The sequence below is a fragment of the Rubidibacter lacunae KORDI 51-2 genome (assembly GCF_000473895.1).
Classification (GTDB): domain Bacteria; phylum Cyanobacteriota; class Cyanobacteriia; order Cyanobacteriales; family Rubidibacteraceae; genus Rubidibacter; species Rubidibacter lacunae.
In genome coordinates this window covers 1-57,671 of the sequence record NZ_ASSJ01000085.1, presented here as the reverse complement: position 1 = coordinate 57,671, position 57,671 = coordinate 1, and the positions used below count along the sequence as shown (strand labels likewise).

Sequence of the window (57,671 nt, the reverse complement as noted above, 5' to 3'; positions counted from 1 at the left end):
CCGCGAATGGATTCCGCCCCTGAACGACATTCATACCGATAACGCTGGATACCGAGAATTCTTGAGCGAAGCCTTCACAATTCACGGCGGCAGCAGGGAAACGCCGGGTTTCGAGAACTTTGTGGCGGCACAGTCGGTTTGGGACGAAACAATGGCCGCGACAATTGCCGAGTTCTACCGCACCCATCCCGATACGCGCATTGTGGCAATTTCCGGTGCAGGACATGTTGTGTATGGCTCCGGTATTCCCGATCGTGTCGCGCGTCGGCTGAGCGACTTAACAGTGCTGCAAATGTCAGTGCTACCGGCCGGAGTGGTAGAGCCGCTGCCTGCATCCGATCGCGAGGCAATCGCTGACTTCATCTGGCCGGACGCCGGTACCGTTGACGCCGAGCCTTAACAGTCAAGCTCGGCCGGTTGCACATTGCTGGGTGCACGCGTTCCGCCGTGCTTGACTGGCTTCGCTCTCAACTTGCTTGCTCGTAACCCGATCCGCAGCCACGATACACAGCCATGACCCAACTGACAGCTGCTCAAGTATTAGAGAAGATCGCTGCCGGTGAATCCCTCACCCGCGCCGAACTCAGTCACATCAACTTGCAGGGACAGTCACTCGACCGAGCCAAGTTTCTGGGAACCTATCTACGAACCGCGGATTTCACGCGCGCCTCGTGTGTGGAATGTAACTTTCAGAACGCCGTCCTCATTCGCGCCAATTTCACCGAGGCAGTCCTCGTGCTAGCTAACTTGAGTGCCGCTAACCTAACCGTTGCCTGTTGCAAGCGTGCCAATCTCCGCGAGGCACTTTGTATTGATGCTCAAATGCACGGTATTCTGCTGGTCGATGCCGATGCTACTCGTGCCAATTTTGAAGGAGCGGATCTGACTGAAGCCATTGCGACTGGGGCTAACTTCAGCGGAGCAGCTCTGGCGCGATCGCATCTGGGGGCGGGTAACTTCGAACGGGCGAACTTTTCAGGCGCGAACTTGTACCGCGCCAACATGCGTGCTGCCATCCTGGACTCAACAAATTGGGATAAGGCCGATCTATCGGCATCTGTCTTGACCCAAGCGCAATTTACCAATGCCGATCTGAGTCGAGCGAGCTGCATTGGCGCATACCTACGTGCAGCAAAACTCATCGACACACATTGCCGTCAGACTGATTTGACCGATGCCAATCTTGAAGCAGCTTTGCTTAAAGATCTCGATTGTACGGATGCTTCGCTGTTTGGTGTCAATCTGGAGGGGGCGACATTGGAAGACATCAATTTTACTCGGGCCGACCTCCAAGATGCTAACTGCGAGGGGACGAGTTGGCACGGTTGCTTATTTGATGGGACTAAAGTTGACAATGCAGTGTTTACAGATGCCAAGGGATTGAGTGCCGAGCAACGAAAATACTTGCTAGACAATGGCGCTCTTAACGTCCCAAATTGACGTAAACAAAGGTTTAGCTAAAATAGCATCCATTTTTTTAGTGTGCCAAAATCTGATGGCTCTTTTCGAGACAATGATTTTTTTAGAGACGAAAGTCTTGAGTTTCGCCAAGTCTGCCCTTGTCTCATATCAAAAATTGTACGTGTCTAAAGGTCGTTCAGAGTGATTCGATATTTAATTGGCGCTGTTTCAAGAGTTTTTGGAGCTTCAAATCAAAAGTCGTTCAGGCTACTTACCGACCTTGCGGGTTAACACGCTCTGAGAATTGCGGACGATGTCTTATGGGAAGCGGAACGACTTTTGCTTCATTACTCTCGCGCGCCACGCGCACCAATAGCCCCGCCAGTAACAAGCTTGCAATGAGCGAGTTGCCACCGTAACTAAACAGTGGCAACGGTAACCCCGTCGTTGGTAGCGAGCCCGTTGCTACGCCAATGTTGATCAACGCCTGCCCGATCAGGAAAATCGTCGCTCCCATCGCAATCAGACGATGTATGGGTTGCCTTGCCTTCAGTGCAACCGCGAGTGCGAGGGTTGCATAACCCATCAGTAACAACAGCAGGCCAACCGTGCCGGCAAACCCGAACTCCTCAGCAAATACGGCAAAAATAAAGTCCGTGTGTTGAATGGGCAAGTAGAAGAGTTTTTGATGCGAAAGCCCCAAGCGCGTGCCCCAAGTGCCGCCCGAAGCGATCGCGAGCAAACTTTGAACCAACTGAAAGCCATCACCCTGTGGATCCGCCCACGGATCTAAAAATGATGTGACGCGTCGCCGCTGGTAATCCACCAAACTAATGCTGATCGTTGCCAGCGCTAAACCGCTCCCAGCTACTCCCAGCAAATACAACCAAGGAATTCCTGCCGCTAGCGCGATCGCCCAGAGTGACATGCCGCATAGCGCGGCGGTACTGAGATTCGGCTGAATCAGGATCCCGCCCAGTACCAGTGCAAAAATACATAGCCATCCCACACGCGATCGCCACGACAGCTGCTCCCACTCGCCAAACAGCCAGGCGCTCTGCAGGACTAAAAACGGCTTGATCGGCTCTGAAGGCTGAAGTGAAATTGGTCCGATCTCGATCCAGCGCATTGCGCCATTGACCTCAGTCCCAATACCCGTCAACTTCGTTGCAAAGATTAGCCCGCCCAAAACGATCGTGACGTAGGGTGCGATCTTTAATAGGCGCTCTAGTGGCGATCGTGCTACGAGGTTAAATCCCACCAACCCGGCGAATGCCCACACGAGTTGCCGCTTCAAAAAAAACAGCCCGTCACCTTGCTCCACCTGCGCTACTGGGTATGACGCCGAGACCAGCACCACTAGCCCAACACACAACCACAACAAAGTCAGCCATCGCAATAGGCGCGCCTCCAACGCCCAAGCCTGCACGCCGGTATCGAATACCGGAATCAAGTTTCTTAACACGATTATCCCTGCGCGACTCGCATCCCGCCCTTAAATCACACGCCCCGCCCGACACGACTGGTAAACGCTACCGACCGTTCCGCATCCAGCTCGGCCGTGCCGGTAATTGACACGAATTTACTGGGTTGGAATCGGCAATTTGCTACAAAACACAACAAAAAAGAGGTCGTAAATCGACCTCCTTGAAGGGTAGCAAACTCAACCAGTCGCACGCCGGCTGGTTGACGGGAGGCCGCCGCCGTCCTGCAAAAGCAGCAGCATATACCCGTTGCTCGTTTAACTGCTATTACTGCAAGCCCGCGTTCGTGCCTGGCTTGCCTGTCGCCAACTCGACTTTAACGATCTTACCGCCCATTTTCATGATGCGTTGCTGCTCGCGAAACCAGTTGTCGTAGGGTACGAGCTTCGTGAAATACGTGTTTTGCAACTCTCGCTGCGTCCGAATTCGAGTTTGACTGGGGACGCAAGCCGTTACGCGAAACATCCGCATGTGGATCTCTCCTTGCTGGGAAATGGTTCTATCTCAAAGACACTGAAATGCGGTCTACCGACCGCTGCTACGCACGACCGATCCCGAACACTCCAGCGCCGTGCGCCAGAAAAACAACGTTCGGGTGTCGTTGAGTCAATGCTAATCAGGCAAAACCCGCTGGTAGGAACCAACCGAGCCTTGCAACCCCTAGCACTCCCTCCCGACATCCCGAACGTTTCCGAACCGAGAAGCAGTCTCGACCGAGCGGGTAACTAGCTCAGACCCGAGCAGATGTAATCTAAGTACACGCCCATTTCCTTGCCGGCATCAGGACCGACCAAACCAGCGGTCACTTCCTTCATGGCTTGGATAGCCTGTACTGTCGCGTTGACGGGGACGCCCAGGGAGTTATAGGTCTCTTTCAAACCGTTGAGCACGCGCTCGTCGAGGATGGACGGATCTCCCGCCAGCATCGCATAGGTGGCATAGCGCAGGTAGTAGTCCAAGTCGCGGATGCAAGCAGCATAGCGACGGGTGGTGTACATGTTGCCGCCCGGACGAGTAATGTCCGAGTACAGCAAGGACTTTGCTACGGCTTCTTTGACGATGTTTGCTGCGTTCGCACCAATCACGCTTGCCGCACGCACGCGCAGCTGACCGGATTGGAAAAAGCCCTTGAGCTTGTCCATAGAGGACGTGTCGAGGTACTTGCCCTGAACATCAGCAGAGTTGATGACAGAGGTAATGGCGTCTTGCATTGCTCCGTTTCCTTTAATGATGGTCGTCTTAAAGAGACAGTCGTGTTCGTTGCAGACTTACTGCATCCGACCGACAACGTAGTCGAAGTAGGAACCAGCTTCCGCTGCATCTTCCATCGACATCAGCGAGGTAGCAACACCCTTCATTTCGCGCACGCTCTGAGCGACAGCATCGATGGGCGTTCCCAGCGACTTGTACATCTCAGCTACGCCCACCAAACCGATCTCTTCGATCGGGGTGACATCACCCGCAACCACGCCATAGGTGACTAGGCGCAGGTAGTAATCCATGTCGCGCAGGCAAGTTGCAGTCATTTCCTCGCCGTAGGCGTTGCCGCCGGGGGACACGACATCCGGACGCTTTTGGAACAGCTTGTCACCTGCTTCCTTAATAATGCGCTCGCGAGATTCGGTCAGCACTTGCGCGATGCGTAGGCGCTGCTCGCCGCCTTCAACGAACGACTTAATGCGATCCAGCTCGCCGGGGCTGAGGTAGCGTGCCTCAGCGTCAGCGTTGACGATCGACTTAGTGACGATACTCATCGATGGATTTCCTCCAACCCGTGGACTTGCACATATCCAACGCCCCAGGGACGTCGGGCAATCGGCTGCAAAAATAACAGCGGCGGACGCACCGTTGGCTCGTCAACCGCAGTTCGAGTGCGATCTGCCAGTTCTTATTGGCGCTTCCCGTAGTGCCAGAAGACACGTACTGAAGCACCCTGCACTTGAAGCATCCTGCAATCGTCTCGTGCAACATTGTGCGACATTTTACGTGCCGATCCCGAGCCGCTTTAATATATATTTACATTGCCACTCAGGTTCGAGCGAAAACTTAAAAAGCCCCCCAAGTCAACGTTGGTGGGAGGCAGGGACAATCCAATGTCCGACATTTGCACGCGAAAATTGGAGGCGATCGCAGGCAAATGGGTATAAAATGCGACATGCTCGTTGCAAATCTTAGAACCGGACGTCGTCGCGTGCCGACATCCGGTTTGTTTGCACCTAGAACTGGACGCCAATGCGCGAGGGAATCGGCGTGAAGCTCGGCACGACAACTTCGTTATCCTGCTTGGTGAGCTTGTTGTAGAGGGTTTGGGTGTTAGGGAAGTTAGCCGCAGGAAGTGTCGGATACCGCCGGTAAGGCACTACATCTTCGCCGAAGCTCTGGATGTAGTCGGGACTGTTGACCATGGCGCTGATACAGGCGCGTATACCCTGCGTAGCCAGGATCTGGTTGTAGAAGCGGATTTCCTCCTGGTCTCGCGGAGCCCGTCCGAGGAAGTGCTTGGTTGCTTGCTCGATGACCTTTGTATTCGGGTAGGGCGTGTAGAACTCTTTGATGTAAAGTTCGGAGCAACCCAAACCCTCAACAAACTCCTTGACTGTAATTTCGCCGTTACGGAGCTTGCTCTCTAGCTCGGAGAACTCGCTGCCGCCGATGACATAGGGCTCGACATCGCGCTCGAAAATCTGGCGGTAAGCAGCCCGGATTAGAACTTGAACGTCGGCCTTGAGAGCGCGATCGGTTAGCTTGAAGATCTTGGTCTGCTCGCGACGGACAGTCACGCCTTGGTTGACACGAGCGCGGACGCTGGGTTCGTTGCGCGTCTCGGATACGCTGCCGAGCTCGACGAAGCGCGGAGTTGTTTCCGGCGTGACCTGGGTACCCACATCGCGGCGCAGGTTGCCGGAGCGAGTCCGCAACTGCACTCCAGCCGGTGTCAGGTAGCGTTCGTAGGGCACGGTGTCTTCACCAAACGCTTCCTCGTACTCTTTGCTATCCACGATTTCGTCGATCAAAGCATAGAAGCCGCGCTTGGCACAAAGGTCGAAGTAGCTGTTGATCTCCTGTCGGCCATAGGTCGGGCGACCGAGCAAGCGGCGGTGAATGTATTCGACCGCTTTGGTAACGTAGAGCGACGTCCAATAGAGGTTGCGGTAGGGATCGGATTTTGCGATCGCACGGACGAACTCGCGCAACGTGAGCTCGCCGTTCTCTAACTTGCTTTCGGCAACTGTCTGTCGCTGTCCGTCATAAACGTCGCGCCCAAATACCTGGCGGTAGCACGCGCGAATGACAGCCTGGGTCGACGTTTCCGAGAACTTAACGCTAGCTTGGTTCGCACCGCTACTGTTGGCAGCCGGGAGTCGATCTAGGCGGAAGACCTTCGGGCCCAGCGTGCCTGGATTCAACCCGCGAGCTGCAGGATTGCTGTTTTGGTTGAAAATGCCCGGACCGCGGTTGATGAGGATGCGCTTAGTGTCTTTGTTGAAAGGTGCAGGACGAGTATCGGGATTGCGCGTCTCTTTGGGAAAAATTGCCCCGAACTGAATTTCCAGCGGGTCGTTACCGGAACCGTATACGTGTTGGTCGGGCAGCGGCTGCTCGTAGCGAGCAAAGGTGGTGATGAACTGCGGCACCTTGCGGAACGGCGCGCTGTAGTTCAACAAGTCCTGCTGCATGCCCCAGTTCCGGCATTCTTGGGCTTCCTGGCCCAGACCGCGCAAGTAAGGAACGGTTTCTTCGCCGAAATAATCCGAGTACTCCTGAGAGTCAACCAAAGCGTCGATCAGGGCAGGCAGTCCGCCCTCTGAGACGACTAGGAAATACTGCTGTACCTCCTCGCGGGAACTGGGACCGCGGCCGAGGAAGTGGCGGAAGGCTAGCTCGAGAGCGCGGCTGTTGATAAACGGTTCGAAGAACTGTCGCCGATATAGGGGCGACTTACCAAGCCGACGAACGAACTCGTGCATGGAGATGTCGCCGTTCTTAACCTGGGATTCCAGATAAGAAATTGACTGGCTATAGGCACGAGTGATATCGCGCTCGAAAATTTGGCGGTAGGCGGCTTTGACGACAGCTTGCTTCTCCAATTCCGAAAGTCCCGGCTTCATCGCAAACTTTGGACGGCGCTCGGCAGCATTGAAATAGCTTTGTGGTAGCTCCAGACCTTGCTTGTCACCTGCAGGGCGTTGGCGCAGTTTATTCGAAGGAGTGGCCGCTCGGAACTCGTCGATCAGAACGTCAAAGTATTCGACGACAATTGTCCGAGCCTCCGGCTGATCGCGGAAATAATCCTTTGCAGCCGCTTGCATCTCGCCAAGAGCGACCAAGGTGGCGTCGGTCGAGCAGGCATTCTCGATAACTTCCCGCAGCCCCCGGACGTTGACGGTAATGATGTTTGGGTCGCCCGCCACGATCGAATAAGTTAAGTAACGCAACATCCAAGAGAGGTCGCGCAACGACTTCTGCATGTTCTTGGGACCGTAGCGCGAGACGTTGATCGGGCGAAATCCGGGCGGTGTAGGCACGGTACTGCCTGAAGCACTGAGCAACTGGCGCAAACCACCGAAAATGCCGCCGCCGCTTTCGACGTAAGTTGTCGTTCCGAGCTGACGCGCTTTCTCATCTGATGCACTACCGGCAGCAGCCAGAGCCGGTTCGGCCTCTGGAGGTTTTTCCAGGTAGGCGAGAGGCGAACCGCCAGAGAAGATGCGGTTGGCAGCTCGCGACACGATGAGTTCGGATGCCGCGCTCAGGGTCTGAGCGATCGCGATCCGCAATTCGCCCGACCGAAAGTACGTATCCAATTCCTGCAGCTCACCACGCTCCAAGTAGCGATCCTGCTGCTCCGCCTGCACAACCGTCGAGAGGGGCACGGTTTGATAGAGTTGCGGGCGCGCTACTGAGCTTCCACCACTTGCCTTGATCATTGGTTTTTATTGCTCTCCCGTCGTCAACAAGTCAACAAAGTGTTACTGCGTCCCAGAAACCATTCCGGCAACTTACGTCCACGCTGCAGATTGGCAGCCCTTGCCGCAATAGGGACTCGTGCTTGACGAGCCACCGATCTCGCGGCCTGCCTACTACCGGATCCGAGATCGAACCAAGTGCTGAAACCTGAATAAGAAGGAATATTTAAGACTTGGGTCGCCTATCAGATTAGAACGTTTCGGCCTTCCTGAGGGGGAACGTAAAGAAGTATGTCAGCCTTCGGAACTGCTTCCGAAACCGACGGGAGTATGCGAAGTAAACGCGCGCGAGCACGCAGTTGCGTGCTTTTCGGAAGTTGTTGATTTCGGTTATCTACCCGCCCGCCATCGAGGGAGACGGTTTGAGACCAGCGCGATGTCGCGTGCGGGTTGCCACAAAACTTTACCTTTCGCAACATTTGATGGCGGTTATGAGGGCATTCTCCTGCTACTGCACGTGTCGAACAAAGGGTGCGCAACCTTGCGGTAGTGCAGCAGTGGCGGCAGGATCGGGCCGAGTCCGTGCGGAGTCGAGCAGCCGGAGCCGTCCTACTGTCGCAGCAGCCAGGCACTGACGGCACCAGCTATTCCGAGCAGCGGCATGAGCAGCAATGCCAGCCAGCCGATCGCTTGCGCCCGAGCGGGAGACAATTCGATGCGGCGATCGGTTTGTTCGGGGGGGCGGATGCTAAGCGGTTGGTCGCCGGCGTTGGTCAGCCACTCGATGGAGTTAAGGAAAACATCGCCATTGAGTTGCTGCTGAAACCAGTCATTCGTTGCAAAGGTCGAGTTGCCAATGGCTACCAGCCGCGCTTCGCCGCTCGGCGATCGCGACTCGTTTTCCTCGGCAGGGACTGCGGGAGTGGGCAATTTGCCGCCGTTTGCAGATGCCGGCGACTCGGCGGACTCCGTCCCACCCGCGTCTGGATCGACCGTCTCGGGGACAGTTGAATCCTGGGTCTCGGTCTCGGTGCTTTTTTCCTCCGTGAGAACTTCACCTGTGGGATCGGATGCATCCTCACCCAGATCGTTCGCGTCCCTGTCTTCGGAGAGTGACGGAGCGATAGCAGGAGGACTGGCAGCTTTGCTGAGGGCATAGCCCAACACCAGCGGACCGCGAGCGTCCTGTTCCGGATCGAAGCTCAGAGACAGCGAAGTTGGATCGCTTTCCGCCCAGGTTTGCTCCCCCGTGAACAGTAATGGTGATGCTTGGATGCCGCTATCGAGAACCGCTTCGGCTTCAACCGGACGCGCAATCGGATATATCGAAATATCGTTGCCGAATGCCTCGACAATGGGATGTTCGCCATAGTCGAACACCAGCGGTGTTTCGGGCCCCAACCCCACAACACTGCCATTCCCGGACACGTCTACAACCAGGCGATCGTCAAAGCGCACGCCCCACTCCTCGAGCAGATCCTCAAGACCGGCCTCGGTCTGCGGGTCCAGCATGACCATGACGCTGCCTCCCCCATCTAGGTAACTCTGCAGCGCCTGCACTTCGCCGGGAAACAGCATCCGCAGCGGGCCCGCCACCACCACGGCGTCGGCATCCTCGGGCACCGCCGACTTCACTGCTAGGCTTAGTTCCTCAACAGCAAATCCGCGCTCCTCCAAGGCCGCGATCGCTTGAGCGAGCCCGCCTTCATCGGCGCTGAAATTTGCCTCACCGTGCCCTTGCAGGAAAAACACAAGTGGCGTCGAGTCGCGCTGGATCTTGGCGATCGCGCCTGTCAAGCGCGCTTCCGATAGCGGTTCGGACGGTCCGAGGGTTTGAACGAGCGGTCGGGTATCACCGCGCTCGAGGTACACCTCACCGTCAGCCCGTACTTCAAACCGACGCGCCAAACCGGCCCGCCGTTCTGGGTCGGCAACTTCGTAGGAAAATTCTTCGCTGAGACGGGCGTAGTTATCGAGTAGTTCTTCAGTACTTTCCGTCGCCGAGCGCGCAAAAACCCAGACTTTTAAGGGCTTGTCAAGATTTTCCACAAGCTGTTGAGTTTGTGGAGACAAGGTGAAAAGCTGAGTTTCGGTCAGATCTAAGCGCGGACCGAAGCGTACGGCAAAGAAATTGAGCGCGCCGAGAATCGCCAGGATTGATACCGTCGCGATCGCCGCATTAGTGCCGGCCTGCAGGGATCGGCCCCAACCCATCCTTCCGATCGCGATTGTCCCGGCAACAATCAGGAGCGTGCCGCAGGCGATCGCCAAGACAGGTCCGGGGGTCCAACTGCCGCTAATAAAACCGGCAACTGTTCCGGCTGCGCAGGCGGCAGTGCCGACGAACGGTAGATAGCGTGCGTATTTAAATAGCATCCGTCGAATCTCGCTAATAGTCTGACTGAATGCGGGTAAGTGCGGGTGGGTAGCGCCAAGCTAGCGGCGGGAAAATCGCAGGGTTTCGATGTATTGAGCGGTTAGGAATACCCCGAGGGCGATATAGCTAGCAAATAGCGTCACGCTGCCGAGATCGAAGATGCCTTGCACTAGAGTGTTGTAGTTGTCAAGCAGCGAGAGGTGGGCGATCGCCGCGCCGGCCGGTCCGCCAACGCGGTCGGCGACGATGTCAATTAGCCACAAGAACAACACCAGCACGAAGGTCCCCACAGCTGCAAGCAACGTGCTTTCTGTGAGGGACGACACGAACATGCCCAATGACAAGATTGAGGCCGCCAACAGAATCAAACCAAAATGTCCCAGCAGCGGCACCTGGGGCGGTAGCGGCGGAGATGCCGCACTGAAGGCGATCGCCTCGTAGATCAACAGCGGTGCAACCATGGCCGTAAAGAACGTGACGACTCCGAGCAGTTTGCCCAAGGCGACCGTCCAGTTGGCGATCGGCGAGGTAGCCAGCAACTCCAGAGTGCCGCGTTTGCGTTCCTCGGCATATAGTCCCATGGACAGCATCGGCATCACGAAAAGGACTAGCGACCCCATCACGCCCAGAAACGCGCGCAGCAGCTCGTACGCCACATCGATCGGCGGGAGGTTGGCACCGAGTTGATCGCGCTGCGCCACCTGCTGGATCAAACCCTCGGGACCGAGGAGAAAAGCAACAAAGAAGAACCCCGACAGCAACCAGAAAAATGCTGCTATGAGGTATGAAAGGGGCGAGCTGAAATAGCTTTGCAATTCGCGTCGGTAAATAGCAAGTACGTTCGATAGCATCGGATTATCTGGTACGACAAGCGAGCGTGGATCCAGTCGGTCTAACAGGTCGAACTTACTTTAATGCGCCGGGTGCAAAAATCAGGTTGCTCTGTCATCCTCAGCGCGAGCGGTATCGTCCCCGGTCGCCATCGTCATCGAGCCAACCCCTCGGTCGGTGTCCGGCTCGGTCGTACCGCGCGCGCTTGGGTCGCCGGCGGATTTGGCGTCCGGTGCGATCGCCGCTGATTCGCTATCGATATCGCCGTCCAAACCACCGGCTTCACTATCAGCAAGGTTTTCGCGCGTGGTTAGCTGCAAGAATGCATCCTCCAGAGACGGACGCGTTCGCCGCAGTTCGTGCAAGCCCAAACCGCTCGTTACGATAGCTGCGGCAAGATCTTTGCCCGGCTCGCACTCGGGCGTGCAGCTCGCCCGCAGGCGGGAGCGCCCGTTGGGCAGCAACTGGACCGAGATTTCTGCAACTCCTGGGATTGCCTGAAGGTGCGGGAGGACAGCTGGCAAATCGCCGTCTAGTTCGATGTCATAGTCGTTGGCTTTGCCGCAGAGACGTGCTAGAAGGTTTTCAGGCTTGTCGGTTGCCACAACCCGCCCATTCGCCACGATCGCGACGCGATTGCAGGTCATGCTCACTTCGGGCAAGATATGCGTCGAAATAACGACGGTGCGCTCGCCGGCAAAGCTGCGAACCAAGTTGCGCACTTCGACGATCTGGCGCGGGTCGAGCCCGACTGTCGGCTCGTCGAGAATGATGACTGGCGGGTCGTGAACGATCGCCTGGGCAATCCCAACGCGCTGGCGATAGCCCTTGGATAACTTGTGGATGAGCTGATAGCGGCGGTCGGCGAGTCCGCAGCGCCCGATCGCCGAGGTAACTTTAGCCGCGCGATCGCCGGCCGGTACGCCTTTAATCCGTGCCACAAAATACAAATACCCCTCAACGCTCATATCAGGGTGCAGCGGTGGGGTTTCCGGCAAATAGCCAATGTGCTTGCGCACGGCCATGGAGTCATCGTGAACGTCGAAGCCGGCCACACGTGCCGTTCCTGTCGTTGCCGGCATGTAGCCCGAGAGGATGCGCATCGTGGTAGTTTTGCCTGCGCCGTTCGGACCCAGGAACCCGAGGACTTCACCCGGCTCAACCGAAAACGTCACGTCCCTGAGTGCTGGGGTGGAACCGTAAACCTTGCTTAGATGCTCGACTTCAATCATGGGCGATCGCGCAAATGATATGCGTGGGTCGTTCGCGAGTACTAGCGGTAGCTACTGAAGCTGTGAGAGATTCCGCAGGGATGATAGCACTCGCTGCGACTTGCGGACGGCGAGCCAATGAGCTCTCTGATATCGATATTACTCGCCTGTGCCGCAGGTGGACTGGAGTTCGGGCGCAAAGCAGGTTAAAATACACTATCTCCGCAAATGCGACAAGTCCTCTTTGACAATTCGCAGTAGGGGTGGCGAACCGGACAGTAACGATGGTCGCGCCACAGTCGGGGTGCAGCGAATGCAGAATACCATCATCGACTTCATCAGACACTACGGCTTCGACTTCCAAGGAACCACGGCTCCTAAGCTGGTTGCCGGTTGGTGCATGCGCTTCTCTACGGCTTGGACGCGCCTGGCAGCGATCGAGGCACTCTACCAGGGACGCTACAAAGCCGTTTCCATCGAGCAGATTCTGACAACCTGGGCGCGGAGCGGTCAAGCACGATGCCACTTTACGGGCGAATTCGAACGCATGGTTTGCCGCCACGTACTAGCCCCATCGCCGGAGGATATCGTTGATACTGACTTGTCAGCGAATCGTATCCCAGCACTCGAACTCCCACCGTACATCGATGCGGACACTACCGGCTGGGCAACCGGCGCTAACGGGGGCGATCGGGTCGAGCACTCTGTATCGGCTACCGCTCGCTCGCAGTCCTATCGCAAATTAAAGGCGATTGTATACCACTCATCAGGTGCCGACGCGCCGGATCTCTGAATAGAATGCCGCCTGCACGCGATCGCCGACGCGCTTGTGCACCGTCCGCATGCGCAAGTTGGAGTTGGCAAACCAGATGCGTTCTTCCCACAGCACGCTCTCGGTCGCGATCGTCAAGCTGAGAGCATCGGTCGCCAAGCGGTAGCTGCCGCTCGCCAGCGCATCGCTGCTGTCTAGCTCTCGAAGGTTGGCGTGCACGATCCGCCCCGTTTGTCCGGTAACATCCGGACCGTCGGCATCTGGTAGCAACAGAAGCAGCGCGCTTCCAGTTGCTTTAGGTTTAGCCGGATCGGGAGCGGTGTCCCAACTGGTTTTAACGCAAATCCAACCAGCTTCCGGCGCGATACCTGCTCGCTGACATAGCTGCGCCACCTGTGGGTCGCTCATCCCAACTAGCTCGGCAGCAATATCTGCTTTCCCGCTGTCGAGTGTCTGTCCGTCGATATCGTAGTGAGTGCGCTGGACGAACCACGTGCCAGTGCTTTGCTCGCAGAATTCCCTGATGTCCATGAAATAACGATTGTGAAGCTTGTTACCGCGTCCGCACAGCCTGCCGGACCGGGATCGCAGGCGGCCTGCCTGCTGCTCGGTTGCCTAAGTCGGCGACCAGGTTGCCCAATCTTGGGGCTTGAGAAAGGTATTGTAGAGTTCCGCTTCGGGCGAGCTCGGTTCCGGTTGGTATTCGTATTCCCAACGCACCAAAGGCGGGAGGGACATCAAAATCGATTCCGTGCGGCCGTTGGTTTGCAGACCGAAGATCGTGCCCCGGTCGTACACCAAATTGAACTCGACGTAGCGCCCGCGCCGATAGAGCTGGAACTGCCGCTCGCGATCGCCGTAGGAGCGATCGCGTCGCCGCTCGGCGATCGGTGTATAGGCTGGCAAGAACGCCTGCCCGCAATCTCGAACGAAGGCAAATAACTGTTCCCAGTCGCGCGGTTCTAACTCGCCCCGGCCCTCGCTGTAGGCTGCCGCCACACCCTCAGCGTGCGTACCGCGATAGAGCTTGCCGCGTCCGTCTTGGTAGTCGAAGAATATCCCACCAACACCCCGCGTTTCCTGGCGGTGCTTGAGGTAGAAGTATTCATCGCACCAACGCTTGAATGTCGGATAGTACTCGGGGTGGTGTGTGTCGCAAGCCTGCTGAAACGTGCGGTGAAAATGGGCGGCATCTTCGGCAAATGGATAATAGGGCGTCAGATCCGCGCCGCCGCCAAACCACCACACCGGACCTGCCTCAAAGTAGCGGTAATTCAGGTGAACTGTCGGGACATAGGGACTGTGCGGGTGCAGCACCATCGACGTGCCCGTGGCGTAGAATCCGTGTCCTTCAGCTTCGGGGCGTTGCTTGAGAATCGAAGGCGGGAGGCGATCGCCGAAGACTTCGGAGAAATTCACGCCGCCCTGCTCGAACAAATTGCCCGCACTCAACACCCGCGATCGCCCACCACCGCCGCCGGGACGCTCCCAGCTATCTTCACGAAAGCCGCGATCGCCGCCATCTAGAGTTTCCAAGGCTGTGCAAATTTCGTCCTGGAGCTGGCGCATAAATTGCCCGACACGGGTACGAGCATCGGTCGGCGGTGCAGCTGGAGTTGGGGATGTAGTTGTCTGGGTCGTCACGATTATTTTGCTAACGGCTATCTGAAACAAAAGCAAGCAATCTGAAACCGAATTGATGGCGCAGGCTCGGTGCGGGTTAGTTGCACTACATGGCTGCTACGAACTTGGCTGCAGCTAAAACGCAAGAAAAACCAAAGGAGGTTCCATAGACAACGCTACCGTGTCGATTGGGGTCTTGGGAGACAATCGCCATTCGTCGGGTAAATTTTTCCAAACACTTGCAAACCTGCCTTAAAGGCTGCCGCCACGATCGAGTGCATACCCTAGAATAAATTACCCGTTTGGGGCGCAACCGCAGGAGGCGCAGCGTGATTCTCAACTTTTCCCTCAAGTTATTTGCCCAGAAGGGGCAACTGTCCTGCCACTTTTCACTATTCAAAACGTATCGCGCGCTCAGCAATGCGCCCGTGGACGTTTTGTGGGAGAAACTCGTCAACCTCGCCGACGCCTCGTGGAACCCACTCGTCCGCCACACCAATGCACCGCGAGGCCTGCTAGCCAAGCCAGGGTTGATTTACCAAGTCGTCACGCGCCTGACGCCAATCCCCGTTCGCGTCTTTGTAGAGCGCGTTTGCCCCGGCGAACTGCTGAGCTTGCGCGTGCTCGCGATTCCGGGACTGGAGAATCGCGTTACGTATCGGGTAGAGTCCACGCTAATCGGCACCTTTGTTTCTTGTTCGATTACGCTGCGCGGGTGGCTATCCCCGCTGCTTTGGTGGATGATCCAACCCTACGCTGCGCGGGTGGCGGCAGCTCTAGCGCGCTCGGCAGAACGCGCTCTGGCAGGTGGTGAAGAAGCGTTGGCTTAGCCCTACTAGCAGCTGCATTCGACCTGCATTCGGGCAATGCTCAGAACGAATGGGGTTCGCCCGCGCCACAATCTTGCTAGCAGGAAGTGGATAGCAGCATGCTCGGCAACGGTTGCAGCTCGCGACCGTCTGCTCGCTGGAAATGCCGACCTCCACTTACTTGGGCAAACCAGTAGTTGGGGCAAGCACTAACTTGCCTAACTTTTGATTGCGGAAGTTTGCGAAACCTTTCGATATTACCCCATTCGCCTTTACAGTTCTGAGTTAGGCTGTGCGTCTTGCTAGAGGCAATCGCAGTCATCCCGCCTTGCATTCATTGCTGTTTTTAACACCACAGCGCTTCCCGCGCAGACGAGAACTCCCTGGAGAACCATGCGAATCGTTGTCGTCGGACTCAGCCACCGTACTGCCCCCGTCCACGTCCGAGAAAAGCTCAGTATTCAAGACCATGCCGTGGAGGGCGCGATCGCCCAGCTTGGCCAATTGCCCCATGTCGAAGAGGTGGCAATTCTCAGCACCTGCAACCGGCTTGAAATTTACGCTGCCGTTCGCGAATGCCAGCAGGGCGTCCGCGAGGTGTCTCAGTTCCTGGCCGAACGCGGGGGGCTCCCCTTATCGCAACTGCGCCGCCATCTCTTTGTTTTGCTGCATCAGGATGCTACTCGCCACCTGATGCGCGTGTCCGCCGGTCTTGATAGCCTCGTGCTTGGAGAAGGGCAGATCCTCGCCCAAGTCAAGCACGGTCACAAGCTCGCCCAAAAGCATAAAGGGCTCGGGCGCTTGCTCGATCGTCTCTTCAAGCAGGCACTCGCCGCCGGCAAGCGCGTCCGCAGCGAAACCAATATCGGGACGGGTGCGATGTCGATCAGCTCTGCCGCGGTTGAGCTCGCCCAAACCCAAGTGCCCGACCTCGGTCGCTGTCGCATTGCCATTATCGGTGCGGGCAAGATGGCGCGATTGCTAGTGCAGCACTTACTCTCCAAGGGCGCGACGCAAATCGCGATCGTCAACCGCTCGCGCCAGCGCGCCAACGAACTTGCCGCTCAGTTCCCCGCTGCCAATTTACAGTTGTGCGAGCTGTCCGAGCTGATCGAAGTCGTCGCCACCAGCGATATTGCTTTCACGAGCACTGCGGCCAGCGAACCGCTGCTCGATCGCGCCAAAATCGAAGCTGCCCTTGCCCCCGACTGCCGCTTGTTGCTATGCGACATTGCCGTACCGCGCAATGTCAGCGAAGATGTCGGCGAGTTACCTCAGGTCGATGCGTTTAATGTCGACGACCTCAAAGCTGTCGTGGCGAAGAACGCCGAGAGCCGCCGTCAGATGGCCCGCGAAGCCGAAGTGTTGCTCGAAGAGGAAGTGCGCGCCTACGAACTTTGGCAGCGATCGCTGGATGCCGTGCCCACGATCAGCTGCCTGCGCGAGAAAGTCGAGACGATTCGCGAACAGGAACTTGAAAAAGCCCTATCGCGCCTGGGAACGGAATTTGCCGAGAAGCACAAGGAAACCATCGAAGCGCTAACGCGCGGCATCGTCAACAAAATTTTGCACGAGCCGATGGTCGAGCTGCGCGCCCAGCAAGACATCGAAATGCGCCGCCGTACCCTACAGTCGCTGCAGCTGTTGTTTAAGTTGGATGTAAGCGAACAGCAGTATGGCTAGCGCCTGCCCGCCATGGCTTGGCAGCTGCACTCCTACCCGCCGGTCGAGGGCACTTTATGCCCCAGAATCGTGCTGTTTGCGGGTCTTGAAGAATAAGATCGAATGTCCGTTTGTCAAGTATCCATTTCCGAATTATTGACAAACCACAAGCGTTCAAGCATTTGCTTAGCGGAGGCGATCGCGCTGGCGCTCGCCAGCAGCTTCCCCATGGCTGCAGAAATTGATGGAGTCGGTGGCGATTGCTTTCGGTAAGCGACACTTGAGTACGATGGCGATGCCGAACGCAAGCGAGCCAGCGGCGACACCAGAACAGCGGCAATTTCACCTTGCCTCGCGGCCCCCAAACGCGACGCAGCAACGCTCGCCGATGCCGACCGTTGGGACGAAATTGACGCAAGGGAGTACGAAGCGCTTAATTCCGAGCTGGCACAGCAGCAACGAGCCAAGCTGAAGTAACCTCAGTATTGCCAAGCTGCAGTAAGCTGCAATCATTCCAACGAGATCGCGTCTCCGGGCTGCACGGGTGCCGTAACCGCAGCGCGATCGCTCGCACTCAATCGACCATGCTGTTCCAGAACCGCCTCGCGCGCCTTGCCCTCGCCGTTGTCGGCACCTTGCTCCTGGGCGAACTTGCAGTTCGCACGACGGCTGAAGTGCTTTGGTTCCAGGAAGTCGGATACCTGCCACTCCTCCTCTTAAGAATGGGAACGCAAGCCGGGCTGTGGCTGGCGATCGCGATCGGCTCGGCTGTCTTTTTATTGGGCAATTTGGAACTGGCCGAGCGCTGTATCTGCCCCGATGCCACAACAGCCATTCCGGCATCCGATCGCGCTCGTGGTGCTGGAGTCTCCGTCGGCAGCATGCGGTTGCGCGTGCTTCTGCCGGTAGTGGTCGTGTTGGCAATCGCCATCAGCTTATTGATGCTGCACTACCTGCAGATCGGCGGGAGTTTTTTCCGAACGGATTGGTCCCTGCCGCCGGCGGGAAGTGCGATCTCCGTTCCAGGCAATCCAGAGAATTATACGCTGCCCACCAGCTTGGGAGAGCGGCCGCTGTTCGAGGTTTCCTTTCTCCGCCGACTCTGGCAGCAACTCACAACCGCTGCAGTCTCAACCTTGGGCGCGATCGCTTTCGTGATGCTCGTATTGATGCGGCACCGCCTCATACTGCGCGCCGTTGCCGTTTTGCTGAGCATTTTCTTCGCCTCAATCGTGGCAGCAAATTGGACGCGCGTGCTGTTGTTCCTCCACGCTCAGCCATTCGAGCGTGTCGAGCCGCTGTTCGGTCGCGATATCGGGTTTTATGTCTTCAAATTGCCGATTTGGGAGTTGCTGAACTTCTTCATTGGCGGTTTGTTTTGGTACGCGCTGCTGTCGGCAAGCCTGATTTATTTGCTCGCAGGCAACAGCATTTCTCAAGGCAAGTTTCTCGGCTTCAGCTATCCGCAACTACGCCACCTATACTTCCTCGGCAGCGTGGTGTCGATGATGCTGGCAGTGCGCCACGCGCTGGCGCGCTTCGAACTCCTTTATTCCGCTCGCGGGGTTACCTACGGCGCAAGCTACACCGACATTGCCGTCCAGTTGCCGACCGAAACCGTCCTGAGTTTAATTGCAGCGTCAACGGCGATATGGTTGATGCTGCGAGCGACTCCCCTGCTCGGGCGGCGGCGCATTCTCGGGCGATCGCCGTGGGTCGGGCTGGCACTTTACGTCTGTGCTTTGCTATTGGGCGCAACCCTGAGTCCGGTCGTGCAGCGCGTGAACGTGCAACCCAACGAGCTCGACCGCGAACTCTCTTACATCGAGCGCAGCATCAAGCTCACCCGTGCCGCATTCGGACTCGACGCGATCGATGTACAAACCTTCGATCCTGAAGCCGACCTCACCGCTGACGATTTGCGCCGGAACAGTAGGACGATCCGCAATATCCGCCTGTGGGACGCACGTACGCTGCTGGCAACCAACCGCCAGCTGCAGCAAATTCGACTCTATTACAAATTTCCCGACGCCGACATGGATCGCTATACGTTGCTGCGCAACCCCCTGGCGGGCGATCCCACAACTGAGCGCCAGCAAGTCCTAATTTCCGCCCGCGAACTGGACTTCAGCGCTGTCCCCGCTCAAGCCCAAACCTGGTTGAATAAGCATCTGATCTATACTCACGGCTATGGCTTCACCCTGTCTCCGGTCAACCAAGTGGGTGAAGGCGGCTTGCCCGAATATTTTGTTAAAGACATTGCCACGGGGGCTGAGGCTGGCGACCTAGAAACTGCTAGCGAGTCCATCCGCGACAGTATTCCGATCGGCTTGCCGCGTATCTACTTTGGCGAGCTGACCGATACCTACATTCTGACCAACACCAGAAAGCTCGAGCTCGACTTCCCCAGCGGTGAAGACAACGTTTACACCACCTACGCGGGTTCGGGCGGCATTTCAGTCGGATCGCTGCAGCGGCGGTTGTTGTTCGCGTCATATCTCAAAGATTGGCAAATGCTGCTGACTCGCAACCTGACGCCGGACACGATGCTGCTGATGCGCCGCAATATCAAGCAGCGCATTCAGGCGATCGCGCCCTTTCTACGCTTCGACGGCGATCCTTACCTGGTTACGGCCGATACTGGCTCGGCAGCCGACCGTGAGTCCCAAAACTACCTGAAGTGGATCGTCGATGCCTATACGATTAGCGATCGGTATCCCTACTCAGATCCGGGCAAATATACCTTCAACTACATCCGTAACTCCGTCAAGATCGTCGTCGATGCTTACAACGGTGACGTGACGTTTTATCTTGCCGACCCTACAGATCCGATCGCGCGCGCCTGGAGCGACATTTTTCCCGACATGTTCGTGCCTTTGGACGCCATGCCCGAGCCCTTAAGCGTTCACATCCGCTATCCGCTTAACCTGTTCCAAGTTCAGGCCGAGCAGTTGCTGGCTTATCACATGACCGATCCGCAAGTGTTCTATAACCGCGAGGACCAGTGGCAGATTCCGCGAGAAGTTTATGGCAGCAAGGTCCAGAGCGTCAAGCCCGACTACTTGATCATGAAACTCCCGATGGAAAAAGCGGAGGAATTTGTGCTGCTGATGCCATTTGCCCCAACCGAGCGCAATAACATGATTGCTTGGCTAGCGGGGCGTTCGGACGGCCGCAATTACGGCAAGCAGCTACTATACCAATTTCCCAGACAGCGCTTGATTTTCGGGCCGGAGCAGATCGAAGCATTAATCAATCAAGATCCGATCATTTCGCAGCAGATCGCACTCTGGGATCGACAGGGGTCGCGGGCGGTGCAAGGGGATTTATTGGTTATTCCCATCGAGCGTTCCCTGCTCTACGTCGAACCGGTCTACCTCGAAGCCGAGAGCAATAGCCTGCCGACGCTGGTGCGGGTCATCGTCGTCTTCGAAAACCGCATTGCGATGGCAAACACCCTCGAAGGTGCCCTGCAGGCGATTTTTGAACCAGGTGCGATCGGGGTTGACGACGGAGAAGATCTCGGTTTGGAGTCTTCAACCACTCCCATCGTCCGCCCTGTGGAAAGCCTGCCTGAGGACACTGCTATTCCGTCGCTGCCAGACAACCCATAACCCCACAGGCACCTGCGATCTTTCCAAACAGATGCCCGGTTCGCTGCTGAAAAACCAAAAGAATGAAACCCTCAGAGATCTAGTCTCTGAGGGCCGCGACGGTACGCAAATACTTACGTTGCAGAAGCCTGATCTACGGCATCGTGCTTCAACGTCTTAGTATCGGCGCTTACCGAACGAGCCGCCACGTTCTTCACGCGGCTTTGCCTTGTTAACTTTGAGGGCTCGACCGAGCCATTCAGCTCCGTCTAAAGCGTCGATCGCCGCGTCTTCTTGGGCCAGCGTCTCCATATCTACAAATGCAAATCCGCGCATCCGTCCGGTGTCGCGATCGGTGGGCAGGTGAACGCGTCGAACCTGACCGTATTCGGCAAACACATCGGTGATGTCCTGCTCGCTAGCGTCGTAGGACAGGTTGCCTACATAAATTGCCATGGGTTTTCTCCGTCAGAGATTGAATGTAGAGATTGGAATTTCGGAGAGAACCTTGAATTTCAGACCAAACGGAAAACCGCGAACTAAAAAGGAATTCTGCTGCCGCTACTCACTCTCATAGACCACACTAACATTTGCGTCTGGAGAGTTGTCGAGCGGTTCCGACCCAGCCGCACAAAACATTACATGTAACCAGCGGCGATCGCTTGAAGACGATGTCGAATGGCAGAAAGTCGCATAAAGGGGCATCCTGATGCTCGCTCGGCACTGGACTCGAAGCTGGGAATTGTCTGATAGCAAACTAAGGGTCTGCAGCAGCCGGGGGGGGCATTTCCTAGAGATTGCGATCCCAATTAATGAAGCTGCTGTGAGTTCAGAGCTCGCTTGCCCAAGACTTCGCCCAATCCAACGTTTTGCGAACCTGCAGGTCGTTTGATGCTTCGCAATACAGCCGCAGTAACGGCTCCGTGCCGCTGAAACGCACCAATAACCAGCTGTCATCGGCCAGCCGGAACTTGAATCCGTCCGTTGTAAGACAATTGACGACAGACTGCCCGGCAATCTCTGCTGGCGGCTGCGTTTTGAGAATTTGCCGGACGCGTTCCTTAGCATCATGACCTGCTAGGGGTAAATCGACGCGATCGTAAGCCGTAGCAAAAGCCACTTTCTCTTGTAATCGCGCGTAAATCGCTCCTACATCTTGCCCCGACTGCAACACGGCTTCGAGCACGTACAGCGCCGACAACAAAGCATCCCGCTCGGGCGTATGGGTTCCGTAACCGATGCCGCCCGATTCCTCGCCGCCAACCAACACCGGCGTCGCCAACATGCGATCGGCAATGTATTTAAAGCCGATGGGCGTTTCATGCAAAGGCAGTCCGTATAGCTTCACCAAGCGCGGGATCAAGTCCGATCCGCTAACGGTTTTCACCACCTCACCGGTCATACTGCGCCGGGTTGCCAGGTGATCGATCAACACCGGAATCAGCACCTGGGAGCTGCGGAAGTTCCCCTCTCCGTCTACTGCGGCAATGCGATCGCAATCACCGTCAAATACTAACCCCACCCGCAGCTCGGCCTCTTGTGCCTTGGCCGCCGTTCGCACGCGTTGGAACAGGGCGGGAATGTAGGGCGGCAGCGGTTCTGGCGGATGGCCGCCGAACAGCGGATCGCGCGTTCCATTCAACTCCTCAACGCCCTCACCGAGCAAGCGCTGCAATCCGCCAGCCGCTGCTCCGTGCATTGCATCCACATAGACGCCCAACTTCCGAGCGGCGATCGCTGCTCGGACCGCTTCGACATCGACTTTCGTCCGCAGTTCCGCACAGTAGCTTGCCCAAGGGTCGAAGGGCTCCACGCTCCCCACAGCGGTCGACGCAACCAGCGGTTTTCCCAAGCGTGCCTCGATCTCCTGCGTCACTGCTGGCGGCACCGAGCCGCCAAACGCACTCTTAACCTTCAAACCCAGATAATTTGCCGGATTGTGACTGGCAGTAATAACCAAGGCTCCCAACGCGCCCTCTGACTTCGCCGCCCAGCTCAATGCCGGCGTGGGCGCATAACTGTCAGCTAAACGCACCGCAAATCCAAATTCAGCTAACGTTTCTGCTGCTATGCGTGCGAACTCCTCTGCCAGGAATCGTCGGTCGTACCCAACGAAAATCAATTGCGGTTGGCGGGCGATCGCTCCGTACTGCTCTGACAGAACCTGCGCTGCTAGCGGGACAATTGCCACTAAGCGTTCGAACGTAAACTCAGCGGCGATGCGACCCCGCCAGCCGTCCGTCCCGAACTTGATGGGAGCAACTGCAAACGCCATTATTTCTACCTCTTTGCAGAGCGATCGCTCGAGAATGGCGACATCCTAACATCATTGATTATGATTCGAGACCGGTTGCTACCGGCCCAATTCCGAAGGATCTGAGGTAGTGTCTTCCACCGCCAAACAGGCTAGCAGTTGTCGAAGCCGCATACGCTCGATGTACGGCCAGCCTCCATTTTCCTCAATTTCACGCAGTAGCTTATATAGATCGTGACGCGAATTAGGCAGTGCGTCTTGGAATAGCTCCTCGCGAATCCGACCGTGCAAGGTTTCCAATCCCCTCAAAATTGACAAGAGAGCGCGGCAGTCCTCGCGCTCTCGCCGCGCCAACTCTAACCCGCGATTGCAGAGGCTCGCCAACTCAGCCTCTAACTCCAGCCGCTGTCGCTTGCTACTCGCTACCATTGGCTGCCTCACCGTGTTTACAAAACTTCATGGACGTCCGCTCGGTCGCGAATAGAACGGTATGCCAGTGTAGAATGCCTAATTGAAGTGGACCGCCAATAGTTTGACATTCATAAACTTTTGCGGCAGATGAGACGCAACGCAGTCTCGTCGATCGTCGGTCGAGCGAGCGGTAAGGTTGCAGGCGGAAGCCACCACGATCCTACCCAGCTCCCTCCCGAATGACACTGCAACGACAGCTTTTTTTTGGAATCGAGCGAAACAGCACACGAGGACGACCATGAGTTATCGTGCATTCATTGTTGCCTTGCTAGCAGTCTGCTTGGGCATACTGACAGCCTGCAGCGAGGCACCGTCGGAATTAGTCGATAAAAGTCAGCTTACGTACGATCAGGTACTCGGAACAGGGCTAGCAAACACCTGCCCGCAACTAGTGCAGACCAGTCGAGGCTCGATCCCGATCGGTCCCGGTCAAACCTACCGACTCGTCGATATGTGCCTGCAACCGACGGAGTTTTATATCGAGGAAGAGCCTGCGAACTCGCGCCGAGAACCCGAGTTCGTTCCCGGCAAGCTCCTGACGCGCGCTACCTCGACCCTCGATCAGATTGACGGGACCCTCAAAGTCGACGATGACGGTCGTCTGACATTCTTCGAACGCGGGGGCATCGACTTCCAGCCCATTACCGTCCTGCTCCCGGGTGGGGAGCAGGTGCCGTTCCTCTTTACGATCAAAAACCTTGTCGCCAAGGCTGGGGCTGACCAGGCAGTTATCAATACCTCCACCGACCTCCGCGGCGAGTTCAACGTGCCGTCATACCGAGGAGCTGTCTTCCTCGATCCGAAAGGGCGCGGTGTAGCCAGCGGCTACGACAATGCGGTTGCCCTACCGGCACAAGCCGATATTGACGATCTCGAGCGAGCAAACGTCAAGCGTGTAGATCGCGGCACGGGCGACATTTCCTTGCAGGTCCAGCGCGTCAACAGCGATACAGGCGAGATTGCCGGGACGTTTGAAAGCGAGCAGCCGTCGGATACCGATCTCGGCGCTCAGGAGCCGGAAGCAGTTAAGATCCGGGGTATTTTCTACGCCGTACTTGAAGATAGCTCGTTCGAGAGCTAAATGCATCTTCCGACTTCCCTGCAGCCAGTGAGAGTTTGCGCACTGGCTGCATTTCCAAAGAGGCACGAAATCGTGCCTCTTGATTTATTTGTGCAATTTATTCTCGAATCTCGATTTCTGCGTTGGACGACGTCTGCGTGCTGCAACTGCAACATAACACTCATACTTAAAGATCGATGCCAACTATAAATGCAATGCGACAAATGCAATGCGGCTGATGACAGAATAGGATTATTTTCTAATATAAATTTTAAATTTATCTACCGTCAGAAATCATTCAATTTGGTGTTGCCTACTTTATCGAACTAGATCTCGCGTTAGGGCTGTAGAAGCGCAAAAAATGTAGGGGATTTGCGGAGGCGGTTGTGTTTCAAGATAACAGCTTGCCTATCAGCACTTAGCAAGTCCGTGCAATAAATGATGCCCTCAAAGATCGTGAATTGTACTGTTGTCAATAGCTCGGAGCGCAACATACAATCTCACCTTGAGGGTTGAATCTAAGGGAACTTGTTGTGAAGCCATGTTCAATGTTCAATGTGTAGCCATGCTCAAGCGATGAATCCGTAGGTCTTTCCCTCTTAGACGGTCGTTCCTGCAACGCCCGCACGAGCTCGACCGCTCGGGTGCGGCGAAAGGTTGCTCCACCACTACCGACGAGTCGAGTAATGGTCACTCAGGTAAAAGCAGATCTCAAGCACAACAGCTTGCACCTTCTGCGCTCGTATCAGGAATCGCGCGACCCGGCACTTCGCAACCGCGTTGTCGAGTTAAACTTCGGGCTGGTCCGTAAGGAGGCACATCATTGGGTTAACCAGTGCAACGAGAGTTATGACGACCTCCTCCAGGTTGGTTCTCTGGGGTTGATTCGGGCAATCGAGCGCTTCGAGTTGTCAAAAGGTCATGCTTTCAGTTCGTTTGCTATTCCTTACATTCGCGGTGAGATCCAGCACTACCTGCGCGATAAAGGGTGTCCCGTTCGGATCCCCCGACGCTGGCTGGAATTGCGCCAGCAGTCACGCGGCGTGACCCGCCGGCTGCGCGAGCGACTCTGTCGGCAACCGACGGACAATGAAATTGCAGAAGAACTAGGTATTACCCCGCGCGAGTGGCAAGAGATCAAACTTGCCGAGAAGAATCGCGAACCGCTCAGTCTCGACATGCCGATGGGCAGCGATGAGGATAGCTCGACCAGTCTTGGCGACCTAGTACCCGACGCTCGATACCGCAGCTTCCAACTTGCTCAAGAAGATCGCCTTCGTCTGCAGCAAGCTCTGTTACAGCTTGAGGGACGAACGCGCAGTGTTCTTGAGTTCGTTTTCTTGCACGATTTGACCCAGAAAGAGGTTGCCGAACTGTTGGGTATTAGCGTCGTTACCGTCTCCCGTCGAATGAAAAAAGGTCTCGGAATGCTAAAGAGGCTTATGTTGACTGAGATCTGCTAGGCGCTGGTCGGAACATAGGCTAAACTAAAGTTATTGATGTTATTTGCAAGCCTTTGTGCCCTGCGGGGACAGACAACCCAAACCGTTAACGTCAGAGTGGAAACGATTATGCGTAAGGTTGTGTGTGCAGCGTCCCTCGGTCTGCTATTTCTTAGTAGTGTAAGTTGCACGATCCCATCAGAAGATGAGCTTGCCGAGAGTCTGAATAAAACTGAAGCTGCGAAGAAGGAGAAGCCCTCAGCAGACCTTCCCGTCGAGAATCAGGCAGCAGCTGCGCAATTGCAGAAGGAAGAGCAACCACAAGTGATTGCCCGTCCGGTTGTAGGGTTGCGAAAACCTACCGATCCCGACAAGCTAGTACAACAACGAGGGGGCGAACCCGGTCAGGATCGAAGAGATCCTTTCGCTGGATTTCCGGTTGGGATTAGCCCCGATAGCGTTATACCCGCAGAGGTGCCTGTTGCGCCCCTTGTTGCAACTCCGGATGCGGAACCCTCTAATGCTCGAGCCGTGCGCGTGACTGGGGCCTTAAATGTGGGTGGAACGCCAATGGCGATCCTTTTGGCGCCGGGCGAAAATTCCAGCCGCTATGTCTTCGAGGGTCAATACGTTGCCGATGGACGAGTTTTGGTCAAGCGTATCGACATGAACCGCGAGCCCGAACCGGTTGTTGTCCTTGAGGAAATTGGAATGGAAGTAGTTAAGCCCTTAAACCAGCAGGAGCCGATAACTCCAATAGCAACAGAGGACTCAACCCAGCTTCTAATTCCTACTGCCGGGCAGGTTAGCTCGATTCCGCTCCCGCCACCGCCACCCGAGCCATTCTCCGGCGCACTTGCGTCACAGTAGTAGTATCAATAAATGAGTTTAGTGTCGAACGATTGGCTTGGCTTAAAGCTGAATGAAGGCAGGCTTTGTATCGAGAACAATCGCTTGCCGTTGGCAGTTTACCGTGAGGCTACGTCGCAGCTTCGTCAAATAGCTGGGGCGGACGTGGAGCTTCTGCCTCAGCGATCGCTTGAGTTCGAGTACCGGCAAAGCCAGGTTGGTGGTTTGTGCGTGCATTGTCCTGAGATGGAAGCGGAAGATCGCAATCGGTTGCTCGCGATACTGGACTATTACGCGCAGCGCTACGGAGCGTGGCGGTTGGTAACTGCTTGAAGTGATATGTTCCCGAACCGTTCGAGCAATCGGATTGAAATGTTCTATGCAGTTGAGTTCCAGCAGCCGCGTGCGGGACTGCGCGACCGACATTTAGGCAACGGGTCTTAGCTTGATAATTGCTGGCGATCCCGGAACTCTACTGCAATCAAGTGATAACTTATTACGATTGGTTCCAACCAAGTGCAATCGCCCAAGCATTTCGGATGCTATCACAGCGTTTGTAGATAAGCATTTAGGGCTGCGCCAAGAAATGATTTTGGAGTTCTCACCCTCTCGAACCCTTTTAAAAATAGTTCCCAGAGATCGACAACCCTAAATATTGGACTTGGCAAAGCACTAACCTGGATAGTTGATGAACTCTTTTGCGGAGACCTTAAATCTTTTGCCGTGCAAGGCTTGCAGACTTTTTTGCTCAATGACAGTGTGTTTCTATACGCGTAGATTGGAGCCTAGTCAGAGCAAGGGTTTGAGGCTTCGTAAAAATCTTTGTGAATAATCCAGGCTTGGGCAAATGCATACATATTTCTCTGCCAAGACCGAATTCGAGGTTCAGCGATCGGGTGTGCTAGAACGCAGATAATTTTTTCGAAACCAACATCAGCTCGAGTTTCTCTTATTGCGAATTTCGAGCTGATACACAGAGTATGCGTTTGTCCCAAGATGACAGCCTTAGCCATTTCCGGAAACCCTTGGTCGCCGCTCCCATGGCTGATATCAAATTCGCCAGAACACTATCGCAACCGAGTCGAGAAAACTGCGCTGTATCGAGTTTAAAAAGGTCGGGAACGGAGAGCAGTCTCCCAGATTTGTATGAAACGTGACTTGGCTGGTTCGCTTCAACTCACTTTTCTGGAGATATGGCGACAGACAGGGGCATCCGAAAAGTCTTTGTGTAGCAGTTGCGATTCATCTTTGTTTCTATCCTTGAATACCTCGAACAAGCTCTTCAACTGTCATAGGATTATTGGCTGTAGAATTTTGCCAGAAGTTGCTGCCGCCAGCGTGCGTCGGCGCGACGATCGCTGTGAAATTCCAACAGGCGAATGCCGTCTGTCGGTAACGGGGTTAAGAGGTCTTCGAAGTGCGACCAGTCACGGACGTGGCAGTGCTCGACGCCGTAAGCCGCACAGAGTTTCGCAAAGTTCGCAGATTGAGGCGTGGCGAAAAACTCTTCGAACGGCGGGTCGAACTGTGCAATCGGAAGTTGCTCGAAAATACCGCCACCATTGTTATTGACTAGCACGATTGTCAAGTGTCCCACGAAGCGATCGCGGAGCAAAAACCCAGTTGTATCGTGTAAAAGTGCTAAGTCGCCTGTCAGCAGCACGCTACTTTGTTGGCGATGTGCAATTCCCAACGCCGTCGCGAGCGTACCGTCGATGCCATTTGCTCCGCGATTACAAAACATGTGCATGCGGCGATCGCCTGGCGGCCAGAACCATTCCACATCGCGGACGGGCGTGCTATTGGCAACGATGATAGGAGTTTCCTGAGGCAAAAGCTGCGCCAGTAGCCAGGCAATCTTGCCAGCAAACGGAGCATCTAAGTCGGACAGTGTGCGTGCCATTGCTGTCTGCACCCGTTGCTCGGCAACCAGCCACTGACGGAGATAACTCGATGGTGGGCGCGGCGACCGGGCAGCTAGAGCAGGAGAACGTGCCAGTAGTTGTGGCGCATGCGCAAGATGCGTCGTGCGGCCGTGGAGCGGATCGAGGTTGTCGTAACGCGCGTCGAGGATCCAACACTGCGCATCGGCTGCAGCCAACCACGCACGCAGTTCCTTACTCGTCGGTAGCGTGCCGAATTGAATGATTTGCCGGGGGGCTAAGGATCGCGCCAGCATACGATCCCTCAAGATTGCATCGTAACCTGCTACCAGATAGGGATTCAGCCCGGCACGGTTGCGAACAGGCGACAAGCCTTCTGCCAGAACCGGCCAGCCCAGGGCCACAGCGAGGGCGGCGATCGCGCGCGCGTACAGCTCCGGCTCCGATGGCTGTGCGACTCCCGCAAGGATGATGCCGCGTTCTACCTGCTCCCACACCGAAAAAGGCAGCGAAGCATTCGGTTCGAGCCGTTGCGGGGGCACGATCTCGTCGCAGAAGTTAACCAATGCCCCCTCCAATTCTGCTGGCAGCGGCTCGGAAACGGGCGCGAGCGGATCGCGCAGTGGGACGTTGAGATGTACCGGACCCGGATGCGGCTGCAGACACTGTCGCACTGCCTGAACTGCTGTTTGCCGCAGATAGCGCAACATGTCCAGCGACGCAAACGGAAGCGCTAACTCTGCATACCAGTTGGGATACGTGCCGTAAAGTTTTACCTGGTCGATCGCCTGACCTGCGCGGCAGTCGCGCAACTCCGGCGGGCGATCGGCACTCAACACCAACAAAGGGACTCGGCTCTCGTGGGCTTCGGCAATTACGGGATAGAAGTTTGCTGCTGCCGTTCCTGACGTGCAGATTAATCCGACTGGCTTGCCCATACGTTTGGCAATTCCGAGGGCGAAAAAGGCAGCCGACCGCTCGTCCAGCACGGGAATCGCTTCGATGTGCGGATGCCGCGCGCAGGCCACTGCCAGCGGACCCGATCGCGAGCCAGGACACACAACTACCGTCGCGACGCCAGATCGCACCAGCGCTTCGACCAACACCGAACTCCAAAGCGCATTAGCATTGCGAAAATCGATGGTCACCCCGCTCATCCTTACTGTAGAAACGGACCGTAAATCCGCTCCCAGCTTAAATCCCTACCTGCTCTGATTTCAGAAGCACGCGGTAGTGATTGCCGGACTGAGTGATGTGGAGCACGCCGTAGACGACTGCTGAACGAGAGGCACCAAATCATTCCAATCGCCCTTGCTACTAGAGACGACCCACTGAATTGCTGTCAGAATTGTTGTGGAGCCGCTCGATCGCTCGGGCTAGTGCTGCATGCATTGCTTGAACTCGGCGGCATGACGCGGATCGCCAATGCACTGGGACAGGCCCTCCTGTACGTCTGGTGGCGACAGCGCTGGATGCTCGTCGACCACACTCTTGCTGAGAATCGGCGCGATCGCTCCGAGGTATTCGGCAAACTTCTGACCGCAGCGATTGACGAACCTCGGCTCGACGGAACTCGCAGTCGATTTACCACCGAGTCCATCATTGGCAGCGTCCAGCGGAACTTCAAGGCACAATACGTCGCGATCGCCTCCATCGACGATCTGGCAGAACGTTCCGGCATCTGGATAGCGGCGAACGTTTGCCAAGACCTGCTAGCGCGCATCCATCGCTTAAAGTTTAATCACGAAGTATCGCCACGGGCATAGCCGAAAAGCATCTGCCTCTAAAGGTAAACCCTGTCAGTTCAACTTTCGCTTGGCTCAGAAAAATCAAGATTGTTGCCAGGACCTTAACTAGGAAAGCATCGCTGGAATAAAAGATCGCTTCAATCGTGCAACTGACTGCGACATAGTAGACCTGCACTAGATTCTAGTTGCACGAAGCGATGCAGTATCGGTAAATATCGCATCCCCTCCTTCTCGCGTTCGCAAATACACGTGCACCAACTACACCTGCTCACATCACACAATTGTTATTTGGCTCTGTGCTCCATAGGCTCAAGTGCCATATCCAAGCTGATGTATCACTTGCACCGTACCCAGCATGGCGAGTCATTAAGGGGTGTCACTCTGCCTTCTGGTTTGACTGGCTGCTTGCCAGCCAATATGGACCCATGGCAACTGGCTAATTATTTGAAGCGCCCTCGAACGAGTTCGATTGCGAGAGAAACTCGCGCATGATTGCCACTTGGGCGCTGTCGGGGTTGGCGATCTCGTGTTGCTGTTTAACAAGGGCGATCGCGTAATCGAGATCGATAGATTGGGTCCGCGCTACGTAGGCAGCACAAACCGAGGGCGAGCGTCCGACTCCGGCAAGGCAGTGGACATAAACAGCGTGACCTTTGCGGTGCCAGCGGGTCAGGATGGCGAGGGATTGGGTGAAGTGCTCGACTTCAGGAACGCCCCCTGTGAAGCCGTCGGGAATGGCCACGCGCTCCCATACGAAGCGGTTGAATATCCCGGATGGAACGTCGCGCTCGTCTGGCTCGGTCAAGCACAGTACGGCCGTGATCCCCTGGCGCGCGAGATAGCCCGCTTGGTTCTCAGAGTGGGGAAACGGACCGACCGCAAGCTTTTGCGATAAAACCCAGGAGAAGCGCTTTATCATACTGCATTCTCAAACATTATTTTCAAAGTAGTTTAGCCCTTATCCTACCAGTCGCAGCATGCAGGCTACTGACGGCAACCACAGCTACTCAGAACAAACTTGCTACTCGGTCGAACGCACTTACAACCTCAAGATGTTGATGTGAAGTTAATGCGAACACTACTCCTAGTCACCGATTTAGACAATACGCTCGTGGGGGATGCAAAAGCTCTAACCGCTCTCAATACTTACCTGCAAGCGCTGCAGTCGCGGGGTCAATTGCGGTTGGTTTACGCGACCGGGCGATCGCCACATCTATACCGCGAACTCCTCAGCGAACAGGACTTGCTCGTGCCCGACGCGCTCGTAACCTCCGTCGGAACCGAGATCTACTACCCCGCTCTCGATCCGGTTGGAGCGGCACCCGACCCAACATGGGCGCAACGGCTGTCAGTTGGATGGAAGCGCCAGGCGGTAGTCGCTATTTGCGCGAACCTTCCGGAGCTGATGCTGCAGCCGTCAACCGAGCAGGGCGACTTCAAGGTCAGTTACTTCCTTGCCGAGCATGCGTGGTCGGCCGTGCGCGCGCGCTTGGTGGAGGAATTTACCGCGGCCGATTTGTCAGTACAGACGATCTATAGTGGCGGGCAGGATCTCGATTTAGTTCCACGGGCGGGAGATAAGGGACAAGCCGTTCAATTCCTGCAACACCAGTGGCAGTTCGACGACAATTCCACCATCGTCTGCGGCGATTCGGGCAACGACATTGCTTTGTTTGCAACGGGCTCTCCTTTCGGAATCATTGTCGGTAATGCCAAACCCGAGTTACTCGACTGGAGCGCTGCTCAGCGCAAAACTGCAAGGTTACATTGCACCCGGGCTAGTTACGCGGCCGGCATCCTCGAAGGACTGGAGCACTTCGGCTGGCTGGAGGCTGCTGGCGATTCGTAGCTAGTGGCGATCGCGAATAGCTTGCTCTGCCGGATGCAGCCTCCATAGCAGCTGGAAATATCGAAGGATTCAGCAACGTTAGTAGATTGCTTTTTTCCTATCCTTCATTGCGAGTGGTCTCCCTGCAACGTTGCAGAGTCATGCTGACGGGCTGCTACATTGCTGCTACATTAAGGTGCCCCAACCGAGTCCCACGCGCCAGCAAGATCGCCATGATTGCTTATCTACGCGGCACCGTCCACCGCATCGTCAAGCGTGGAAATACCCGCACGCTATTGATTTTGGAAGTCGGCGGCATCGGTTACGAATTGCAAATTCCTCGGCGGCTGGCGCGCGAGCTAGTGCCCGATCCGGAGGCAGTCGTACAAATCTACGCGCACCAGCAAATTCGCGACGACCAGCTCGTCCTGTATGGATTTGCTACTGCTGCCGAGCGCGACCTATTCCGACAGCTCGTCAGCGTCAGCGGCATCGGCAGCCAACTCGCGATCGCAGCCCTCGACACGCTCGGTTTAAATCGGTTAGTGGAAGCGATCGTGGCGGGAGATACACATGCCCTCGCAAAAGTGCCCGGTGTCGGGACTAAAACCGCCGAGCGCATGGCATTAGAACTCAAGACCAAGCTGGCACAGTGGCGGCAGGCTTCTGGAATGGCAGCGAGTCAATCTGCTCTCGGGCCGGCACTGGACCTACGCGAGGACGTAGAGATGACACTGCTAGCCCTTGGATACGCGCAAGACGAAATCGAACACGCCCTGTCCGCTCTTGCCTTAGACAGCGTCTTACTTGCCAATCCCCAACCCGAGGAATGGATCCGCCGCGCGATCGCCTGGTTGAGCCAGTAAACACCTGTCGGGCGGAACCTGAAGCCACGGGATGCTCGACCTCGGAGTCAGCACGGTCATAACAGTGCAACCATCGGGCGAATAGTCTGGGAAGGGAAGAAAACCGCGCGATCGCCGGTGGCTCGGGCGTCACAATCAAGCAGAATTAGGATAAGCCCGACTAAGACTTGGCTTATTCTAAACGCTGTCAGCCTATGCTGCTTATGACGATTGCGCGCATGCCTTCCGATCGCGACCCCGGCGAGAGTGCCCTACAGGTGGCGATTGCAGCTACCTGTCGGGTGCCGGCCGGAAGCCCTGCCCGACGCAAAGCGCTCAACCGACTGCTTGCCTGTATGCAGCGGTTGCCCGGTCTCTATCGCTCGTCTCACCAGGACTATCCCGAAGCATATAACCGCACGCTCGAGTGGGTCTGCAAGAACATCGATACCTTTGAACCGCGTGGGGTATCAGCAGACGAAAGTTTCGTGCGCTGGGTCAACGGTTATTTACGGTGGCGCGTGCGCGATCTGTATACCTCTGACGACAAGTACATCGTCAATCTTAAAACCGACGCGATCGATGTCGATCCGATCGAACTCCTACCCGACCCCGCTAGTAAGCTCGACCTGGTCGAACGACAAATTGCCGAGCAGCAAGCTGCCACTCGTCATCGCTACGGTCGCAAGGTTTGGGACTATCTCGAACGCGATCCCAATGGCACTCTCAGCAATTGCCACCCGGGAAAGCACCCCGACTGTCACTGCCGCGAGTTGGTCGCACGCCTGCTTCTACAGGAGCCCCCCCAACGCGTACGTCAAATCGCTCGCGAATACGGTATCCCCGAACAAACCCTCTACTCGCACTGGAAGAAAAAGTGCCGCCCGCTCGTAGCCGAACTCGTCCGTACCTTGAATTCCACGCTCAATTTGGATCCTCTCCCATGAATGCTGCGACTGCACCGCCACCGATTGCGATCGCCCTCGATCGCCATACTCGCCGATACGCCGAGCAATTTGCTACCGAGCAAGCCACACCTCAGAAAGGCAAGCAGGTCTATCTCAACACGCTGGCCGTCTGTGCCGTTCGGACATACCTAAATTGCTTGGCGATCGCGACGGCACCCCAGCAGGGCAAATGCTGGCAGCCAGGACTGCGTGCCGCCTTTGACGTCAACGACTTGATCGTGCCGGGCCGCGGCCGGATCGCCTGCTGCCCCGTGTTGCCCGCCGCCGCGACCGCGACCGTGCCAATTGCCCTTGCCGATGACTGCCTCGGCTGCGCGATCGTGCGCATCGGCGATTGCCTGGATTGGGCGTATCTGCTGGGCTTCGTGTCGCCCGAGCGGATCCGGAGTGACGATGAAGTCCCGCTGGCGGAGTTGCAGTCGCTTGATGACTTCCTCAGCGTACTGGAGCGCTCCAGCCGTCATACCCGCCTGCAGGAGTGGTTTGCGGGAATCTTCGCGCCCGAATGGGAGCCGTCTGACATCCTCTTACCCGCGACGGGCAGCACGCTCCGAACGGCAGCCCCGCCGGTAGAGGTGTTGGCAGCTCCCGACGAAGCTTCACACCACATCAGTCGCGGTAAGGTCCTGCGTTGGCATACCGGTGGCGACGAACAAGCGATCGTGCTCGTCGTGAAAGCAGCATTGCACGCGGATCGCAGCACGAGCCTTTGTATGCGTCTTTATCCCTGCGGGAACGCTCATTGCTTGCCGTCGGGCTTGTGCGCCACGTTATTGGACGCGTCAGATGAGGCGAGCTTGCAGGTACGTGCAGGAGATGCCGATAACTGGTTGCAACTCGACTTCCTCTGCCAACCCGACGAGCCATTTAACTTGGAGCTGGACCTCGATGACGTGAGGGTCCGCGAGATATTCACTGCCTGAGCATCCGTCCGTCCTCGATTGCTTCAGCCAACTGCCCGCTCGATCGCCAGCTGCGCGATCGCGTCCCGACTTCGCCCGGAACCCGCCCATGCCAGAGCAATACTTGCGCTTGAAATTACGGCAAGCAAACGGCGATCGCTACCGCGCGACGCTGACGGCATCGCACCGGCCTGAAAAGGAACTCGAAGGCTGTCTCTATGCACTGCCTCCGGAATTGCTCCAAGCACTCCGTGATTGCCAGCACCTATACCGCCAGCTCGACGACGCGCGCATCGTGGGATTATCGGTCGCGCGAGGAAACCGCGATTGGCTGCTCGACAACTTACGTTCTGCCCTGGACGGACTGGAAGCGCAGCTCAATGGTTGGCTCGAGCGCGGCAGCAGCTCCGGCTGGCAAACCGTCCGAGACGGATTGATTGCCTACGCCGGCGAATTGCACCGCAAGGAGAGTGACGGCGAGATCTTCATCCTGCTCGATTGTAAAGATGACCCTCTCAACCGCCTACCCTGGCAAGCGTGGCGTTTGCTGGCAACCCACTACCCCCATTCGGAAGTCGTCCTCCAAGCCCCCAAAGACTCTCCCACGTTTGTGGAGCCGCAGCTGCCGGCGACCGGTCCGCGCGTGTTGGTTGTTGTCGGTCGCGGTGACGGCATCGACACCAAGGCCGACCTGGCTGTCGTTCGCGAGCTTGAAGCGCGCGGTGCCGAGGTTCGTTCCCTCATCCAACCGCGCCACCAGGAGCTTTGCGAGGCACTCTGGGACGAGTGCGGGTATCACATCTTCGTTTTCACCGGACATAGTGGCAGCCGTTCGGACGGACGCCTTGGCTGGCTCGAACTCGACTGCGACGAACGCCTCTCAGTTGAAGACTTGCGAGACTCTTTGGCTGCGGCGATTCATAACGGACTGCAGCTGGCCATTTTTAACTCCTGCGACGGGTTGGGATTGGCATACCAACTGGCGCAAATCAACCTGCCTCAAAGTATCGTCATGCGCGAGCCAGTCCCCGATACGGTAGCAGTGGACTTTCTGCGTTACTTTTTTCGGGAATTCGCCCGCGATCGCTCGTTGCTAGCATCGATCTTTACCGCGCGCAAGCGCTTAGAACCGCATCAAGACCGCTATCCCGGTGCAACTCTGCTGCCGACGTTGTGCCTCAAACCCTCGGCAGAATTCCTGACTTGGCAGCGCATGCAGTGCGAGCCTACCCGACCTGCCCGACCCTGGCAAACTCGGGTTGTAACCCTACCAATCGCGATCGCGATTGGTTTGACCGGCGTTGCCATCGGTGCGATCGGCACGCTGTGGCTGTTGCCACCGCCCTGCACCGCCTCGGCCGGGCATGCGATCGCCTGTGCGCCCCCGTCGCAAGAGTTGGGTCAATAGCGCCGCGCGTTAGAATCTGGAGTCGGTCGCCTCATCAGAGGGCTCTCACGTGTTCTTTAGCGTCGTCATTCCGACTTACAACCGCCTGCCGATCTTGCAAAAGTGCTTGCTCGCCCTTGAAGAACAGCAGTACGACACTCGGTTAGTCGACGGATATGAAGTCATCGTTGTCGATGACGGTTCCACCGACGCGACTTTAGCGTGGTTGGCATCTGCGGGCTTAGCGCGTGTTTGCGTTTGCGAGCAAAACCACCGGGGACCTGCCGCTGCCCGCAACCTCGGCGTCGAGAGCGCGCGCGGCAACGAGATTATTTTCATCGACAGCGACCTGGTCGTTACCGAAGTCTTTCTTCAAGCGCACGCAACTGCCCTGCGCGACGCTCGCCGCCGTTGGGGCGATCGCGTCTTTACCTACGGTCGGGTTGTCAATACCAACAATTTTGACCAGCCGACGGCTGAGCCCTATAAACTTACGGACTACTCAGCGGCCTACTTTGCTACCGGCAACGTCGCGATCGCGCGTCACTGGTTAGAGGCGTCAGGCGGGTTCGACACGCGCTTCCAACTTTACGGATGGGAAGATCTAGAACTGGGCGTGCGACTCAAACAGCTCGGTCTCAGGCTCGTCAAATGCCCGCAGGCCGTTGGCTATCACTGGCATCCTCCGTTCCGAGTCGAGCAATTGCCGCAGCTGATCGATCGCGAACGGCAGCGCGGTCGCACGGGCGCGCTGTTCTACCAGAAGCATCCGACCTTCGCCGTGCGGCTGATGGTACAAATGACTTGGGTGCACCGCCTGCTATGGGGGTTGCTGACCTTTGGCGGCCTCCTCAACGAACGCACCCTTGCACCGTTGCTGAGCTGGTTGTGCGCGCGCGGGCGATCGCGCCTCGCTCTGGAGATCTCCCGCCTCTTCCTCAACTGGTACGCCGTTTGCCACACTTATGCAGCTTGGGCAGTTTTACAGCAAGAAAGGCGTTCTGATTGAGAGCACCTCCACTGCCGCGAGGTAAAAATTGCGAAGCTTGCAAGCAATCGAGCAGCCGTTAGTCGGTCTTCTCAGCACCTACAAAACAGGCGCCCCCGCCACTGACAGGGACGCCAAATGCATGAAGTCGAATACAACGAGTGGGAGGGCATCGGCAGCCTCACCCGTTGAAAAACCATCTGCTAATTACTACTCATCACCGCGAAAAACGCTGGAGCTGCTCCCTGCCAGCACGTCCGCTTCCTTAACGAAGCCGCTATAGGCTTCCATACCGTGCTCGCCAATGTCGAGACCTTCCAGCTCTTCTTCAGGAGTCACGCGGATGCCCAACGTTGCCTTCAAAGCGGTCCACACGATGAAGCTGAACAGTGCCGTGAAGCCGCCGATCGATAGGATGCCTACGATCTGAGCGACCGGGTCCCCACCAGCAAAAACCACCGCGAACGTGCCCCAGATGCCGCAGACCAAGTGCACCGAAATGGCACCGACCGGGTCGTCGATCTTGATCGAGTCAAAGAACGCTACCGAGAAGACGACGATAATGCCCGCCACCAGACCGATAAAGACTGCCACCGGGTAAGAAGCCGCATCGCAACCTGCCGTGATGCCCACTAGACCGGCCAGGATCCCGTTGATGATCATCGACAGGTCCGGCTTTCCGTCCTTAATCCAGGCCGTGAACGTAGCAGCAACGCCGCCCGCTGCTGCCGAGAGCGTCGTCGTTACGGCAATGTAAGGCACGTTGGGGGTTGCAGCCAGCTCCGAGCCCGGATTGAACCCATACCAACCGATCCACAGAATCAGGCAGCCCAACATAGCAATGCTCATGTTGTGACCGGGCAGCGCATTCACCGATCCGTCGGCATTGTACTTGCCTTGGCGTGGACCGAGAATCAAAGCTCCAACCAATGCCGCCCAGCCACCGACCGAGTGCACGACCGTCGAACCGGCAAAGTCAGCAAAACCAAGCTGCGACAGCCAGCCACCTGCCCACTGCCAGTGCCCGGTAATCGGGTAGGAAATACCGACGAGCAGGAAGCTGAAAATTAGAAAGTCCGTGAACTTGATGCGTTCGGCAACAGCACCGGAGACGATCGTTGCTGCTGTGGCTGCAAACGCTACCTGGAATAGGAAGGACACTGAAATCGGCAGTCCCGCTGGAAACGGTTCGAGACCGTAGGTTGCCGGATCCGAACTCGACAGGAAGAAGCCTGCAGTGCCGATGAAACCACGAAAATCAGTGCCGTACATCAGCGCGAAACCGATCGCCCAATAAGCGAGTGTCGCAATGCCGAACACGATGAGGTTCTTCGAAAGAATGTTGACGGCATTTTTCTGTCGGCAGAAACCCGTCTCCAACATTCCGAAGCCTGCATTCATTGCGATGACGAGCACCGCGCAGAAAAAGATAAAGATCGCGTCGAGCGTACCCTTAATCACCGCAGGGTCGGAGAAGTCCAATGTGTCGAGGTCGAGCGCATGCTGAGCAGCAGCAGCACCGTCCCAAATCACGACCAAAATAGCGGCGAGGGGAATACACGCGAGCCAATACGGCTTGACTCGTCGGGGCAGAAGCCACGAGAGTCCGAACCGATTAGGAGCGATCGGTTGCCGTTCTCTCACACCTTGCGAATTTCGTTGCATCAGTCTTGACATCATCACCGATCTCGTTTTCACACAACTTTTGACACTAGATTTTGAGACTAGAGCAGTAAGTCACATTCTCTACCTCACTCGCCGGAGCCTTGTCAAGGCGAATGGGTGCTACATAATCCGAATTCAACTGCTGCGAGCGTAGAGCCTCAGCGCAGAAAACGCGCTTTTCAGGCCTTACCTTGGCAATTTGCCATCCACTCACTGCAAAGAATCGACCTGCCGCCGAGAGCTCTGATAACACTCTTTTGCAGCCATAGCGACCCGATTCTCATCGGTTGCCCACATCATTTCTGTATCTTCGGATACACCTTTTGCAGTCACTTTGTCCGAAGTCGCCTTTCGATTGTCAGTCAAAAGTTCTCAACTGGGTTCATCCTCCCTTATCAGACCGAGCATTCGGAATGACAGTTGCGAGCCGAATTGATTGCGGATTAGCACACCCAAGCCCAACATCGATAGCTGCAATTCGGCCAATGTAAATATTTAAAAACTCTCGGCATGGAACCAGCTGGTCCGACCGAGACTCGCAACTAAATATCCGACGGACGACAGGATAACTTGACAGCACTTGCTGATAGCGAAACAACACGTAACAATCCTGCAAGGGGCTTCGATCGAATTTGCGATCCCAATCTTTTTGTATTCGGGGCTCGGTCACGAGAGACCCAATAAAGTAACTGCAGGATTCGGGACTGGCAGTATTGAAGAATGGTGCTGACGAGAACTTTGAAGGCTGGGCGATAATAACCGAACCGAGCGATCGGTAACGAGCAATCTGCGAATCACATGCGCTGAGGTTGGGTACAGCAGACTTGTCAAATCAGTATCGTTGAGCCGGGCTAGCTGGGAGGCGCTACTAAGCTTCAAACACGCCACGTTCCACCTGACCTTCACCGGAGTTTAGGGGTATCAGCAACACCAGCATCAGGTAGTGCAACCCCCAAGCTTTAAAGATTTGAGACGTTCCCCACCAATGCACATTCGCCTCACAACGCAAAGCCAGCTGTAAGTATAGCTATGCTTGGGCGGTCCTATAAGCAAATTTTGAGTAGGTACTTGCCCGCAAGAGGCTTGCGTCCGGACTCGGCAAATCCGGAAAGTATTATTCCACCGGGCGGAGGCGAACGAGGGGCTGTGGCGAACCGCCACCAGGAGCGATGAGGCTCTCACCCGCTTTTGTTCTGCTCATTACGGCGATAAGCAAAGTAAGTGCAATCGCTCTCGAAAGCGCTTTCTGGAACGCTAGATGACTTACCTGGAAAGGCATTCAGCAAGTTTGCGTGGGTGAGTGCGGTGTCTGCCTTAGTAAGTAGCATTGCGTTTTTTTACGCCTCATTACGCGATCTTTAAGCGATATAATCAGAGCAATCGAAGCTGAAGATTTAGTTAAAGTTTTGAGCCTGGGAGTCAGGCTTGCCGCAGTTGCGAAATTACGAGGATATTTCCCATGAGCGAGACGAAGATTCAAGAGAACGGCAGCGAAAACGCCACAACGGCGCCCCAGTCCGAGCAAGGCGGTGCGCTTTCGCTGCAGCCCAAGCAAGCAGTCGTGCGGTCCATCGGTAACCGTCCCGTGGAGGCAAGTAACCTGGCAATTGCCGGCACCTTCCGCTCTCTGGGTGGAGAGCGGCCGATTTTTGCCAATGGTATGCAAACTGTTGGCAGCTTCACCGATGCAGGTATCCGCCCGATTGCGGCAAGCCCTCTGAAAGTTGCTGAGAACTATTCCAACTTCGGGAACCGCCCGGTGGCATCCAACGAGATCGACGATCCCGGCTCGCTGATGGGCTTCCTCGATTAGTACTGCTGGTGCAGATGCCCGAGCGATGTAATCGCCATCTTCACTCCTTCGTCGCCCGACGTGGGAGTTTGTTGTTTCGGAGGGGACCAAGCAATTGCTATAAGCGCGTGCTTGGTTGTTGCGGTTGAACTGGGTCGCGGTTGAAAAGGTCGCGTTGAAAACCCTCAATGCTCTCGCAGCTCAATCAGGTTGCATCACCTTTAAATCGCAAGCACAGGCGTTCCAAGTTACGTTGGCAGCCACCGCCCGCACAAAACGAGTCCGAAAATGGAAAACCTTTGGGCTCGTTAGCAAATTTATTGGTGCAATGTCGAATTGCCACGAGAGTCGTTGCCGAAAATCGCGCCTCCGCTCAGAAACCCGAAAACGCCGTACTCGTTAAGGGACGGGGTGCATTGATTGTTAGCTTTAGCGGTCCGGGCCAGGCTGAGGCGGTCTTCAGGTCAAAGGTCAAATTCTTAAGCCAGGGTCTCGGGGCAGTAGCCGAGCCCGCGGGTAAACTGCTGACAGAAGGTCTCGATTTCTTGGCGATCGGGATAGCCATGAGCCACAATTGCCAGTTGATAGCGTCGCATGACATCAACGGGTGACTGTCCGGTCTCCAGGCTCCAGAAGGCCATTTGCAAGCGAATATCTGGCTCGAAGGGAATGCCAATTTCGCTGAGGTAAGCGCGGAAATTGCCCGCCTGCATCGGTGCGAGCTGCGTATCGAACTTGATTTTTACGAGCCACCCGTCGATGCGGTGAATCACCGTGAGCGAACAGGGAGGCAATGATGATACCTCTCGATTCAGATGGCGGACCAGACGCAGCGTTAGGCTAGCATTAGCAAGAAAGAAAATGTACTCCACGGGCATTGCCCCCCGTGCGCGGAAACGCACTTAATCGGTCACTAGTTACAGTGTCCCAAGTCACCCGGTAGGGTCGCTAGGGGAGAGTTCCCCGAGCAACTGGGTGGGATCCCCATCCTCAGGTCGCCTCGCTTCAGCGCTCCTTGCAATTCACTTGGCTGAAAGGACTGCGGGGTAGCCACCCATGGAACAAGTTTGAGGAGTCGATTACGCTCTCGCGAAAAGGAACGAGGGCGGCCCATCATTTCATTTGAATGCACGACGCCGACCGCCAACTAGCGAGCTACAACTACGAGCTGCCGCCGGAGCAAATCGCACAGGTTCCGTTGACGCCGCGCGACAGCTCGCGATTGCTGGTGCTGCCGTCGCCAACCGAACGCGTTCACGCGCACTTCCATACACTGCCAGATTGGTTGCAGGCGAACGATCTGCTAGTACTCAATGACACGCGAGTGTTGCCCGCGCGCCTCTACGGACGCAAGTCAACAGGCACGATGGTAGAAGTTTTGCTCTTGGAACAACAAGGTCCGGAGAAATGGCTGGCATTGGTGAAACCGGGACGGCGATTGCCGACTGGATCTGCGATCGCCTTCAACCCTCCAGATGCAGGTTTGCAAGCAACGGTTGTGGATCGCGATGAGTCCACTGGCGGACGCGTTTTGCATTTCACCGTCCCGGATGGACGCTCCTTTGAAGAGGTGCTGGCGCAATGCGGCCGGGTACCGCTCCCCCCCTACGTGAAGTCGACGGCGGCGCGGCCGGAGCAGTACCAGACTGTTTACGCGCAGCGCGTGGGCGCGATCGCGGCCCCGACAGCAGGGTTGCATTTTACGGAAGATCTGCTGCAACGCTTGGGAGCTCGCGGCATTCAGCAAGCGCGCGTGACACTGCACGTCGGGCTCGGGACATTCCGCCCAGTAGAAACCGACGACATCACCGCTCACGCCATGCACTCCGAGTGGTTGGAGGTGCCGGCAGCAACCGTCGAGCAGATCGAGCGCGCGCGGTCGAACGGGGGGCGCATCATTGCCGTGGGGACGACGGTGGTTCGCGCGTTAGAGGGTGCAGCGGCGGAGGGCGGACAGCTCGTGCCGTTTTCGGGCAAAACCAATTTATTCATTTTCCCCGGCTACCAACCGCGCGTGGTAGATGGGCTGATCACGAATTTCCACTTGCCGAAGTCGAGCTTGTTGATGTTAGTGAGCGCCTTCATCGGCCGACCGCGCTTGCTATCCCTGTATGAAGAGGCGATCGCGCAGGGCTATCGGTTTTATTCATTCGGCGATGCCATGGCAATTCTGCCAGCAGCCACGCTCCAGGAATCGACACCGCACGATGTGGTGGATTGAGCGCACCTAAAGACGCCGCGATCGATCCATCGATCGAAGGTCGGATGCGATTGCTGCCGAGCGGGCTCTCTTTTGGGAACCGTTCAGAACTTAAGATGAAATGGTTCGCTTTGGAATAGATGCATGACCCGCCTGGCTCTGCTGAGTGTTTCCGATAAAACCGGACTCGTCGAGTTCGCCCGCGCGCTCGTGGAGAACTTCGATTTCGAGATCGTTAGCAGCGGTGGCACGGCAAAAGTCATTCAAGAAGCCGGGCTGCCCGTCACCAAAGTTGCCGATTACACTGGCGCGCCCGAAATCCTCGGCGGTCGCGTCAAAACCCTGCATCCTCGCATTCACGGTGGCATTCTCGCTCGCACCGACATTCCCCAAGACCTGAGCGACCTGGACGCTAACCACATCCGCCGCTTCGACCTCGTTGCTGTCAACCTCTATCCGTTTGAGGTGGTGGTTGCCAAGCGCGATGCAGCCCACGCCGACATCATCGAAAATATTGACATCGGCGGTCCGACGCTCCTGCGTGCTGCAGCCAAAAACTACGCCCACCTCACCGTTCTCGCCACGCCCGAGCGCTACAACTCCTATCTCGACGAGCTGCAGAGCACGAACGGTAGCCCCACTCTCGAATTCCGGCAAGCGCGAGCAGCCGAAGCCTTCGCCCGCACCGCCTGCTACGAACGCGCGATCGCCGATTACTTTGCCGGTCTCGGACCCGACCTCGACGAACTGCCCCTCAATTACTCGGTGATCGGAGCGCGGCTCCAAACCTTGCGCTATGGTGAGAACCCTCACCAGCCAGCTGCCTGGTATAGCTCGGGTACGACGCCCGGCGGCTGGGGGGCTGCTGTCAAACTTCAAGGTAAAGAACTCAGCTACAATAATCTCGTAGACCTTGAAGCCGCGCGCCGCATCATCGGCGAATTCCGCAACGAGCCGGCGGCGGCGATCCTCAAACACACCAACCCTTGTGGCATCGCAATCGCGTCGTCGCTCTCTGCCGCCTACCAGCAGGCCTTTGATGCCGACTCCATCTCGGCTTTTGGCGGTATCGTTGCTCTCAACCGCGCGATCGATCCGCCGACGGCGAAGGCAATGACACAAACGTTCCTAGAATGTGTCGTCGCCCCCGACTGCGAGCCGGAAGCTGCCAGCATCCTCGCACGCAAATCCAACCTGCGCGTGCTCGTGCTGCCCGATCTCCTGATTGATCCGGCGCACGCCATCCGATCGATTGCAGGCGGCTTCTTGCTGCAAGCGGCTGACGACGCGATCGACGACTCGCAAACTTGGCAGGTGGCCAGCAAGCGCCAACCGACTCCCGACCAATGGGCAGAACTGGAGTTTGCCTGGAAAGCCGCCAAGCACGTCAAGTCCAACGCAATCGTCGTAACCCGCGATCGCGTCACCTGCGGTATCGGTGCGGGGCAAATGAACCGAGTGGGTGCGGTCGAAATCGCGCTCCGGCAGGCTGGTGACACAGCCAGCGGTGCGTCCCTCGCTAGCGATGGATTCTTCCCTTTCGATGACTCCGTGCGCGCCGCCGCAGCGGCAGGAATCAGTGCGATCGTGCAGCCGGGGGGGTCCCGACGGGATGAAGATTCGGTCGCGGCGGCTAACGAACTCGATTTGGTCATGGTGCTGACCGGCACGCGCCATTTCCTCCACTGAATTCGCCGGACCCAATCGTCTTGCGAGCCTCCCGTGCTAGTCGATGCAACTGCCGTTAAAGCTAAAGCCCGCGCCCTCGGGTTTCATCTCGTCGGAATTGCGGCAATTTCCTCCGACAACGACGGCGCGGCCGAACACCTGCAGGCATGGTTGGCGTTAGGCTATCACGCCGACATGGCCTGGATGGCCAGCCCAAAGCGCCTCGACGCGCGAGCGTGCTTGCCGGGCGCGCGCTCGGTCATCTGCGTCGCGCTCAATTACTACACTCCGCACGCACATCCCGAGGGGCGCGATCGCGCCAAAATCTCCCGCTATGGCTGGGGGCGCGACTACCACCGCGAGCTGCACAAGCGCCTGAAAGCTTTGGCGCTGTGGCTTGAAGCCTGCGGCCACGACATCCACACGCGCTACTACGCCGACACCGGTCCCGTCCAAGATAAAGTCTGGGCACAGCGGGCCGGACTCGGCTGGATCGCCAAGAACGGGAATTTGATCTCCCGCGATTTCGGAAGCTGGATCTTCCTCGGGGAAGTGCTAACCGACCTAGAGTTAACTCCCGACACGCCCCACGCGCAGCACTGCGGGACCTGTACCCGCTGCCTCGACGCGTGCCCCACCGACGCGATCGTGGCACCGTTTGTGGTCGATGCCAACCGTTGCATTGCCTACCACACCATCGAAAACCGCGCTGAAGAGCTGCCCGACGCGATCGCCGCAAACCTTAACGGCTGGGTAGCCGGCTGCGATATTTGTCAGGATGTCTGCCCTTGGAACCAGCGCTTCGCCCGACCGACCGACATTGCAGCCTTCGCCCCCTATCCGGATAACCGCGCGCCATCTTTAGACGACCTCGCAACCCTCGACGATACCGAGTGGAACCGACGCTTTCCGGCATCAGCCCTGCGCCGCATCAAACCGGCGATGTGGCGGCGAAATGCCCGTGCTAACCTGAGGTCAATTCAGCGGCGTGCCGAGCGCGCCGCTCGTCCCTACTCACCTCCTGCCGACGCATGACAATTGCGGCTGCAGTCTTCGACTTCGATGGCACGATTGCCGATTCGCAGGCTGCCACTATCGCGATCGCCAACCACCTTTCAGGAGAGTTCGGCTATGCCCCGGTCACGCCAGCTGACCTTGTGGAGTTGAGCGATTTAAGCTCTCGCGAAATTGTCCGACGTGCCAATATTCCGGCGATTAAATTGCCGTGTTTACTGCGTCGCGTCCAGCTCGAACTCCGCAAGCAAGCCGCTCAATTACAACCGATTCCCGTTATAGCTGCTGCCTTACAAAAGTTACGGCACCGCAACTATCAGCTCGGTATCACCACCTCCAATCTCGAAACCAACGTCCGGGCGTTTCTCGAGGCGCACGACTTAACCGACACGTTCGATTTCATACCAATTTGTATAAGGTCTAGGACAGATGAGGTAAACGATCCCTAGGAGTAACCGATCCCGATCCCCCATCTGTCGCAGCACTTCCTAGAGTTGGGATCATTTCCTCGGGGATTGCGCTATTCCACGAAGACCGAATTCTCCGACGCGTCATGTACCAACCCCACCTCGAAACGCCAACCGTGCGAATGTGGGCGACGAAACCCGAGACATCGAAGCCGCCCGCAAAAGCAATGTCACTGCGATCGCTGTTAGTTGGGGGTTAAATTCAACCACCGCACTCGACAGAAAGACTCCCGACGCCTTGCTCTCTCAACTGAACCAGTTGCCGACGCCATTACCACCCTGCTCCGCCCCCAAGAACCCCCGAGCGCACCAAACGCGCAGCTGTGTCGAAAAAAAACTTCTAGAGGTTAGCCTCAACACCTGGGCGATCGCCAGAGGGAGGTGTTATATTACCTTAAGCCTTTTGTCAATGCCACGCGTTATGAATTGTATTCTAAACTCGTGTGCGGCAATGCGCTATGATGATAGGCCCTAAATCTATGTGCACCTGCCCGTGCGGGCAGTGGACCAGCGATAGCCGTGGCGAATATCAAGTCTGCAAAGAAGCGTATCCTCATCAGCGAGCGCAACCGACAGCGCAACCGTACTTACAAGTCTACCGTTCGCACGCTTATCAAGAAGTATCTCAAAGCAATTGATGTCTACTCTGCCGAGCCGACGCCAGAGTCGTTAGCCGAGGTGCACCAAGCAATGTCAACGGCTTATAGCAAGATCGATAAGGCTGTAAAGTGCAACGTTTTCCATCCCAACAACGGCGCGCGTAAGAAGGCGCGTTTGGTCAGAGCCCTCAAGCGAGCGACGAGTGCCGCCTCGTAAGCTGACCGTCTGGTAAGCCGCACCAGGAGCAAGTCCGTTCCTTCGCGAGCGAGCTCCCCGCTGCGACGCGGGTCAGACCTGCCCGACGATCTGGATGTCAGCTATTGGAGCAGAGCAACTCGGGCAAATGCAGCTAATTGACACTCACGTCCACATCAACTTCGAGACCTTCCTCGCCGATCTTGCTGCCGTGCGCGAGCGCTGGCAGTCTTCTGGCGTGGTGCGTCTGGTTCATTCTTGTTGCGAGCCGAGCGAGTTCGACGGTATTCAAGCGCTAGCCGATCGCTTTCCCGAGCTTTCATTCGCGGTTGGATTGCATCCGCTCGAGTCTCGTCATTGGCAGCCCGAATTGGCAGAGCGGATTCGCGCGCTGGCAGCTAGCGACTCGCGGGTTGTGGCAATTGGCGAAACAGGGTTGGATTTCTATAAAGCCGATAACAGTGACGAGCAAATTGCGGCTTGCTGGGCTCAGCTTTCAATCGCACGGGATCTAAACCTTCCGGTTATCATTCACTGCCGCGATGCAGCGTCCGAGCTGCGCGTATTGTTAGAAAAATTTTGGAGAGAGGTAGGGCCCATCAGCGGCGTTATGCACTGCTGGAGCGGCACGCCAGAGGAAACTTGCTGGTTTCTCGATCTCGGGTTCTACATCAGCTTTAGCGGCATCGTTACATTCAAAAGTGCCCAGCACATCCGCGAAGCAGCGAGGCTCGTGCCCGGCGATCGCCTGCTGGTTGAAACCGACTGCCCGTTTCTTGCGCCCGTGCCCAAGCGTGGCAAGCGGAACGAGCCAAGTTATGTCCGCTACGTTGCCGAGCAGGTAGCAGACTTACGCGGAGTTGGGATCGACGAGGTTGCTGCACAAACGACTGCGAACGCATTAGCCCTGTTCCAGCTCGCACCCGTTACTCCATCTGTCGCCCCCGTCCCTGCGTGAGACCGCTCGTACGGTTTGTTATGTCCGTTTGCACCAACCTTCGCGCGATCGCGATGCAGTCCGCTCCTTTCCCGTTCCTCAGTTCTGCACTTTTGCAGTCCCATAGCAACTGGACTGCCACTCCCTGCCCGGCGTCAGACTGAACCCGACACTTCCTTCGGGTGACCGATCCAGCTCTTGTCATCCCCGTACGGGATAAGTTGCCGTCCGTCCCACTCCTGGAACGCCCCACGAGAAACCTATGACTAACCTGAGCAGCATCTTCCTGCCCGACCTAATCGAAATCCAGCGTGCGAGTTTTCGTTGGTTCCTGGAACAGGGACTTATTGAGGAGCTAAACAGCTTCTCCCCGATCTCCGATTACACCGGCAAGCTCGAACTTCACTTTCTCGGCGATCAATATCGTCTCAAGGAACCGAAGTACGACGTCGATGAAGCCAAACGCCGCGACAGCACTTACAACGTACAAATGTACGTACCGACCCGGTTGATCAACAAAGAGACGGGCGAGATCAAAGAGCAGGAAGTTTTTATTGGCGATTTGCCACTTATGACCGAACGCGGCACCTTCATTATGAACGGTGCCGAGCGGGTAATCGTCAATCAGATCGTGCGCTCGCCGGGAGTTTATTACAAAGCCGAAACCGATAAGAACAATCGCCGGACCTACTCCGCTTCCCTAATTCCCAACCGCGGCGCGTGGCTCAAATTCGAGACCGACAAGAACGATCTCGTCTGGGTGCGGATCGATAAGACGCGCAAGCTGAGCGCTCAGGTTTTGTTGAAGGCGATCGGACTCCAAGACAACGAGATCGTTGATGCCCTGCGCCACCCCGATTATTTCGAAAAGACCCTTGAGAAAGAGGGCAATCCGAGCGAAGATGACGCTTTGCTGGAGCTCTACCGCAAGCTGCGCCCGGGTGAGCCCCCCACCGTCAGCGGCGGACAACAGTTACTCGAATCGCGCTTCTTCGATCCCAAGCGCTACGATCTCGGTCGCGTCGGTCGGTATAAGCTCAACAAGAAGCTGCGTCTGAATACGCCTTCGACGGTCCGCGTACTCACGCCTCAAGACATTCTGTCCGCGATCGACTACCTGATCAACCTCGAATTCGAGATCGGCACGACCGACGACATCGACCACTTAGGCAACCGCCGCGTGCGGTCGGTCGGCGAGCTGCTGCAGAACCAAGTCCGCGTCGGGCTCAACCGCTTGGAACGAATCATCCGGGAGCGCATGACCGTGAGCGAAGCCGATGCGCTGACGCCGGCCTCACTGGTCAACCCGAAACCACTCGTTGCCGCGATCAAAGAGTTCTTCGGCTCCTCCCAGCTCTCTCAGTTCATGGACCAGACAAATCCGCTGGCCGAGCTCACGCACAAGCGCCGCCTCAGCGCGCTCGGTCCGGGCGGGCTGACGCGCGAGCGAGCTGGATTTGCCGTCCGCGACATCCACCCATCACACTACGGTCGCATCTGTCCGGTAGAAACACCGGAAGGTCCGAACGCCGGGTTAATCGGTTCCTTGGCTACCTGCGCGCGCGTCAACGACTTCGGCTTCATCGAGACACCCTACTACCGCGTTGAGGGCGGGCGCGTGCTGCGCGACAAGCCGGTGTATCTCACCGCTGACGAAGAAGACGACATGCGCGTCGCTCCAGGGGACGTTGCAACTGACGAAGACGGTTACATCATCGGAACCAACGTTCCCGTTCGCTATCGCCAGGAGTTTTCGACGACGACTCCCGAGCAGGTGGACTACGTTGCGGTATCGCCCGTACAGATCGTTTCGGTTGCCACCTCGATGATTCCGTTCTTGGAGCACGATGATGCCAACCGCGCTCTCATGGGCTCGAACATGCAGCGCCAGGCTGTGCCCCTACTGCGACCCGAACGGCCGTTAGTAGGAACGGGTCTTGAAGCACAGGCAGCACGAGACTCCGGAATGGTTGTGGTGTCGAAAACACCTGGAATCGTGTCGTACGTCGATGCAAACATCGTACGAATTACCGTAAACTCAGATCGCCCGCAATTAGAGGGAACCGCCACTGACGACGGGAATGGGAACGGCCGTGCCGGCGAACGGGTTATCGAATATCCTCTGCAGAAATATCAGCGCTCCAACCAAGATACGTGCTTGAATCAACGTCCCTTGGTGTATTTCGGCGAGGACGTCGTGCCCGGACAGGTGTTGGCGGATGGTTCTGCAACAGAGGGAGGCGAAATCGCCCTCGGTCAAAACGTGACAGTCGCGTACATGCCGTGGGAAGGCTACAACTATGAAGACGCGATCTTGATTAGCGAGCGCCTCGTTTCCGATGACGTTTACACCAGTATTCACGTCGAGAAGTTTGAGATTGAGGCGCGGCAGACCAAGCTAGGTCCCGAGGAAATCACGCGCGAAATCCCTAACGTTGGTGAAGATGCTCTACGCCAGCTCGACGAGCGCGGCATCATCCGCATTGGCGCGTGGGTGGAAGCAGGAGATATTCTCGTCGGCAAAGTCACGCCGAAAGGCGAGTCCGATCAGCCGCCGGAGGAGAAGCTCCTGCGGGCGATTTTTGGCGAAAAGGCACGCGACGTCCGGGATAACTCGCTGCGCGTACCCAACGGTGAGAAAGGACGCGTGGTCGACGTGCGCGTCTTTACGCGCGAGCAAGGCGACGAACTACCCCCTGGAGCCAACATGGTCGTCCGCGTTTATGTGGCCCAAAAGCGCAAGATTCAAGTCGGCGACAAGATGGCGGGGCGTCACGGCAACAAAGGCATTATTTCGCGGATTTTGCCGATTGAAGACATGCCTTATCTCCCCGACGGTCGTCCGGTCGATATCGTGCTCAATCCGCTTGGCGTCCCGTCGCGGATGAATGTCGGGCAGGTGTTCGAGTGCTTGCTGGGTTGGGCAGGCGAGCACCTGGGTGCGCGGTTTAAACTTACGCCGTTTGACGAGATGTATGGCGAGCAGGCGTCACGCAACACCGTTCATTCCAAGCTGCGAGAGGCAGCCGCGCGCGATGGCAAACAGTGGGTATTTGAGGAGAATCATCCCGGCAAAATCGTGGTTTACGACGGGCGCACTGGCGAACCCTTCGATCGCCCGATCGCGGTCGGCGTGGCTTATATGCTCAAGCTAGTTCACTTGGTGGACGATAAGATCCACGCGCGCTCGACGGGTCCGTACTCGCTAGTGACGCAGCAACCTCTGGGTGGGAAGGCGCAACAAGGCGGCCAGCGCTTCGGCGAGATGGAGGTATGGGCGCTAGAGGCATATGGCGCGGCTTACACTCTGCAGGAGTTGCTAACGGTTAAATCCGACGACATGCAAGGGCGCAACGAAGCACTGAATTCGATCGTGAAAGGCAAACCGATCCCGCGTCCGGGCACGCCTGAGTCGTTTAAGGTGCTGATGCGCGAGCTGCAGTCACTGGGGCTCGATGTATCCGTCCACAAGGTAGATGCAGCTGAAGATGGAACCAGTCGTGACGTCGAAGTCGATTTGATGGCGGACAGCGATCGCCGCCGCCTGCCGTCGAGACCGACCTACGAATCGCTATCGCGCGAAGATTTACAACCTGGTGCGGAAGAACAACCGCAACCTACAGCTCCCGCCGAGTCATAGATTGCCCCCACGTGCCGTCCGATAGGTGTGCTGGGGTCTGGCAAGGGGTGCCAGACTCGCTACGCCGCTCCTATCGGACGGATGCCCGCTTACAGAGGACCTGCCAGCGATGAAACAGCAGACCGACCAGCACTTCGACTACGTCAAAATCAACATTGCGTCGCCCGAGCGCATCCAGGAGTGGGGCGAGCGGACGCTTCCCAACGGACGAGTGGTTGGGGAAGTGACCAAACCCGAGACAATCAACTATCGTACGCTCAAGCCCGAGATGGACGGGCTGTTCTGCGAGCGCATTTTCGGTCCGGCAAAAGACTGGGAGTGTCACTGCGGTAAGTACAAGCGCGTCCGCCACCGCGGTATTGTCTGCGAGCGGTGCGGCGTAGAGGTGACTGAATCGCGCGTGCGTCGCCATCGCATGGGGTACATCAAGCTTGCTGCCCCCGTGACCCACGTGTGGTATCTCAAAGGCATTCCAAGCTACCTCAGTATCCTGCTGGATATGGCACTGCGCGATGTCGAGCAGATCGTATACTTTAACGCCTATGTCGTGCTCGATCCCGGCAATGCTAGCAACCTCAGCTACCGACAGTTACTTACCGAAGAGCAATGGCTCGAGATCGAAGACCAATTATACGCCGAGGATTCGGAGCTGGCTGGGGTCGAAGTTGGCATTGGAGCTGAGGCCGTGCAGCGCCTGCTGCAGGAGGTCGATCTCGAGTCCGCCGCCGAACAGCTGCGCGAAGAAATCGCTAGCTCTAAGGGGCAGAAGCGCGCCAAACTGATCAAGCGCCTGCGCGTAATCGACAACTTCATCGCAACAGGGTCGCGACCGGACTGGATGGTCCTCTCCGCAATTCCGGTGATTCCGCCCGACTTGCGACCCATGGTGCAGCTCGATGGCGGTCGCTTTGCAACGTCGGACCTCAACGACCTCTATCGGCGCGTGATCAACCGTAACAACCGCCTCGCGCGCCTGCAGGAAATTCTGGCACCCGAGATTATCGTTCGCAACGAGAAGCGCATGCTTCAAGAAGCCGTAGACGCCCTGATCGACAACGGGCGGCGCGGGCGGACGGTGGTCGGGGCAAATAATCGCCCGCTGAAGTCTCTCTCGGACATTATCGAGGGCAAACAGGGTCGCTTCCGTCAGAACCTGCTGGGCAAGCGCGTCGATTATTCCGGGCGCTCGGTCATCGTCGTCGGACCCAAACTGAAGATTTATCAGTGCGGGCTGCCGCGCGAGATGGCGATCGAGCTGTTCCAACCGTTTGTTATCCATCGCCTGATCCGCAGCGGCGTGGTCAACAACATCAAAGCAGCCAAGAAGCTTATCGTTCGCAACGATCCCAGCGTGTGGGACGTGCTCGAGGAAGTGATCACCGGGCACCCGGTATTGCTCAACCGCGCGCCAACATTGCACCGGTTGGGCATTCAGGCCTTCGAGCCAATTTTGGTCGAAGGTCGAGCAATTCAGTTGCATCCGCTCGTTTGCCCGGCATTCAACGCGGACTTCGACGGCGACCAGATGGCAGTTCACGTGCCGCTATCGCTGGAGTCGCAGTGCGAGGCACGTTTGTTGATGCTGTCGAGTCACAACATTCTCTCGCCCGCAACCGGACGCCCGATCGTGGCGCCGTCTCAAGACATGGTGCTCGGGTGCTACTATCTGACGGCGAAAAACCCAGCCGTGCAAGCCGAACGCGATCGCTACTACAGCAGCCTGGAGGACGTCATTCGCGCGTTTGGTCAGGGATTGGTAAATATCCACGAGTTCATCTGGGTGCGCTTCAACGGTCCGGTGGAAACCGATACCCCAGACGACGAGGTGCTCGACTCCGAAACTCTTGCCGATGGGACGGTCCTCAGACACTATCGCGAACGACGCGTGCGCGAAACTGCCGAGGGCGAAGTGCTCTCGCAGTTTATTCGCACCACGCCGGGACGGGTCATTTACAACAAAACCATTCACGACACGCTCGTCGGCAACCCGGCTGGCAGCAGCCTCTAGGAGAGAAAGACGCGAGATCGCGCACGCAGCATACGTAAGGGCAGGCAAATTCATGGCACAGCAGAACGAGCAACCCGTCTTCTTCAACCGCGTTGTCGACAAGAAACAGCTGAAGAAGCTGATCGCGCGCGCGTTCCGCCAGTTTGGCAGCGCGCGCTGTGCGGCAATGGCCGATCAGCTCAAAGCAATGGGATTCCGATACGCCACTCAGGCCGGGGTTTCGATCAGCGTTGAGGACTTGCAGGTGCCGCCGATCAAACGGCAGCTCTTAGAGCAAGCCGAAGCCGAGATTGCCAATACCGAGGACCGCTACCGACGCGGGCAAATTACCGAGGTCGAGCGTTTCCAGAAGGTCATCGACACGTGGAACGGCACTTCGGAGGAACTTAAAGACGAGGTGATCCGCCACTTCCGCGCCACCGACCCGTTGAACTCGGTGTTCATGATGTCCCAAAGCGGCGCGCGGGGCAACATGTCTCAGGTCCGCCAGCTCGTAGGGATGCGCGGCTTGATGGCCGATCCGCAGGGCGAGATCATCGACTTGCCGATCAAAACTAACTTCCGCGAGGGGCTGACCGTTACCGAGTACATCATTTCGTCTTACGGCGCGCGCAAGGGATTGGTCGATACGGCGTTACGGACGGCAGACTCGGGTTACCTGACGCGGCGCTTGGTGGACGTCTCGCAAGACGTGATCGTGCGCGAGACCGATTGTGGTACCCAACGCGGGCTAAGGTTGCGCAGCATGACCGACGGCGACAAGGTCTTAATCCCCCTCAGCGATCGCCTGTTTGGGCGCGTGCTGGCCGTTGACGTAGTCGATCCCGCTACTGGAGAAGTCTTGGCGCAGCGCAACCAGAGCTTAGACGAGGCGATGACTAAGCGGATTCATAAGGCGGTCGATGAAGTATTCGTGCGCTCGCCCCTGACATGCGAAGCAGCGCGTTCGGTTTGCCAAGCCTGCTACGGATGGAGCCTCGCTCACGGACGGATGGTGGATATGGGCGAAGCGGTGGGGATCATTGCCGCTCAGTCCATCGGCGAGCCGGGTACCCAATTGACCATGCGCACGTTCCACACCGGGGGTGTCTTCACGGGTGAAGTCGCCCAACAACAGCGTGCTTCAGCCTCTGGCACGATCGCTGTGCCCAATAAGGTTCGCACGCGCAAAGTCCGAACTCGTCACGGTGACGAACGCGACCAAGTGGAAATTGCCGGCGATTTGTTGTTGACTTTGGATGATGGTTCGGAGCAGCGCTTTTCTCTAACGCCGGGCTCGCTGTTACACGTGCGCACCGGAGACAAGGTAGACGCCGGACAGCTATTGGCTGAGGTGGCTGCTCAGAAACCACGCAAGTCCACTGAAAAAGCTGTCAAGGACGTAACCTCAGACATGGCAGGTGAGGTACTTTTTGACGACTTAATTCCAGAAGAAAAGACCGACCGTCAAGGCAATACGACCCGCATTGCCCAGCGCGGCGGGTTGCTATGGGTACTGTCGGGCGAAGTGTACAACTTGCTTCCCGGTGCCGAGCCTGTCGTCAAGAATGGCGACAGCGTCGAAGTAGGTTCGGTGTTGGCAGAGTCGCGCCTGACCTCGGTTAAGGGGGGTATCGTCCGGCTGACGCCCGGCAAGCGCGAGATCGAAATCATCACGGCATCCGTGCAGCTCGATCGAGCTCGCATCCGACGCTCGTCCACGGGAGCCGGCGATCAGTACATCATTCATACGGCTAACGGCCAGCGGTTTGCTCTGAAGACAACACCGGGAACGAAAGTCCAGCACGGGCAGGTGATTGCGGAGCTGATCGACGATCGCTACCACACGGAAACCGGCGGACTGATCAAGTATGCAGGCGTTGAGGTAGACAAGCGTGGCAAAGCCAAACACGGATACGAAGTTACCAAGGGCGGCACGCTGCTGTGGATTCCAGAAGAGTGCCACGAGGTCAATAAAGATATTTCGCTGCTGCTGGTTGAAGACGGGCAGTATGTGGAAGCCGGTACCGAAGTCGTCAAGGATATCTACTGCCAATCGTCAGGTGTTGTAGAAGTCGTCCAGAAGAACGACATTTTGCGCGAAATCGCAGTTAAGCCTGGCGAGCTGCATCTGTGCGATGAGCCGCCTGCACTCGACGAAGGCGGGCAACTTGTCAATCCAGGCGAGGAGATCTTACCGGGCGTGTCGGTATCCGAGCTGCGCTACGCCGAGGTAGTGGAAACGCCCGAAGGCACCGCAGTTCTGCTGCGACCGACACTCGAGTTTGCAGTGCCCGACAAACCGGACGTGCCGTCACAGACATCGATGAACGAGTCTGGCGACACGAGCATCGAGCTGCGAGCGGTACAACGCTTGTTCTACAAAGACGGCGAACGCGTGAAATCCGTTAGCGGGCTAGAGCTGCTACGGACGCAACTATCGCTCTCGATCGCGTCGGCCGACGGCGCGGGGCGCACGGGCTCCCCAATTTGGGTCGATATCGAGCTGACCGATGTAGAGGCTAGCGAGGAGGACGAGCTGATCCTGCAAATGGTCATCATCGAGTCCCTGTCGATTCGCCGCGATAGCGATGCCGATCCGATGGGCGGCAGCCCTCGTACGCGCATTCTCGTTCAAGATGGCGACGAGATTCCACCCGGTCACGTAGTGGCGCGAACCGAGATTCTTTGTCGGGAGGCCGGCGAAATTCGCGGTATCCGCGAGGGCGCAGAGGCCATTCGCCGCATCTTGCTCGTGCGCGATGCCGATCGCTTCTCGGTACCCGTGGAGGAAACTCCGACCGTTGCTGTCGGCGATCTCATCGTGGCCGGCGGACCGCTGGGGGGCAATGCAACCACCTCAGAGTCCGGTCAAGTGATCGGCGTTGAAGCCGGCACCGTTGTGATGCGAACGGCGCGACCGTACCGGGTTTCAGCGGGTGCCGTTTTGTTTGTCGAGAGTGGCGGTTTGGTCCAGCGCGGCGACAACTTGGTACTGCTCGTCTTCGAGCGCTCGAAGACGGGCGACATCATTCAGGGTCTGCCGCGCATTGAGGAGCTGCTGGAGGCGCGCAAGCCGAAGGAAGCCTGCGTGCTAGCCCGTCGACCGGGGGTTGCTCAGGTGATCTACAACGACGATGAATCAGCCGATGTGAAGGTCATCGAAGCAGATGGGGCAATCGGCGATTACCCGATCTCGTCGGGACAGAGCTTGATCGTCACCGACGGGCAGCAAGTCGAGGCCGCGCACGCACTCACGGATGGTCCGGCTAACCCGCACGAAATTCTCGAAATCTTCTTCGACCTGCACCAAGAAAACCTGGGCGTTCATGCCGCAGCCTTGGAAGGGCTGCAGCAGGTACAAAAATTCCTGGTTAACGAAGTGCAGTCGGTCTACCAGTCGCAGGGTATCGACATCTCCGACAAGCACATCGAAGTCATCGTTCGCCAGATGACCTCTAAGGTGCGCGTGGACGACGGCGGCGACACGACGATGCTTCCGGGCGAATTGGTGGAGCTGCGTCAGATCGAACAGGTCAACGATGCAATGTCAATCACGGGCGGCGCTCCCGCGCGCTACACGCCAGTATTGTTAGGCATCACCAAAGCATCCCTCAACACCGACAGCTTTATCAGTGCAGCGAGCTTCCAGGAAACAACGCGCGTTCTGACCGAAGCGGCAATCGAGGGCAAGTCCGATTGGCTGCGGGGTTTGAAGGAGAACGTGATCATCGGACGTTTAGTTCCAGCAGGTACGGGTTTCAGCTTTCACGAGGAGCTAGCGGGTGCCGAGCCTGTCGAGTCAGGTCAGCTTGGTAATGGCTTAGCCGATCGGGGCGCACCTCAGGAGGAACACCGAACTCAATTCGGTACGGAGGTCGTGCTCGACGACCAAACAGCGCGGGAATATAGCATTAAAGACGGGCTGCTGGATGACGACAGCATCAAGGATGTGGTGCTACCCGATGAGACAGCCATGACAAGCAACAGCGGCGACGAATCCGAATAATAGCCGACCCGAACGACGACGTGCCCGATGTCGGGGCGGGTTGCTGCCGCCAGCTCTTCTTAAAGAGTTGGCGGTTTTGTTCTGGTGTATACCAACGCCCATTAAGGCGTAGATGCTTAGAACGGCGGGCTTGTCCAGCGCCCAGTAGCAAGCCCGAGTGGAGCGGAGTGTGTGAATACGGCTCAATGGTCCTTATCTAGGG

Annotated in this window: 45 protein-coding genes (1 of these 45 running past the window's edge); 26 read left to right on the top strand and 19 right to left on the bottom strand. The window is 57.0% G+C overall.

What is annotated here, in order from left to right:
* Positions 1 to 400, top strand: the 3' portion of a protein-coding gene (locus KR51_RS16590) for a ChaN family lipoprotein (protein WP_022609318.1). 491 nt of this gene lie to the left of the window's left edge; only the last 400 of its 891 coding nucleotides appear in the window; its start codon lies beyond the left edge, outside the window; the stop codon is at positions 398 to 400.
* Between the two features lie 113 nt (positions 401 to 513).
* A complete protein-coding gene (locus KR51_RS16585) occupies positions 514 to 1,440 on the top strand; it encodes a pentapeptide repeat-containing protein (protein ID WP_022609317.1) in 927 nt (308 codons plus the stop codon).
* Positions 1,441 to 1,672: 232 nt separating this feature from the next.
* Here the strand turns inward: KR51_RS16585 and KR51_RS16580 are convergent, their stop codons facing one another.
* From KR51_RS16580 to KR51_RS16545, 8 genes are all read right to left on the bottom strand, one after another.
* Positions 1,673 to 2,866 carry an FtsW/RodA/SpoVE family cell cycle protein gene (locus KR51_RS16580; protein WP_022609315.1) on the bottom strand — a complete coding sequence of 398 codons (1,194 nt, stop codon included), beginning with the start codon at positions 2,864 to 2,866 and terminating at the stop codon, positions 1,673 to 1,675.
* A gap of 286 nt (positions 2,867 to 3,152) precedes the next feature.
* Positions 3,153 to 3,356, bottom strand: a complete 204-nt coding sequence (locus tag KR51_RS16575) for a phycobilisome linker polypeptide (protein WP_022609314.1) — start codon at positions 3,354 to 3,356, stop codon at positions 3,153 to 3,155.
* Positions 3,357 to 3,610: 254 nt separating this feature from the next.
* Positions 3,611 to 4,096: an allophycocyanin subunit beta gene (gene apcB / locus KR51_RS16570; RefSeq protein ID WP_022609313.1), complete on the bottom strand. Its 486-nt coding sequence runs from the start codon at positions 4,094 to 4,096 to the stop codon at positions 3,611 to 3,613.
* Between the two features lie 57 nt (positions 4,097 to 4,153).
* Positions 4,154 to 4,639: an allophycocyanin subunit alpha gene (gene apcA / locus KR51_RS16565; protein WP_022609312.1), complete on the bottom strand. Its 486-nt coding sequence runs from the start codon at positions 4,637 to 4,639 to the stop codon at positions 4,154 to 4,156.
* A gap of 462 nt (positions 4,640 to 5,101) precedes the next feature.
* Positions 5,102 to 7,813, bottom strand: a complete 2,712-nt coding sequence (locus tag KR51_RS16560) for a phycobilisome rod-core linker polypeptide (protein ID WP_022609311.1) — start codon at positions 7,811 to 7,813, stop codon at positions 5,102 to 5,104.
* Between the two features lie 588 nt (positions 7,814 to 8,401).
* Entirely contained in the window at positions 8,402 to 10,168 is a 1,767-nt protein-coding gene (locus tag KR51_RS16555; RefSeq protein WP_022609310.1) for a GldG family protein, read from the bottom strand.
* 60 nt (positions 10,169 to 10,228) lie between these two features.
* Positions 10,229 to 11,020 (bottom strand): ABC transporter permease, encoded by a 792-nt coding sequence (locus tag KR51_RS16550; RefSeq protein WP_022609309.1) that lies wholly within the window; start codon positions 11,018 to 11,020, stop codon positions 10,229 to 10,231.
* A gap of 81 nt (positions 11,021 to 11,101) precedes the next feature.
* Complete coding sequence (locus tag KR51_RS16545) at positions 11,102 to 12,232, bottom strand: ABC transporter ATP-binding protein (RefSeq protein WP_022609308.1); 1,131 nt, start codon at positions 12,230 to 12,232, stop codon at positions 11,102 to 11,104.
* Positions 12,233 to 12,455: 223 nt separating this feature from the next.
* On the opposite strand from KR51_RS16545, the gene KR51_RS17770 reads away from it, so the two are divergent.
* On the top strand, positions 12,456 to 13,004 hold the full coding sequence (locus tag KR51_RS17770; protein WP_232214642.1) for a hypothetical protein: 549 nt from the start codon (positions 12,456 to 12,458) through the stop codon (positions 13,002 to 13,004).
* Here the strand turns inward: KR51_RS17770 and KR51_RS16535 are convergent.
* Both KR51_RS16535 and hemF read right to left on the bottom strand, forming a co-directional pair.
* A complete protein-coding gene (locus KR51_RS16535; RefSeq protein ID WP_022609306.1) occupies positions 12,978 to 13,514 on the bottom strand; it encodes a phycobiliprotein lyase in 537 nt (178 codons plus the stop codon). The two genes, KR51_RS17770 and KR51_RS16535, sit on opposite strands and share 27 nt — an antisense overlap.
* Positions 13,515 to 13,598: 84 nt before the next feature.
* Positions 13,599 to 14,630 carry an oxygen-dependent coproporphyrinogen oxidase gene (hemF, locus tag KR51_RS16530; RefSeq protein ID WP_156915170.1) on the bottom strand — a complete coding sequence of 344 codons (1,032 nt, stop codon included), beginning with the start codon at positions 14,628 to 14,630 and terminating at the stop codon, positions 13,599 to 13,601.
* A gap of 305 nt (positions 14,631 to 14,935) precedes the next feature.
* On the opposite strand from hemF, the gene KR51_RS16525 reads away from it, so the two are divergent.
* The 3 genes from KR51_RS16525 (at position 14,936) to KR51_RS16510 (ending at position 20,691) form a co-directional block, all read left to right on the top strand.
* On the top strand, positions 14,936 to 15,436 hold the full coding sequence (locus KR51_RS16525) for an SRPBCC family protein (protein ID WP_022609304.1): 501 nt from the start codon (positions 14,936 to 14,938) through the stop codon (positions 15,434 to 15,436).
* 372 nt (positions 15,437 to 15,808) lie between these two features.
* Positions 15,809 to 17,098, top strand: a complete 1,290-nt coding sequence (locus KR51_RS16520; protein ID WP_022609303.1) for a glutamyl-tRNA reductase — start codon at positions 15,809 to 15,811, stop codon at positions 17,096 to 17,098.
* Positions 17,099 to 17,661: 563 nt separating this feature from the next.
* Positions 17,662 to 20,691, top strand: coding sequence for a UPF0182 family protein (locus tag KR51_RS16510; protein ID WP_022609302.1), 3,030 nt, complete (start codon positions 17,662 to 17,664; stop codon positions 20,689 to 20,691).
* 156 nt (positions 20,692 to 20,847) lie between these two features.
* On the opposite strand, the gene KR51_RS16505 is transcribed toward KR51_RS16510, so the two are convergent.
* The 3 genes from KR51_RS16505 to KR51_RS16495 all read right to left on the bottom strand — a co-directional run bounded on the left by KR51_RS16505 (position 20,848) and on the right by KR51_RS16495 (position 23,353).
* A complete protein-coding gene (locus KR51_RS16505) occupies positions 20,848 to 21,126 on the bottom strand; it encodes an RNA recognition motif domain-containing protein (protein WP_022609301.1) in 279 nt (92 codons plus the stop codon).
* Between the two features lie 373 nt (positions 21,127 to 21,499).
* Positions 21,500 to 22,945: a phosphoglucomutase/phosphomannomutase family protein gene (locus tag KR51_RS16500; RefSeq protein WP_022609300.1), complete on the bottom strand. Its 1,446-nt coding sequence runs from the start codon at positions 22,943 to 22,945 to the stop codon at positions 21,500 to 21,502.
* 78 nt (positions 22,946 to 23,023) lie between these two features.
* Positions 23,024 to 23,353: a hypothetical protein gene (locus KR51_RS16495; RefSeq protein WP_022609299.1), complete on the bottom strand. Its 330-nt coding sequence runs from the start codon at positions 23,351 to 23,353 to the stop codon at positions 23,024 to 23,026.
* 280 nt (positions 23,354 to 23,633) lie between these two features.
* Between KR51_RS16495 and psbO the strand changes: the two genes are divergently transcribed.
* From psbO to KR51_RS20790, 4 genes are all read left to right on the top strand, one after another.
* The gene (gene psbO / locus KR51_RS16485; RefSeq protein WP_022609298.1) at positions 23,634 to 24,476 is read left to right on the top strand and encodes a photosystem II manganese-stabilizing polypeptide; all 843 of its coding nucleotides are present in this window, start codon (positions 23,634 to 23,636) and stop codon (positions 24,474 to 24,476) included.
* A 665-nt stretch (positions 24,477 to 25,141) separates the two neighbouring features.
* On the top strand, positions 25,142 to 25,918 hold the full coding sequence (locus KR51_RS16480; RefSeq protein ID WP_022609296.1) for an RNA polymerase sigma factor SigF: 777 nt from the start codon (positions 25,142 to 25,144) through the stop codon (positions 25,916 to 25,918).
* A gap of 549 nt (positions 25,919 to 26,467) precedes the next feature.
* Entirely contained in the window at positions 26,468 to 26,767 is a 300-nt protein-coding gene (locus KR51_RS19985) for a hypothetical protein (RefSeq protein ID WP_156915168.1), read from the top strand.
* Positions 26,768 to 26,779: 12 nt separating this feature from the next.
* The gene (locus tag KR51_RS20790; protein WP_022609294.1) at positions 26,780 to 27,079 is read left to right on the top strand and encodes a hypothetical protein; all 300 of its coding nucleotides are present in this window, start codon (positions 26,780 to 26,782) and stop codon (positions 27,077 to 27,079) included.
* Positions 27,080 to 28,043: 964 nt separating this feature from the next.
* Here KR51_RS20790 and menD read toward each other — a convergent pair.
* From menD to KR51_RS16455, 3 genes are all read right to left on the bottom strand, one after another.
* Entirely contained in the window at positions 28,044 to 29,777 is a 1,734-nt protein-coding gene (gene menD / locus KR51_RS16465; RefSeq protein ID WP_022609292.1) for a 2-succinyl-5-enolpyruvyl-6-hydroxy-3-cyclohexene-1-carboxylic-acid synthase, read from the bottom strand.
* Positions 29,778 to 30,005: 228 nt separating this feature from the next.
* Positions 30,006 to 30,335: a hypothetical protein gene (locus KR51_RS19975; RefSeq protein WP_156915167.1), complete on the bottom strand. Its 330-nt coding sequence runs from the start codon at positions 30,333 to 30,335 to the stop codon at positions 30,006 to 30,008.
* 478 nt (positions 30,336 to 30,813) lie between these two features.
* On the bottom strand, positions 30,814 to 31,296 hold the full coding sequence (locus tag KR51_RS16455) for a protein-tyrosine phosphatase family protein (RefSeq protein ID WP_022609291.1): 483 nt from the start codon (positions 31,294 to 31,296) through the stop codon (positions 30,814 to 30,816).
* 150 nt (positions 31,297 to 31,446) lie between these two features.
* On the opposite strand from KR51_RS16455, the gene KR51_RS16450 reads away from it, so the two are divergent.
* From KR51_RS16450 to KR51_RS16425, 6 genes are all read left to right on the top strand, one after another.
* On the top strand, positions 31,447 to 32,226 hold the full coding sequence (locus tag KR51_RS16450; RefSeq protein ID WP_022609290.1) for a sucrose-phosphate phosphatase: 780 nt from the start codon (positions 31,447 to 31,449) through the stop codon (positions 32,224 to 32,226).
* Between the two features lie 212 nt (positions 32,227 to 32,438).
* Positions 32,439 to 33,071, top strand: coding sequence for a Holliday junction branch migration protein RuvA (gene ruvA / locus KR51_RS16445; protein ID WP_022609289.1), 633 nt, complete (start codon positions 32,439 to 32,441; stop codon positions 33,069 to 33,071).
* Positions 33,072 to 33,274: 203 nt separating this feature from the next.
* On the top strand, positions 33,275 to 33,997 hold the full coding sequence (locus KR51_RS16440; protein WP_232214640.1) for a hypothetical protein: 723 nt from the start codon (positions 33,275 to 33,277) through the stop codon (positions 33,995 to 33,997).
* Positions 33,994 to 34,941: a DUF1822 family protein gene (locus KR51_RS16435; protein ID WP_022609285.1), complete on the top strand. Its 948-nt coding sequence runs from the start codon at positions 33,994 to 33,996 to the stop codon at positions 34,939 to 34,941. The genes KR51_RS16440 and KR51_RS16435 overlap by 4 nt, the downstream gene beginning before the upstream one ends.
* Before the next feature lie 88 nt (positions 34,942 to 35,029).
* Positions 35,030 to 36,328, top strand: a complete 1,299-nt coding sequence (locus tag KR51_RS17760) for a CHAT domain-containing protein (protein WP_022609284.1) — start codon at positions 35,030 to 35,032, stop codon at positions 36,326 to 36,328.
* 49 nt (positions 36,329 to 36,377) lie between these two features.
* A complete protein-coding gene (locus tag KR51_RS16425) occupies positions 36,378 to 37,316 on the top strand; it encodes a glycosyltransferase family 2 protein (protein WP_022609282.1) in 939 nt (312 codons plus the stop codon).
* A 189-nt stretch (positions 37,317 to 37,505) separates the two neighbouring features.
* On the opposite strand, the gene KR51_RS16420 is transcribed toward KR51_RS16425, so the two are convergent.
* Together KR51_RS16420 and KR51_RS21060 are read right to left on the bottom strand one after the other, a co-directional pair.
* A complete protein-coding gene (locus KR51_RS16420) occupies positions 37,506 to 38,939 on the bottom strand; it encodes an ammonium transporter (protein WP_051358268.1) in 1,434 nt (477 codons plus the stop codon).
* Positions 38,940 to 39,828: 889 nt separating this feature from the next.
* The gene (locus KR51_RS21060; RefSeq protein WP_022609279.1) at positions 39,829 to 39,951 is read right to left on the bottom strand and encodes a hypothetical protein; all 123 of its coding nucleotides are present in this window, start codon (positions 39,949 to 39,951) and stop codon (positions 39,829 to 39,831) included.
* Positions 39,952 to 40,419: 468 nt separating this feature from the next.
* Between KR51_RS21060 and KR51_RS16415 the strand changes: the two genes are divergently transcribed.
* On the top strand, positions 40,420 to 40,773 hold the full coding sequence (locus tag KR51_RS16415) for a hypothetical protein (RefSeq protein ID WP_022609277.1): 354 nt from the start codon (positions 40,420 to 40,422) through the stop codon (positions 40,771 to 40,773).
* A 458-nt stretch (positions 40,774 to 41,231) separates the two neighbouring features.
* Here the strand turns inward: KR51_RS16415 and KR51_RS16410 are convergent, their stop codons facing one another.
* Positions 41,232 to 41,624: a hypothetical protein gene (locus tag KR51_RS16410; RefSeq protein ID WP_040656606.1), complete on the bottom strand. Its 393-nt coding sequence runs from the start codon at positions 41,622 to 41,624 to the stop codon at positions 41,232 to 41,234.
* Between the two features lie 254 nt (positions 41,625 to 41,878).
* On the opposite strand from KR51_RS16410, the gene queA reads away from it, so the two are divergent.
* The 9 genes from queA to KR51_RS16365 all read left to right on the top strand — a co-directional run bounded on the left by queA (position 41,879) and on the right by KR51_RS16365 (position 57,469).
* Positions 41,879 to 42,973, top strand: coding sequence for a tRNA preQ1(34) S-adenosylmethionine ribosyltransferase-isomerase QueA (gene queA / locus KR51_RS16405; RefSeq protein ID WP_022609274.1), 1,095 nt, complete (start codon positions 41,879 to 41,881; stop codon positions 42,971 to 42,973).
* 123 nt (positions 42,974 to 43,096) lie between these two features.
* Positions 43,097 to 44,641 carry a bifunctional phosphoribosylaminoimidazolecarboxamide formyltransferase/IMP cyclohydrolase gene (purH, locus tag KR51_RS16400; RefSeq protein ID WP_022609272.1) on the top strand — a complete coding sequence of 515 codons (1,545 nt, stop codon included), beginning with the start codon at positions 43,097 to 43,099 and terminating at the stop codon, positions 44,639 to 44,641.
* A gap of 33 nt (positions 44,642 to 44,674) precedes the next feature.
* The gene (gene queG, locus KR51_RS16395) at positions 44,675 to 45,655 is read left to right on the top strand and encodes a tRNA epoxyqueuosine(34) reductase QueG (protein ID WP_022609271.1); all 981 of its coding nucleotides are present in this window, start codon (positions 44,675 to 44,677) and stop codon (positions 45,653 to 45,655) included.
* The gene (locus KR51_RS16390; RefSeq protein ID WP_051358266.1) at positions 45,652 to 46,083 is read left to right on the top strand and encodes an HAD hydrolase-like protein; all 432 of its coding nucleotides are present in this window, start codon (positions 45,652 to 45,654) and stop codon (positions 46,081 to 46,083) included. The genes queG and KR51_RS16390 overlap by 4 nt, the downstream gene beginning before the upstream one ends.
* Positions 46,084 to 46,620: 537 nt before the next feature.
* Complete coding sequence (gene rpsT / locus KR51_RS16385) at positions 46,621 to 46,917, top strand: 30S ribosomal protein S20 (protein ID WP_022609270.1); 297 nt, start codon at positions 46,621 to 46,623, stop codon at positions 46,915 to 46,917.
* Between the two features lie 127 nt (positions 46,918 to 47,044).
* Positions 47,045 to 47,854 (top strand): TatD family hydrolase, encoded by an 810-nt coding sequence (locus KR51_RS16380; protein WP_022609269.1) that lies wholly within the window; start codon positions 47,045 to 47,047, stop codon positions 47,852 to 47,854.
* A gap of 241 nt (positions 47,855 to 48,095) precedes the next feature.
* Positions 48,096 to 51,473, top strand: a complete 3,378-nt coding sequence (rpoB, locus tag KR51_RS16375; RefSeq protein WP_022609268.1) for a DNA-directed RNA polymerase subunit beta — start codon at positions 48,096 to 48,098, stop codon at positions 51,471 to 51,473.
* Positions 51,474 to 51,582: 109 nt separating this feature from the next.
* Positions 51,583 to 53,481, top strand: coding sequence for a DNA-directed RNA polymerase subunit gamma (locus KR51_RS21055; RefSeq protein WP_022609267.1), 1,899 nt, complete (start codon positions 51,583 to 51,585; stop codon positions 53,479 to 53,481).
* 52 nt (positions 53,482 to 53,533) lie between these two features.
* A complete protein-coding gene (locus KR51_RS16365; RefSeq protein WP_022609266.1) occupies positions 53,534 to 57,469 on the top strand; it encodes a DNA-directed RNA polymerase subunit beta' in 3,936 nt (1,311 codons plus the stop codon).
* The last annotated feature ends 202 nt before the right edge of the window (positions 57,470 to 57,671 follow it).

Bases quoted from the DNA above. Each gene is read 5' to 3' on its own strand.
- KR51_RS16585 (WP_022609317.1), top strand. From the start codon at position 514: ATGACCCAACTGACAGCTGCTCAAGTATTAGAGAAGATCGCTGCCGGT.
- KR51_RS16575 (WP_022609314.1), bottom strand. From the start codon at position 3,356: ATGCGGATGTTTCGCGTAACGGCTTGCGTCCCCAGTCAAACTCGAATT.
- apcB (WP_022609313.1), bottom strand. From the start codon at position 4,096: ATGCAAGACGCCATTACCTCTGTCATCAACTCTGCTGATGTTCAGGGC.
- apcA (WP_022609312.1), bottom strand. From the start codon at position 4,639: ATGAGTATCGTCACTAAGTCGATCGTCAACGCTGACGCTGAGGCACGC.
- KR51_RS16560 (WP_022609311.1), bottom strand. From the start codon at position 7,813: ATGATCAAGGCAAGTGGTGGAAGCTCAGTAGCGCGCCCGCAACTCTAT.
- KR51_RS16555 (WP_022609310.1), bottom strand. From the start codon at position 10,168: ATGCTATTTAAATACGCACGCTATCTACCGTTCGTCGGCACTGCCGCC.
- KR51_RS16550 (WP_022609309.1), bottom strand. From the start codon at position 11,020: ATGCTATCGAACGTACTTGCTATTTACCGACGCGAATTGCAAAGCTAT.
- KR51_RS16545 (WP_022609308.1), bottom strand. From the start codon at position 12,232: ATGATTGAAGTCGAGCATCTAAGCAAGGTTTACGGTTCCACCCCAGCA.
- KR51_RS16535 (WP_022609306.1), bottom strand. From the start codon at position 13,514: ATGGACATCAGGGAATTCTGCGAGCAAAGCACTGGCACGTGGTTCGTC.
- KR51_RS16520 (WP_022609303.1), top strand. From the start codon at position 15,809: ATGCGAATCGTTGTCGTCGGACTCAGCCACCGTACTGCCCCCGTCCAC.
- KR51_RS16510 (WP_022609302.1), top strand. From the start codon at position 17,662: ATGCTGTTCCAGAACCGCCTCGCGCGCCTTGCCCTCGCCGTTGTCGGC.
- KR51_RS16505 (WP_022609301.1), bottom strand. From the start codon at position 21,126: ATGGCAATTTATGTAGGCAACCTGTCCTACGACGCTAGCGAGCAGGAC.
- KR51_RS16500 (WP_022609300.1), bottom strand. From the start codon at position 22,945: ATGGCGTTTGCAGTTGCTCCCATCAAGTTCGGGACGGACGGCTGGCGG.
- KR51_RS16495 (WP_022609299.1), bottom strand. From the start codon at position 23,353: ATGGTAGCGAGTAGCAAGCGACAGCGGCTGGAGTTAGAGGCTGAGTTG.
- psbO (WP_022609298.1), top strand. From the start codon at position 23,634: ATGAGTTATCGTGCATTCATTGTTGCCTTGCTAGCAGTCTGCTTGGGC.
- KR51_RS16480 (WP_022609296.1), top strand. From the start codon at position 25,142: ATGGTCACTCAGGTAAAAGCAGATCTCAAGCACAACAGCTTGCACCTT.
- KR51_RS19985 (WP_156915168.1), top strand. From the start codon at position 26,468: ATGGCGATCCTTTTGGCGCCGGGCGAAAATTCCAGCCGCTATGTCTTC.
- KR51_RS20790 (WP_022609294.1), top strand. From the start codon at position 26,780: ATGAGTTTAGTGTCGAACGATTGGCTTGGCTTAAAGCTGAATGAAGGC.
- KR51_RS16455 (WP_022609291.1), bottom strand. From the start codon at position 31,296: ATGATAAAGCGCTTCTCCTGGGTTTTATCGCAAAAGCTTGCGGTCGGT.
- KR51_RS16450 (WP_022609290.1), top strand. From the start codon at position 31,447: ATGCGAACACTACTCCTAGTCACCGATTTAGACAATACGCTCGTGGGG.
- ruvA (WP_022609289.1), top strand. From the start codon at position 32,439: ATGATTGCTTATCTACGCGGCACCGTCCACCGCATCGTCAAGCGTGGA.
- KR51_RS16440 (WP_232214640.1), top strand. From the start codon at position 33,275: ATGACGATTGCGCGCATGCCTTCCGATCGCGACCCCGGCGAGAGTGCC.
- KR51_RS16435 (WP_022609285.1), top strand. From the start codon at position 33,994: ATGAATGCTGCGACTGCACCGCCACCGATTGCGATCGCCCTCGATCGC.
- KR51_RS17760 (WP_022609284.1), top strand. From the start codon at position 35,030: ATGCCAGAGCAATACTTGCGCTTGAAATTACGGCAAGCAAACGGCGAT.
- KR51_RS16415 (WP_022609277.1), top strand. From the start codon at position 40,420: ATGAGCGAGACGAAGATTCAAGAGAACGGCAGCGAAAACGCCACAACG.
- queA (WP_022609274.1), top strand. From the start codon at position 41,879: ATGCACGACGCCGACCGCCAACTAGCGAGCTACAACTACGAGCTGCCG.
- purH (WP_022609272.1), top strand. From the start codon at position 43,097: ATGACCCGCCTGGCTCTGCTGAGTGTTTCCGATAAAACCGGACTCGTC.
- KR51_RS16390 (WP_051358266.1), top strand. From the start codon at position 45,652: ATGACAATTGCGGCTGCAGTCTTCGACTTCGATGGCACGATTGCCGAT.
- KR51_RS16380 (WP_022609269.1), top strand. From the start codon at position 47,045: ATGCAGCTAATTGACACTCACGTCCACATCAACTTCGAGACCTTCCTC.
- rpoB (WP_022609268.1), top strand. From the start codon at position 48,096: ATGACTAACCTGAGCAGCATCTTCCTGCCCGACCTAATCGAAATCCAG.
- KR51_RS21055 (WP_022609267.1), top strand. From the start codon at position 51,583: ATGAAACAGCAGACCGACCAGCACTTCGACTACGTCAAAATCAACATT.
- KR51_RS16365 (WP_022609266.1), top strand. From the start codon at position 53,534: ATGGCACAGCAGAACGAGCAACCCGTCTTCTTCAACCGCGTTGTCGAC.